This is a genomic window from Sorangium sp. So ce448 (assembly GCF_051520915.1).
GTDB lineage: Bacteria > Myxococcota_A > Polyangia > Polyangiales > Polyangiaceae > Sorangium > Sorangium cellulosum_B.
Map to the genome: position 1 here is coordinate 3,997,843 of NZ_CP150343.1, position 57,671 is coordinate 4,055,513.

The 57,671-nt window shown below is 71.4% G+C and carries 36 protein-coding genes (1 of these 36 running past the window's edge); 19 read left to right on the forward strand and 17 right to left on the reverse strand.

Annotated elements, in window-relative coordinates; translation table 11 throughout:
• The 3 genes from WMF45_RS15370 to WMF45_RS15380 form a co-directional block, all read right to left on the reverse strand.
• Nucleotides 1-290, reverse strand: partial view of a DUF3341 domain-containing protein gene (locus WMF45_RS15370; protein ID WP_437717634.1) — the 5' portion only. 256 nt of this gene lie to the left of the window's left edge; only the first 290 of its 546 coding nucleotides appear in the window; it begins with the start codon at nucleotides 288-290; its stop codon lies off the left edge, out of view.
• Nucleotides 291-324: 34 nt separating this feature from the next.
• Nucleotides 325-768, reverse strand: coding sequence for a BON domain-containing protein (locus tag WMF45_RS15375; protein WP_437717635.1), 444 nt, complete (start codon nucleotides 766-768; stop codon nucleotides 325-327).
• Between the two features lie 370 nt (nucleotides 769-1,138).
• The gene (locus tag WMF45_RS15380; protein ID WP_437717636.1) at nucleotides 1,139-6,277 is read right to left on the reverse strand and encodes a sigma 54-interacting transcriptional regulator; all 5,139 of its coding nucleotides are present in this window, start codon (nucleotides 6,275-6,277) and stop codon (nucleotides 1,139-1,141) included.
• A gap of 212 nt (nucleotides 6,278-6,489) precedes the next feature.
• Here WMF45_RS15380 and WMF45_RS15385 point away from each other — a divergent pair, with 212 nt between their 5' ends.
• The 5 genes from WMF45_RS15385 (at nucleotide 6,490) to WMF45_RS15405 (ending at nucleotide 14,305) form a co-directional block, all read left to right on the forward strand.
• Nucleotides 6,490-7,131, forward strand: a complete 642-nt coding sequence (locus tag WMF45_RS15385) for a hypothetical protein (RefSeq protein ID WP_437717637.1) — start codon at nucleotides 6,490-6,492, stop codon at nucleotides 7,129-7,131.
• A gap of 141 nt (nucleotides 7,132-7,272) precedes the next feature.
• Complete coding sequence (locus WMF45_RS15390; RefSeq protein ID WP_437717638.1) at nucleotides 7,273-8,394, forward strand: Kazal-type serine protease inhibitor domain-containing protein; 1,122 nt, start codon at nucleotides 7,273-7,275, stop codon at nucleotides 8,392-8,394.
• 118 nt (nucleotides 8,395-8,512) lie between these two features.
• The gene (locus WMF45_RS15395) at nucleotides 8,513-10,222 is read left to right on the forward strand and encodes a hypothetical protein (protein WP_437717639.1); all 1,710 of its coding nucleotides are present in this window, start codon (nucleotides 8,513-8,515) and stop codon (nucleotides 10,220-10,222) included.
• Entirely contained in the window at nucleotides 10,219-12,369 is a 2,151-nt protein-coding gene (locus tag WMF45_RS15400; RefSeq protein ID WP_437717640.1) for an SWIM zinc finger family protein, read from the forward strand. Before WMF45_RS15395 ends, WMF45_RS15400 begins: the two co-directional genes overlap by 4 nt.
• A 286-nt stretch (nucleotides 12,370-12,655) precedes the next feature.
• Complete coding sequence (locus WMF45_RS15405; RefSeq protein ID WP_437717641.1) at nucleotides 12,656-14,305, forward strand: reverse transcriptase family protein; 1,650 nt, start codon at nucleotides 12,656-12,658, stop codon at nucleotides 14,303-14,305.
• A gap of 307 nt (nucleotides 14,306-14,612) precedes the next feature.
• Here the strand turns inward: WMF45_RS15405 and WMF45_RS15410 are convergent, their stop codons facing one another.
• Complete coding sequence (locus tag WMF45_RS15410) at nucleotides 14,613-15,575, reverse strand: alpha/beta hydrolase family protein (RefSeq protein WP_437717642.1); 963 nt, start codon at nucleotides 15,573-15,575, stop codon at nucleotides 14,613-14,615.
• Nucleotides 15,576-15,721: 146 nt separating this feature from the next.
• On the opposite strand from WMF45_RS15410, the gene WMF45_RS15415 reads away from it, so the two are divergent.
• From WMF45_RS15415 to WMF45_RS15425, 3 genes are all read left to right on the forward strand, one after another.
• Nucleotides 15,722-16,609, forward strand: coding sequence for a helix-turn-helix domain-containing protein (locus WMF45_RS15415; RefSeq protein WP_437717643.1), 888 nt, complete (start codon nucleotides 15,722-15,724; stop codon nucleotides 16,607-16,609).
• Nucleotides 16,610-16,896: 287 nt separating this feature from the next.
• Nucleotides 16,897-22,338, forward strand: a complete 5,442-nt coding sequence (locus WMF45_RS15420) for a trifunctional serine/threonine-protein kinase/ATP-binding protein/sensor histidine kinase (RefSeq protein WP_437717644.1) — start codon at nucleotides 16,897-16,899, stop codon at nucleotides 22,336-22,338.
• A 14-nt stretch (nucleotides 22,339-22,352) separates the two neighbouring features.
• Complete coding sequence (locus WMF45_RS15425; RefSeq protein WP_437717645.1) at nucleotides 22,353-22,850, forward strand: response regulator; 498 nt, start codon at nucleotides 22,353-22,355, stop codon at nucleotides 22,848-22,850.
• Here the strand turns inward: WMF45_RS15425 and WMF45_RS15430 are convergent, their stop codons facing one another.
• Nucleotides 22,851-24,764: a PAS domain S-box protein gene (locus WMF45_RS15430; protein WP_437717646.1), complete on the reverse strand. Its 1,914-nt coding sequence runs from the start codon at nucleotides 24,762-24,764 to the stop codon at nucleotides 22,851-22,853.
• Between the two features lie 181 nt (nucleotides 24,765-24,945).
• On the opposite strand from WMF45_RS15430, the gene WMF45_RS15435 reads away from it, so the two are divergent.
• The gene (locus WMF45_RS15435) at nucleotides 24,946-27,054 is read left to right on the forward strand and encodes a hybrid sensor histidine kinase/response regulator (RefSeq protein ID WP_437717647.1); all 2,109 of its coding nucleotides are present in this window, start codon (nucleotides 24,946-24,948) and stop codon (nucleotides 27,052-27,054) included.
• 344 nt (nucleotides 27,055-27,398) lie between these two features.
• Nucleotides 27,399-28,355, forward strand: a complete 957-nt coding sequence (locus WMF45_RS15440; RefSeq protein WP_437717648.1) for a hypothetical protein — start codon at nucleotides 27,399-27,401, stop codon at nucleotides 28,353-28,355.
• A gap of 167 nt (nucleotides 28,356-28,522) precedes the next feature.
• On the opposite strand, the gene WMF45_RS15445 is transcribed toward WMF45_RS15440, so the two are convergent.
• Both WMF45_RS15445 and WMF45_RS15450 read right to left on the reverse strand, forming a co-directional pair.
• Complete coding sequence (locus tag WMF45_RS15445; RefSeq protein WP_437717649.1) at nucleotides 28,523-29,890, reverse strand: MFS transporter; 1,368 nt, start codon at nucleotides 29,888-29,890, stop codon at nucleotides 28,523-28,525.
• Between the two features lie 280 nt (nucleotides 29,891-30,170).
• Nucleotides 30,171-30,314 (reverse strand): hypothetical protein, encoded by a 144-nt coding sequence (locus tag WMF45_RS15450; protein WP_437717650.1) that lies wholly within the window; start codon nucleotides 30,312-30,314, stop codon nucleotides 30,171-30,173.
• Here WMF45_RS15450 and WMF45_RS15455 point away from each other — a divergent pair.
• Nucleotides 30,301-30,456: a hypothetical protein gene (locus WMF45_RS15455; RefSeq protein ID WP_437717651.1), complete on the forward strand. Its 156-nt coding sequence runs from the start codon at nucleotides 30,301-30,303 to the stop codon at nucleotides 30,454-30,456. The genes WMF45_RS15450 and WMF45_RS15455 overlap by 14 nt on opposite strands.
• A 31-nt stretch (nucleotides 30,457-30,487) precedes the next feature.
• On the opposite strand, the gene WMF45_RS15460 is transcribed toward WMF45_RS15455, so the two are convergent.
• The 9 genes from WMF45_RS15460 to WMF45_RS15500 all read right to left on the reverse strand — a co-directional run bounded on the left by WMF45_RS15460 (nucleotide 30,488) and on the right by WMF45_RS15500 (nucleotide 47,214).
• Entirely contained in the window at nucleotides 30,488-31,819 is a 1,332-nt protein-coding gene (locus WMF45_RS15460; protein ID WP_437717652.1) for a Dyp-type peroxidase, read from the reverse strand.
• A 24-nt stretch (nucleotides 31,820-31,843) separates the two neighbouring features.
• Nucleotides 31,844-32,863, reverse strand: coding sequence for a hypothetical protein (locus WMF45_RS15465; RefSeq protein ID WP_437717653.1), 1,020 nt, complete (start codon nucleotides 32,861-32,863; stop codon nucleotides 31,844-31,846).
• A 108-nt stretch (nucleotides 32,864-32,971) separates the two neighbouring features.
• The gene (locus WMF45_RS15470) at nucleotides 32,972-33,523 is read right to left on the reverse strand and encodes a hypothetical protein (protein WP_437717654.1); all 552 of its coding nucleotides are present in this window, start codon (nucleotides 33,521-33,523) and stop codon (nucleotides 32,972-32,974) included.
• Nucleotides 33,524-34,257: 734 nt separating this feature from the next.
• Nucleotides 34,258-36,207, reverse strand: a complete 1,950-nt coding sequence (locus tag WMF45_RS15475; protein ID WP_437719544.1) for a metallophosphoesterase — start codon at nucleotides 36,205-36,207, stop codon at nucleotides 34,258-34,260.
• Complete coding sequence (locus WMF45_RS15480; RefSeq protein ID WP_437717655.1) at nucleotides 36,207-37,094, reverse strand: hypothetical protein; 888 nt, start codon at nucleotides 37,092-37,094, stop codon at nucleotides 36,207-36,209. Before WMF45_RS15480 ends, WMF45_RS15475 begins: the two co-directional genes overlap by 1 nt.
• A 209-nt stretch (nucleotides 37,095-37,303) precedes the next feature.
• Nucleotides 37,304-43,336, reverse strand: a complete 6,033-nt coding sequence (locus WMF45_RS15485) for a pentapeptide repeat-containing protein (protein ID WP_437717656.1) — start codon at nucleotides 43,334-43,336, stop codon at nucleotides 37,304-37,306.
• 61 nt (nucleotides 43,337-43,397) lie between these two features.
• A complete protein-coding gene (locus tag WMF45_RS15490; RefSeq protein WP_437717657.1) occupies nucleotides 43,398-45,719 on the reverse strand; it encodes a hypothetical protein in 2,322 nt (773 codons plus the stop codon).
• Nucleotides 45,720-45,743: 24 nt separating this feature from the next.
• On the reverse strand, nucleotides 45,744-46,403 hold the full coding sequence (locus tag WMF45_RS15495; RefSeq protein ID WP_437717658.1) for a class I SAM-dependent methyltransferase: 660 nt from the start codon (nucleotides 46,401-46,403) through the stop codon (nucleotides 45,744-45,746).
• A complete protein-coding gene (locus WMF45_RS15500) occupies nucleotides 46,396-47,214 on the reverse strand; it encodes a class I SAM-dependent methyltransferase (protein WP_437717659.1) in 819 nt (272 codons plus the stop codon). Before WMF45_RS15500 ends, WMF45_RS15495 begins: the two co-directional genes overlap by 8 nt.
• Before the next feature lie 126 nt (nucleotides 47,215-47,340).
• On the opposite strand from WMF45_RS15500, the gene WMF45_RS15505 reads away from it, so the two are divergent.
• The 5 genes from WMF45_RS15505 to WMF45_RS15525 all read left to right on the forward strand — a co-directional run bounded on the left by WMF45_RS15505 (nucleotide 47,341) and on the right by WMF45_RS15525 (nucleotide 53,868).
• Nucleotides 47,341-47,604, forward strand: a complete 264-nt coding sequence (locus WMF45_RS15505) for a hypothetical protein (protein ID WP_437717660.1) — start codon at nucleotides 47,341-47,343, stop codon at nucleotides 47,602-47,604.
• Between the two features lie 87 nt (nucleotides 47,605-47,691).
• Nucleotides 47,692-48,048: a hypothetical protein gene (locus WMF45_RS15510; protein ID WP_437717661.1), complete on the forward strand. Its 357-nt coding sequence runs from the start codon at nucleotides 47,692-47,694 to the stop codon at nucleotides 48,046-48,048.
• A 577-nt stretch (nucleotides 48,049-48,625) separates the two neighbouring features.
• Complete coding sequence (locus tag WMF45_RS15515) at nucleotides 48,626-50,029, forward strand: SGNH/GDSL hydrolase family protein (RefSeq protein WP_437717662.1); 1,404 nt, start codon at nucleotides 48,626-48,628, stop codon at nucleotides 50,027-50,029.
• A gap of 237 nt (nucleotides 50,030-50,266) precedes the next feature.
• Nucleotides 50,267-51,664, forward strand: coding sequence for a sigma-54-dependent transcriptional regulator (locus WMF45_RS15520; protein ID WP_437717663.1), 1,398 nt, complete (start codon nucleotides 50,267-50,269; stop codon nucleotides 51,662-51,664).
• Nucleotides 51,665-52,137: 473 nt separating this feature from the next.
• A complete protein-coding gene (locus WMF45_RS15525) occupies nucleotides 52,138-53,868 on the forward strand; it encodes a glycoside hydrolase family 43 protein (protein ID WP_437717664.1) in 1,731 nt (576 codons plus the stop codon).
• A gap of 163 nt (nucleotides 53,869-54,031) precedes the next feature.
• On the opposite strand, the gene WMF45_RS15530 is transcribed toward WMF45_RS15525, so the two are convergent.
• Entirely contained in the window at nucleotides 54,032-55,606 is a 1,575-nt protein-coding gene (locus tag WMF45_RS15530; RefSeq protein WP_437717665.1) for a hypothetical protein, read from the reverse strand.
• 534 nt (nucleotides 55,607-56,140) lie between these two features.
• Between WMF45_RS15530 and WMF45_RS15535 the strand changes: the two genes are divergently transcribed.
• The 3 genes from WMF45_RS15535 to WMF45_RS15545 are packed head-to-tail and all read left to right on the forward strand — an operon-like array spanning nucleotide 56,141 to nucleotide 57,365.
• Nucleotides 56,141-56,290 carry a hypothetical protein gene (locus WMF45_RS15535; RefSeq protein ID WP_437717666.1) on the forward strand — a complete coding sequence of 50 codons (150 nt, stop codon included), beginning with the start codon at nucleotides 56,141-56,143 and terminating at the stop codon, nucleotides 56,288-56,290.
• 5 nt (nucleotides 56,291-56,295) lie between these two features.
• Nucleotides 56,296-56,553 (forward strand): hypothetical protein, encoded by a 258-nt coding sequence (locus WMF45_RS15540; RefSeq protein ID WP_437717667.1) that lies wholly within the window; start codon nucleotides 56,296-56,298, stop codon nucleotides 56,551-56,553.
• Nucleotides 56,550-57,365, forward strand: a complete 816-nt coding sequence (locus tag WMF45_RS15545; protein ID WP_437717668.1) for a hypothetical protein — start codon at nucleotides 56,550-56,552, stop codon at nucleotides 57,363-57,365. The genes WMF45_RS15540 and WMF45_RS15545 overlap by 4 nt, the downstream gene beginning before the upstream one ends.
• Nucleotides 57,366-57,671: the final 306 nt, after the last annotated feature.

A 57,671-nucleotide genomic window follows, 5' to 3' on the forward strand; every position in this document is an offset into this window, starting at 1 on the left:
ATGATGGGGCCTGCCGCGATGAACGGCCCGAGCCCCGGGATGGCGAGGGCGCCGATGCCGGCGAGCAGCCCGAGGGTCCCGCCGACCGCGCCGCCCGCGCTGGCGCCCGCCGTCGCGCCCTCGGGCGCCTTCGTGTGCTTCTCGTGCGCGAAGTCCCGCGTCCCGTGCTTGTCCGGGAAGAGCGCCGAGATGTCGCCTGTCATGAAGCCGGCGCGCTGGAGATCGCCGACGATGATGTCTGCCTGAGCGAGCGTGCTCACGAGGCCAAGGACCGCTTTCTTCGTTGCCATGGTGTCGTCTTCCTTTCGGACCGATCGTGTCGGTTCAGTCAACGTCGACTTCGAGCTGGTTATCGACCCTCTGCACACCCGGGATCGCGACGGCGATGGCGGCGATGTCGGCCTTCTCCTTGTCGCTCTTCACCGGGCCGCGCAGCGTCACCACCTGCCCCGTCGTGATGATCTTGACGTTCTTCGCGCTCATCGAGAGCGCGTCGTTCGCGATCACCGCCTGCCGGATCTTCTGGGTGATCGTGCGATCGGCCTCGTTCTCGCCCTGGTCCCCGGGGGTCAGCGCGGCGGGATCGCGATCGCGATCGTTCTTGCCTGTGTTGTCGGCGGCCGTCGGCGTGGGGTTGTTCGCCCGCTGGGCGATCTCGCCTGGAACCGCGGGATTGCCGTCCGAGCGAGTCGTGCCTTCCGCTCGATCGCAGCCGGCCGCAGCGGCGATCGAGAGAGGCAGCAGCAGGACGAATTTTGCTGTGTTCATGCCCGGCACCCCTCGCAAGGCCCGGGCCATCGTCGGCGGAGAGCGCCTGTCGGCGCGCGGTCGTGGCCAGGGTGGAGCATGATCCACGTCACGCCGGTGGATGAGATGGCTCTCTCCACGCCGTGTCATGGGTGACTTTTCAATCGCGTCGGTGTGCGGCGCCGCGCGGCTGGCAAGCTCATGGCTGAATAGAGGCCGGACTGCCCCAAGTGGGGCGAACTGCCCCGTGCCGGCGATGTCAGAAGGGCAGAACTAACGCTATCGGGCGGAGGACGGTGCGTGTGTACGCCTGTGACGGACGCCGTCCAGAGCGCCAGTCGCCAGCGGCCGATCGGGCCCGCGCTCGCGCTCGGGGCGCTGGAGGAAGGGCTCAGTCGTCGTGGGCGCCTTTCGGCCGTTCGGTCGTGCGCGCGATGGGCGGTTCGAGCGGCCGTTCGATCGGCCGTTCGATTCCGAGCCGCCGCAGCTTCCGGTAGAACGTCGCCCTCGACATGCCCGCCTCGCGCGCGGCCTGGAGCGCGTTCCAGCCGGTCCGCTCGAGCGCGGCGAGCAGCGCGGCGCGCTCGTCGCGCGGCGGTCGCGGCGCGCCGCGGCCGCCGCCTTCCTGCGCGCGGGGCAGGTCCACGTCGTCGGGGCCGATCCTGCGGCCGTCGCACAGCACGACCGCCTTCGTGATCACGTTCTCCAGCTCGCGCACGTTGCCGGGCCAGCCGTGCTGGCCGAGCCGCCGCAGCGCCTCGTGGGACAGCTGCGGCGCCGGGCGGCCCAGCTGCTCTGCGGCGCGGCGCACGAAGTGGAGCGCGAGCTCCGGAAGGTCCTCCAGGCGATCGCGCAGCGCGGGCAGCCGGATCTGCACCACCGCGACGCGGTAGTAGAGGTCCTCCCGGAAGCGCCCGCGCGCGGCCTCGGCCAGGAGATCGCGGTTCGTCGCGCAGACGAGGCGGAAGTCCACGCGCACGGCCTCGGCGCTGCCCACCGGGCGCACCTCCCGCTCCTGGAGCACCCGGAGCAGCTTCGCCTGCACCTCGAGCGGCATCTCGCCCAGCTCGTCGAGGAAGAGCGTGCCGCCGCGCGCGGCGACCACGAGGCCGGTCCGGTCCCGGTCGGCCCCCGTGAACGCGCCGCGGACGTGCCCGAACAGCTCCGACTCGAGCAGCGCGGCGGGGAGCGCGGCGCAGTTGATCCCCATGAACGGACCGCTCTTCCGCGGGCCGGCGAAGTGGATGGCGCGCGCGACGAGCTCCTTGCCGGTGCCGCTCTCGCCCGTCACGAGCACGCTGACCGGCGCCTCGACCACGCGGTCGAGCGTCGCGAACACCGCGCGGAGCGCGGTGCCGCGCCCGACGATGGCGCCGTAATCGTAGCGGTGCTCCAGGGCCTGCTGGCGGACGAGCACCTGCTCCTGCAGCCGGTCGATCTCCGCCGCCTGGCCGCGCAGGAGCTCCTCGACGCGGCGGCGCTCGGCCTCGAGCTCCACGGTGCGGCGGCGCAGGTCGTCGACGAGCCGCGCGTTGCGCAGCGCGAGCGCGACCTGGTCGGCGAAGGCGAGGAGCAGGTCGACGTCCTCCGGCGCGAACCGCGCGCGCCGGAAGCGGTTGTCGAGGTAGAGCGCGCCGAGCACGCCGTCCGGCGAGCGTATCGGCACGGCGATCACGGACCTGAGCCGCATCGCGTGCACCGACGCGTGCTCGTGGAAGCGCGGGTCCTCCTGGGCGTCCACGGTGACAACGGGCTCCTGCGTCGCGATCGCGCGCTCGGCGATGCCGTAGCTGAACTTGAGGTGGCTCCTGCCGACCTTCTCCCGGTCGACGTTGCGCGCGACCGCGACGCGCAGCTCGCCGCCCGGCTGCTCGATCAGCAGGAACCCGCGCTCCGCGGCCGTGAGGTCGATCGCGGCGTCCATGGCCATCGCGAGGATGTCGGCGATCTCGACGGAGGAGTTGAGCCTGCGGAACACCGCGAGGAGCCGCTCGAGCTTGGCCGTGCGCTCGGCCGTCGGCGGCGCCGCGGCCTCGGCCGCCGCGGGCGCGCGCGCCGGCTGCGCCGCGCGGCGGCGGGGGTGGGTCCAGAAGGCGTGCTGCAGCGCCTCCGGCAGCGAGCGCGCCATGGCGGTCCAGGCGGCGGCCGCGCGCTCCCGCTGCGCCGCGGCGGCCTCCGGCTCGCCTGCGAGCTCGTGGGCTTCGGCCAGCGCCAGGCGGACATCCGCGGCGAGGTCGGGCTGCGCCGCGCGCTCGGCGAGCCCCAGGGCGCGCTCGAGGCGCTCCCGGGCGGCGGTGAGGTCCTGACCGAGGTTGAGCTGACCGAGGTTGGGGTCGCCCTGACCGAGGTTGGGCTGACCGAGGTTGGGCTGACCGAGGTTGGGGTCGCCCTGACCGAGGTTGGGCTGACCGAGGTTGGGCTGACCGAGGTTGGGGTCGCCCTGACCGAGGTTGGGCTGACCGAGGTTTAAGCCGCCCTGGTCGGAATCGACCTGACCCAGGTTGCGGTCGCCCTCGCCGTCGAGCAGCGCGAGCCGCCCTTCCAGCAGCGCCGCGCGCGCCCCGAGGTCGGGCGCCTCCCGGGCGGCGTCGTGCTCCCGCGCCCGCCCCAGCGCGGCCCGCGCGTCCCCCACCGCGCCCCGCGCGAGGTGGGCCCGGCAGAGCTCCAGCTCCTCCTCCACCACCTCCCGCTGCGCCCCCTGGGCCTCGAAGCCGCGCCGCGACCGCTCGAAGCAGCGCGCCGCCTCCTCGGCGTCGCCGCTTGCAAGCGCGCAGTCCCCCAGGACCGAGGCCGCCGCCGCCGCGAAGAACGGCGCGCCCCGCCGCGCGGCCTCCGCCTCAACCCGGGAGGCCACGCGGGCGGCCCGCTCGAACGCCCCCACGTCCGCCCAGAGCTTCGCCAGATCGAAATCGAGGACGAGGACCAGGTCCGCCTGGCCCAGGGCGGAGGCGAGCCGCGCCCCGCGCTCGTAGGCGGCGAGCGCTTCCCCGAGCTCGCCCGACTGGTGGCACGCCGTACCCACGTTGAGGCTGCAGCGCGCCACCAGGTCGCCGAGCCCGTGCTCCTCCGCCGTCGCCAGCGCCTGCCGGTACCCGACGAGCGCCGCCTCGACCTCCCCGGCCCGGAAGGCGTCGATCGCCTGGTACGACAGCGCCCGCACCAGCGCCCTCGGCGCCCGCCGATCCCGGTGCAGCCCGGCGGCGAGCCCGAGGTGCAGCCCCGCGAGCCGGCGCTCCCCGAGGTAGCTCGCCGCGACGCCGACGTCCTCGTGGAGGCTCGCCAACACCTCCGGCTCTTCGCACCACGCGAGCGCCGGCTCGGCGCGGGCCCGCGCCTCCGCGTGGGATCCGAGCCGCAAGAGCGCCCGGCTCGCGAGATCGGCGAGCCCCGCGCGCTCGCCCGCCGTGAACGACGCCGCCGATCCCTCCCCGCCGGCCTGCTCGCTCCGCTCGGCCTCGTCGAGCCGCGCGAGCGCCGCCGTGGGGTCGCCCAGCTCCAGCAGGCACGCGCCGAGCCGGACGAGCGCCTGCGCGCGCCGCGCGCCGATCCCTGCGGCCTCGTCGCTCGCGAGCAGGTGCTCCAGCACCTCGCGCGCCCGCGCCGCGCGGCCGACGCGCTGGAGGGTGGACGCGATCTCGAGCCGCGCCTCCGCCGACGTCGCCACCTCGAGCAGCGCCTCCGCGGTCGCGCCCCACGGCCTCGGATCCGCCTCGCGCTCCGCGCGGCGCTCGAGGAACAGGCGCTCGGCCGCCGCCGCGTCGCCCGACAGCGCGAGGTGCAGCACCCGCTGCTCGGCGTGCGCCGGCAGGGCGGCTGCCGCCCGCGCGTGCGCCGCGCGGACCACCTCGCCGCCGAGGGCGCAGAGGAGGGCGGCGATCGGCCCGGCGCGCGTCAGCGTCCACCCCCCTGCGGTGCGCGCGGCGACGCCGCGGGCGGCGAGCTCGGCCAGGTGCGCGACCGGGAGCCCCAGCGGCGGCAGCTCCTCGTCGGCGACCGCGCCCCCCTGCACGGCCAGCGTCGCCACCGCGTCCCGCAGCGGCCGCCCGAGGCCTCGCAGCCGCAGCGCGTAGCGCGCGCTCGCCCCGGGCGTCGTCGCGTCGAGCCCGGCCACGTCCCCGCTCTCGGCGAGCCGCCCCGCGATCACCACGAGATCCGCGGGCCACCCCGCGCTCGCGCGCAGCACGACCTCCGTCGCGTCGCCCAGGCCGATGTCGTCCATCCAGCGCTGCACCGCCTCGCGCCCGAGCGGCGGCAGCGCGACCTCGCGCGCGCTCCGCCCCGCCTCGGCGGCCACCGCGGCGAGCGGCGCCCGGCCGCCGCCGTGCGGGACGCGCTCGGCGGCGAGGAGCAGGACCGGATCCTCGGGGCCGAGCAGGCGCGCGAGCGCCTCGAGCATCTCCCGGTCCGCCCCGCTCACCTCGTCGGCGTCGTCGAGCACGAGCACCAGCGGCCCGGCCCCCGCCCCCGCGTGTCCTCCCCGCGCCCGCGTCAGGCGCTCGTGCGCGCGCAGGGCGCCCAGCGCGCCGGCGGGGAGCGCCTCCTCGCCGGTCGCGCGGCGCAGCATCGAGGCCACCGGCGCGCTGGCCCTGGGGAAGCCCTCCACGGCCTCCATCCGGAGCTCGGCGCTCCACGTCGCCTCGCGGAGGAGGCGGCTCTTCCCGCAGCCCGGCTCCCCGGCGATCACGCAGACGCGCGGGCCGCGCTCGCCTCGCTCGAGCGCGGCGAGCGCCTCGGCGACCGCGCGCATCTCCGCGTCGCGCCCCACGAGGTGCGGCGGCTCCGGCGGCGGCGGGGCCACGGCGCGCGGCGCTGCGCCCACCCAGTCGAGCACCTCGCCCGCGTCGGCCGGGCGGTCGCGCGGCTCGGACCGCACCAGGCGCTCGACGAGCGCGCCGATCGCCTCCGGCAGCGGCTCCGCGAGCAGCGGCGCGATCGCCTCGAGCGTGCGGCCGAGCGAGAACAGGTCCGCGCGCCCGTCGGCCGCCTCGCCCCGGATCACCTCGGGCGCGAGGTAGCCCCGCGTTCCGGAGACGCCCTCGTCGGGCCTCCCGCCGAGCCGCGCCGCGCAGGACAGATCGATCAGCACCGCGCGCCCCGAGGCCCCGACGAGGATGTTGGCCGGCTTCACGTCGCCGTGGCGGATGCGCGCGCGGTGGAGGAACCGCAGCGCGTCGAGCACGTCCACGATCGCACCCCGCGCCTCCTCGAAGCGCCGGCCTGTCACGTACTCGTCGAGCGGCGCGCCCAGCACCGCCTCCGACGTGAAGTAGAAGCGCGGCTCGCCGGTCTCCCGGAGCATGCCGAAGTCGAGGACCCGGACGAGGTGCGGATGGAAGAGCCCCGCCAGCATCCTGAACTCGCCGCGGAACGCCGCCCGCTCCGCCGTGCGCGCGTGGCCGAGCAGCTTGAGGCACAGGTCCCGCCCGAGCGCCTCGTCCCGCGCGAGCCACGCCGTCGCCAGGCCCCCCCGCCCCAGGGGGCGGATCAGGCGGTAGCGGCGGGCGAGCAGGGTCCCTTCGGCTTGGCTCACCCCCGCAGTGTCTCACGAATGTGCCATCTGAGACAGTGAGACACTCGATGAGACACTTGTGCCTCGCATTTCACGATGATTTCCGTCCTTTTTCCTTCGGCACCAGGTTTGCTCTAATGGCTGGCATGGCGATGCGGACGACATACGGACACCGAGGGCGGCGGGGCGCGCGCGTCGCGACGCTCCTCGGAGCGCTCGTTGGCGGCTGTGTCGTGAGCCCGCAGCCGAGCCCGCCGGTCCACGACCCGTTCCTGGACACAGGGCTCGTCGGCGTGTCGGGCGACCCCCAGGTCTTGCGGCAACAGGTCTTCCTCAAGGGCGAGCCTGGCGCGGTCGAGCCGGCGGAGGGCGTGGTCGTGGTGACGAACCTCGACAGCGCGGACGCGCCCGTCATCGCGGAGATCAACCGCGACGGCAGCTTCGTGGCCGCGGTGGACGCGTCGACGGATCAGGTCCTGCGGATCCAGGTGAAGCAGGGCGAGCGCCGGTCGGAGCCGGTGGATCTGCAGCTCACGGGGGAGCCCATCGAAGCGACGCGGACGATGCTGGCGCACCTGCCTTGCCTCACGATCGAGCCCGCCGCGTGGGTCTCGATCGAGGCGGCCGGCGCGAGCGACGTGGTCGTCCGCAACACGTGCGCAGAGGGCGTGTCCATCGGCGCGCCGCGCCTGCGCCGCGGCGCGGGGCCGTTCGGGGTCAGCCCGGCGGAGGCGTTCGTTGTGCCGGCGGGCGAGTCCGCCGCCGTCACGGTGCGCGCGGACGGTGAAGGGGTCGAGCGCGAGGACGTGCTCTTCCTCGAGGTCACGGCGCCCGAGCCCGGGCGCCGCGTCCTGACACTGACGCTCCCCGACTGAGCGGTCGGGGAGACGAACATCGAACTCGCGCGCCGCGCTCGCCGTACTGCGCGCGGCGCCAGGCGCCCTTCCTCTGGAGGGGAGGGGCTCGTGGATGTCTATCGCCTCGCCGGTGACGGCGGGGCTCTTTTGGAGGAACCCATGAACGTTCAGAATCGTATCAAGAGCAGCCGTATCGGATCCTTCCTCTGGCTCGCGCTGTCGATGTTCCCGCTCGCCGCGGGCTGTCACGTGCAGATCGCCGACGACAGCACCGCCACCGACTCGGCGGAGGTGAAGGGCGGCGGCGGGCAGGGCAAGGCCTGCGGCGGCCTCCTCGGCCTCTCCTGCAAGAAGGGCCTCTTCTGCGACTACGAGCTCGACGCCATGTGCGGCGCGGCCGATCAGACGGGCACCTGCCAGGCCATCCCCAAGGCGTGCACGAAGGAGTACAGGCCGGTCTGCGGCTGTGACGGCAACACGTACGGCAACGAGTGCATGGCGAACGCGGCGGGCACGTCGGTGTCGTCGGTCGGCGAGTGCGCGCCTCCTCCGGGGGACGTCTGCGGCGGCCTCCTCGGCCTCTCCTGCAAGGAGGGTGAGTTCTGTGACTTCGCGCCGGACGCCCAGTGCGGCGCGGGCGACATGACGGGCACCTGCCTGCCCACGCCGGGCGGGTGCACCAGGGAGTACGACCCCGTCTGCGGCTGTGACGGGAACACGTACGGCAACGCGTGCACGGCGAACGCGGCGGGCGTGTCGGTCGCGTCGAAGGGCGAGTGCGAGCCGCCTCCTTCGGAAGGCAAGGCGTGCGGCACCCGCGGCGGCTGGACGTGCGAGAAGGGCGAGTTCTGCAACTTCCCGCCCGAGGTCGAGTGCGGCGCGTGGGACGGGCCGGGGGTCTGCACGCCCATCCCGGAGGCGTGCACGTTCGAGTACAACCCGGTCTGCGGCTGCGACGGCCAGACGTACGGCAACGCCTGCGCCGCCGCCTCGGCGGGCGTGTCGGTCGCGTCGAAGGGCGAGTGCGCGCCTGCTCCCGGGACGTTCTGCGGCGGCATCGCGGGCTTCGCCTGTGGCAAGGGCGAGTTCTGCAACTACAGCCTCGAGGCCATGTGCGGCGCGGCCGACATGACGGGCACCTGCGAGACCATCCCGGAGGCGTGCACGGAGCAGTACGACCCGGTCTGCGGCTGCGACGACAACACGTACGGCAACGAGTGCTTCGCGCACGCGGCGGGCGTGTCGGTCGTGTCGCGCGGCGAGTGCGCTGAGCGCCGCTAAGGCGGTATCGCAGGCGCCGTCCGCGCCGCGCGTCGCGTGACCCCCCCTCGCGCGACGCGCGGCGCGGCGGCGCCGCCCTTGACCGGCTCCTCGCGGGTTCCGTAGCATCCTGCGGCGCATGAGCGCCGCTCGATCCCAGACAGCGTCGACGCTCCTCCTCGACGAGCACTTCGAGGCCGGCGACGACCGGTTCGTGGACGAGGTGCTCGCCTCGGAGGCGGGCCGGAAGCTGAAGGCGCTCGCCCCGCGCTGGTACGCGGACCGGCGCCCGTTCGCGCGCCGCGCGCTGCTCCGCTACATCGACGACGGCTGCGACAGGCCGCACCACCGCGGCCTCGTCAAGGTCCTTTACAAACTCGCCGAGCAGGCGGGAGACGACGAGGTCGTCGGCCGCTTCATGGTCGCCTTCGATCGCCTCGTCCGCCGAAAGCTCGTCAAGGTGGCCCGCTACGACTGGGTGACAAGGACCTCCAGCGACGAGCCCTGCCTCGTCAGCGACACCGGCGTGCCGGTCCGCCTCCCGCAGGGCGACGTCGAGTCGCCGCGCTTCTCGCTGCGGACGCGCCATTACCTGCGGCGCCGAGCGTTCCGCTACTTCCGGCGGCTCGGCCGGCGCGACGCCGCCCGCTACGGCCGCGCGATCCGCGCCGCGCTCGCGCTCTACCGCGACGAGCACCTCGACAGGCCCGAGCGCCTGCTGGACGCCTGGGGGCTGCTCCACGCGCTCTACTGGGGCTCGCCCGCCCTCGAGCGCCTCCCGCGCGGCGTCTGCGTCGCCGTGGGCGCTTCCCTCGCCGATCTCGAGCCCGCGCCGATCTACCCCGAGGCGTGGCAGGGCGCCTTCGACGAGGTGCTCGGCCTGGTCACGGCCGCGAGGAGCCGCACCGTCCGGGCGTTCGCCCTCGGGCTCCTCGAGCGCGCGTACGCCGCCGAGCTCCGCGGCCTGCCGCTCGCCCGCGTGCGCGCGCTCCTCGAGAGCCCGCACGACGAGGTGCAGACCCTCGCCGCCGGCCTGCTCCGGCAGATCCCGGGCCTCGGGAGCCTGCCGATCGCGGACTGGCTCTCGCTGCTCCAGACCGAGAACGCGGCGGCGCTCGTCTTTCTCTGCGAGGCCGTGGTCGAGCACGTCTCGCCGGCGCGGCTCTCGCTCGCCGAGTGCGTGGACCTCGCCCGCGCGCGCGCCGCGCCGGTCGCGGAGCTCGGCCTCCGCTGGGCGAGGACGAAGCCCGTCGAGACCGCCGCCGATCTCGACACCCTCGCGCGCCTCGCGGCCGCCGTCGCCCCCCGCGTGCGGGACGAAGCGGTCGCGTGGCTCGTCGAGGTGATCGGGCGCTCGCCCCACGGCCGGGCCGAGCACGTGCGCGATCTCCTGGATTCCCGCCACGAGGACGTCCGCGCCCGGGCGCTCGAGCTCTTCGAGGCCGACGCCCGCTTCCGCGACGACACAGGCCTGTGGGCCGCCCTGGCCGAGACGCCCCACGCCGACGCCCGCGCGTTCCTGATCCGGCACCTCGCCGCGCGCAAGGCGGCCTTCTCGCCCGAGGCGCTGCGGCACGTCTGGGCGGCGGCGCTGCTCGCCGTCCACGGCGGCGCGCGCGACAAGCGCGCGGTCGTCCGGCAGATCGCGGACCGCGTTGTCGCCCGGCCGGGCGAGGCCGACGCGCTCCTGCCGCTGCTCGGCGTCGCGCTCCGCAGCGTGCGCGCGCCCGAGCGGCGCGCCGCCCTCGGGGCGCTCGCCCGCGCCGCGTTCCGCGCCCCCGCGCTGCGCGACGCCATCGCGCGCAGGCTCCCCGAGCTCCGGCTGTTCGAGGGGGAGGACGCGGCGTGAGCTTCGATCTCCGCTACCTCGGCACGAGCGGCGTGAAGGAGCTCGCCGGCGGCGCCGCCCTGAGCTTCGCGCCCAACCTCGCGCGCCCCAGGGTCTTCTTCGACGGCGAGCTCGCGCGGCCGGTGCGCTTCCGCGAGGCGATCAGCGCGCTCCACGACGTCGTCGTGGGCGACCTGCGGCGCCTGCCGAAGGATCGCTCCGCCCACGAGGCGTGGAAGCAGCAGGAGGCCGAGCGCGAGGCCCGGCTCCGCCGGGAGCTCCACGGCGAGGCCATGAAGGCCGAGCTCGCGCGGCTCGGGAGCGCGCCGCGGCCGCCGAACCTCGAGGCCGACTTCCGGAAGATGCACAAGCTCTACTGGGGGGCGCGCGTCCGCTGGGCGAACGAGCTCGCGCGGAGCGATCCGCAGCTCTTCCGCCACCTCGTCCCCTGCGATCCGGTCGTGACCGTCGCGCCCGATGTCGTCTTCTTCGAGTGCTTCTCCAAGGACGAGTCGAGCTACGGCTGCCTCTCGGTCGATCGCGACGCCTTCCGGGGCGCGCAGGACGCCGGCCTCGGCACGACGAACGTCGACTACTCGCTCGCGCTCTACGAGCACTTCCAGACGCTCCGCAGCTACCGGCCGACGCGGCTCCTCGTCGATCCGACCGGCTTCGAGGTCGCGGTGGAGGGCCGCGGCGACTACCGCGAGGAGAAGATCGATCTCCCGCCCTCGTGGCTGCGCGGCTTCGGCCAGCTCCAGGCGGCGATGTGCCTGCCGTGCCGGAGGGTCGACCTCCCCGTGGAGGCTGTCTACTCGCTGCTCGCGCACCTCGATCGGCACCGCGAGCGCACGGGCCCGCGCAGCCTGCGCTTCCAGCTCACGCCGGGCAAGGCGCCGATCCTCGTGCTCGACCCCTGGGGCGTCTCCATCCCGTGCCGCGGCGTCACCTGCGACGATGGCCCCGTGGCCGCGGGGCCCGCGGCGGGCGCGGGTGGGCTCGGCCCGTACCGCTCCGGGGCGCCGAGGGGCGCGCCGGCGGCGGAGGCGACCGAGGAGATCAAGGTGTGGGGCAGGCGCCGCCTCTCGGTGCTCGCGCGGCTCTTGCCGCTCGCCGATCGCATCGAGGTGCGGCTGCTCGGCTCCGGGCTGCCGAGCCTGTGGATCGTCTTCATGGGCGAGATGCGCTTCACCCTCGCGCTCTCGGGATGGACGGCGAACGACTGGACCTCGGGCTCTCACCTCGACGTCACGGCGGACGCCTTCTCCCCGGACGCGCAGCTCGCGGAACGCGTCGCGCGCCACCTCGAGATGGTCCGGCGCGCGTCTTACGGCGAGCTCGCCGTGGCGATGGGCGCGCCGGACGGCGCGCTCCGCAGCGCGCTGCACCTCACCGCGAAGCAGGGGCAGGTGGTTTACGACCACGCCGCGGAGTGTTATCGCTGCCGCCCGGTGATGCCGGTCGCCCTCTCCGACGCGCTGCTCGGCCCCGAGCCCCCGGAGCTCGCGGAGGGCCGGCGCATCGCCCAGGGCGGGGTGGAGATCGCGCGGGAAGAGACCCTCTCCGGCGGCCGCCGCGTCGTCATGGCCAGGGCCAAGGCGACGCGCTGCGAGCTGCTCCTCGACGCCGACGGCGCGATCAAGAAGGCGAAGTGCAGCTGCTCGTACTTCTACAAGAACCGGCTGCGCGCGGGCCCGTGCCGGCACCTGCTCGCGGTCAAGCTCCACCTGTCCGGCCGCGGTGACGCAGCGCCGTCGCTGCAGCCTCCGGAGCCGCCGGGGCAGGCGGAGGCCGCCCCGCGCGGCCCGCGGGCGCCGGCGGCCGCCCCGCGAGGCGAGGCCGTGCCGTTCCCCGCGGAGCTCCTCGTCGAGATCGAGCGCGCCGCGGCGGCCCAGCGGGCGGGGCTCGCGGAGGTCGTCGAGGCGTCGTGGGATCTCGCGTTCGAGCGCATCCAGGGCTGCCGCTCCTGGGCCGAGGCCCTCGCGCTCGGCGGGCCGGAGGCGGAGCGGGCGCTCCGCGCGCGCGAGCTCCGCGCGCCGGTCGTGAGGACGCTTCCGGTCCACGCGGACGTGCTGGCCGAGATCCGGCGCGTCGCTGACCAGTTCAAGGCGAGCCCCGCCGCGGTGGTGGGCCTCGCGTGGCTCGTCGCCAGGCGATCGACGAAGTGAGGTTCACCAGAGACCTGAGAGTCCAGCCCTGCAAGGAGATCCGTCCGCTCGAGCCCAACATGCTGCGGCGCTCCGCCGTGGTGGAGGTTGTTCTTCCATGCATCCCCACCCCCGATATTCTTTGGGCGCCTTTGGCAGCTGTGCGGTTCCACTCAGAGGAACCTGACGGTCCTGGAACCGCACAGCTGCCCGGCGCCTGGGTGATCGGGCGTGGTCACGAGCAAGTAGTCGGGCGGGCGGGCCTCCTTGGAGGGCTGGACCGGGTGCTGTCCACAGGAACGGTCGAATGGGCTTCTGGGACAAGCTGAAGTCGATGCTCGGCCTTGGCGGGGCCGAGCAGGGCGAGCGAGCGCCGGACGGGACCAAGGCCGAGCAGGCCGACGGCGGAGGCGCCGGGGCCGCGCCTGCGCATGTCCAGGGGGCCCAGGCGGCGAAGCCGGCGGCCCGCGCGGGGCAGCCCGGCGCCGCGGCGGCGGGCGCGACGCTGCGCCCCGTGGATCCCTACGACGCCGGCGAAATCCTCGGCCTCTCCGCGGATGAGCTGCGCAAGCGCGCGCTCAAGATCAACCCGTACCAGACGGCCTGGATCGGCCGCGTGGACACGATCCCGCCGCAGAGCGACGAGCGCACCGCCCTCATCGATCGGGGCCTCATCCTGCGCGGCCTGCTCACCGAGGCGCAGATCGCCGAGATCCACCGCGTCGGCGATCTCTGGCTCAGGCACAAGGACGCCGCCGCGCTCGCCGGCACCAACGCGGCGCGCTCGGCCGACGAGGCGATCGAGCGGCTCAAGCGCGAGAAGCTCGCCCGCAAAGAGGAGAAGCGGCGCAAGAGCGCCGAGCGCAAGCGGCAGCGCGCCGAGGCGGTGGCGCGCCGCCGGGCCGAGGACATCCTCTTCGTGGGCGCCGACGTCTCGGCGGGCCTCGCGGACCGGCGCTCGCACGTCGAGTCGCTCGCCCAGCGCGGGCTGCCCGTGCTGTCCACCCCGGCCGACCTGGCCGCGGCCCTCGGCGTCGCCGTCCCGCGGCTGCGCTGGCTCTGCTTTCATGGCGAGGCCGTCGAGCGCCCTCACTACGTGTACTTCGACGTCCCGAAGCGCTCGGGCGGGACGAGGCAGCTCGCGGCGCCCCATGCCTCGCTGGCCGCGGCGCAGGCCTGGGTCCTGCGCGAGGTCCTGGAGAAGCTGCCCGTCGAGGAGCCCGCGCACGGCTTCGTGAAGGGCCGCTCCACGGTCACCAACGCGCGCCCGCACACGCGCCGCGATGTGGTCGTGAACCTCGACCTGTCCGATTTCTTCCCGACCATCACGTTCCCGCGGGTGCGCGGCGTCTTCCATCGGCTCGGCTATTCGCCGGCGGTGGCCACGCTCCTCGCCCTGCTCTGCACCGAGCCGCCGCGGCGGCCGGTCGAGTACGACGGGCAGCGCTACTGGGTCGCGGTCGGCGATCGCGCGCTGCCGCAGGGCGCCTGCACGAGCCCGGCGATCTCGAACCAGGTCGCGCGGAAGCTCGATCGCCGCCTCGCCGGCATGTGCGCCCGCGCGGGCTTCACCTACACCCGGTACGCGGACGACCTCACCTTCTCGGCACCACCGGGCAAGCGCGGCGAACTTGCGATGCTGCTCGCCCGAGTCCGCCACATCGTCGAGGAGGAGGGGTTCGCCATCAATCCGGCCAAGGGCCGTATCCAGCGCGCCGGCGGTCGGCAGGTGGTGACGGGCGTCGTGGTCAACGACAAGCCCTCGGCGCCGCGCGAGGAGGTGCGCCGCCTGCGCGCGATCCTCCACGCGGCGAAGAAGACCGGCCTCGCCGCCCAGAACCGCCAGGGCGTGCCGGACTTCGAGGCGCACCTGCGCGGCAGGATCGCCTATGTGCAGATGATCGATCGCGAGAGGGCCGCGCCGCTGCTCGCGGCCCTCGACGCGCTCACGGGGTGAACGCGGACGCATCTTCGTGCCGCGTCGTTCGGCTCGCTGCGTGGTACTTTCGTACGCCTCACTCGCCTGCCGAGTACCTCGGGTCAGAGATCCTGCCAGGGACCGGTGTCGCGAAGGGAGAAAGATTTCAACGCAAAGCCGCAAAGGCGCAAAGGCGCAAAAAAAAGAACGGATTCTTGTGCAGTTTTGCGTCTTTGCGTCTTTGCGTCTTTGCGTCTTTGCGTTGAAATCTCTCCCCAGATCGCTGGCCGGACTTCTGGCGGGCGGAACTAATGCTCGGCAGGCCTCGTCCGCGAGCGCTCGATCATCACGACTTGGACTCGACTCGTCCGAGCGGCTTGACAGCGTCCGTCAGCGCGCTTTGTGCGTCCTGCCAGGCGGGGTCTCCGGGGTAAAGCGCGGTGTGGAGGTAGGCCCGCGTGAGGAGCTGGACGGCAGCCACGCGCTCGGGGTTCTCGTCGGTGGTCTCGGCGAGGTCGTAGCCCGCGACGCCCCCCAGCCCGTGCTCTGCGTCGACCAGCATGAGCAGCGACTTGGGGCCTGGGGAGAGGAAGTAGGGATCCTCGTGCCAGGCGGCGCCTGCGGTCGTCAGGTGGGGAGAGCCGTCCTTGTCGCCGGCGACCACGAGCGCGGGCGTCGTCATGGTGGAAAAATCGATGTTCGCGAAGAATGGGTAGTTCTCTGCTGCGTACTTGCTGAGGGCGTCGCCTCGGCCGGGCGCGGCGAGCAGCACGCCCGCCTTGATCCGCGGCTCGGCGACGCTCACCTCTCTTCCGTCGTGGGGGTCCACGTTCCGCGCGCCGAGCAGCACGCTCGCGGTGTGCCCGCCCATCGAGTGGCCGAGGACGGCCACCTTGCTTCGATCCACACGCCCGGCGATCGCAGGGACGGCGCGCTCGATCGCGTCGAGCTGGTCAAGGATGCGGCTCATGTCCTCGGCGCGCGCGCGCCAGAAGAGAGGCGCATCGGGATGGTCCGAGCCTCTGAAGGGCAGCGTCTTCGAGTCGAGATGCGTGGGCTGGATCACGACGAAGCCGTGCGCCGCGAAGTAGTTGGCGAGCGGGGCGTAGCCGTGGAGCGACGAGACGAAGTTGGAGGGGCCGTGGCCGTGCGAGAGCAGCAGGATGGGCAGCTCGCTTCCGGTCACGGGCGCGGAGACGCGCACCTGGAGATCGACGGGGCGGCCGGGAGCGGGCAGCACGATGGGGTGGATCGAGGAGACCTGCGCGGGTGCGCTGGAGGCGTTCGCTGCGGGAGTCGGTTGGCTCATGATGTGGAGTTCCTTTCGGGGGCTCGGCCCCGCTCATCGCCTTGGTAGCTCCCGCCACCGCTCTCTCATTGGAAGGACCGGACATTTTCGGAGCGCTCGCTCCGCGTCGGCTTGAACGATCGCAGCCGGCGCGCGACACTGCGACGGTGCTGCACACGACGGACACCGCGGCGACGTTCTCGCTCTCGCGCTTCGTCGAGGGCGTTCACTCGCTCCTGCCGGTGGGTGGGCGCACTCGTCATGAACGGCTGCCCGACGGACGAACGATGCTCGTCTTCCGCGTGCTCGAGGAGGGCCGGAGAGGCGACGTGTGCGTCGCGGGGCCGCGCACGCACGCGCTGTTCAAGAACGCCGGCGGCGTGGCGCGGGCGATCAGCATCCAGTTCAAGCCAGGCTGGTCGGCGCCGCTCCTCGGCGTGGCCGCGAACGCGCTGACGGATCGGATCATCCCGCTGGAAGACATCTGGGGCCGCCCGGGCGGCGATCTATGCGACGAGCTGCTCGCGGCGCGCAGCCTGCCGGAGCTCCTCGACCGAGTGTCCCGCGCCATCGCCCTTCGCACCCGCCAGACGTTCGAATCGGCATCGGCGCGGCTCGCGCGCCGCGCGGTTCGCTTGCTCGAAGGAGACGAGGTCCGGGTGGAGAGGGTGGCGGAGCGGCTGGGCGTCACGGCGCGGCATCTCCGCCGTGCCTTCACCGAGAGCGTCGGCGTCTCGCCGAAGGATTTCGCGCGCACCGTTCGCCTGCAGCGTGCGGTGCGGATGGCAGCGACCTCGAAGGACTGGGCGCGCATCGCGAGAGACGCGGGCTATTACGACCAGGCGCACCTCATCGCCGATTTCCGGGAGCTCGTCGGGCTCACGCCGGGCGCCTTCGTGAAGCGTGCGGGCGACGACGGCGCCGCGAGGCGACTTCTCGGCCCACCGGCCGAGGATGCGCGAGCCTGCGCCGAGGGCGGCGCGAACGCCCGCCATGATGTCGGCGAGAGCGGCGTGGTCACGGTGCGAGCCCGAATCGAGCGCGCGGCGTCGTAGGGCGACGGAGCTAGCGTATCGGCAGCATCTCGGCTCCATGCGGACCATCGCCCGCTGTTCCCTGTTGCCTGTCCGGAGACCTCGCAGGCCCGGCTCCCCAGGTGGCACTTCGAACCAGAACAGGTATCAACGGCGGATATCCACCCACGCTGTCCCGCGAGATTCGTCCAGCCGCGAAGCGTCTTCGTGATACCATCCAGGACACATCCGTGGCGGGGGCATGCCACGCGGTGGGGCTGTTGGCCGGGCCTGACAGCGCCAGAGCACGTCTGACGTCAAGGGGAGTGATGCTGACGATCTCGGGGTATCAAGCGACCGACACGATCTACGAGAGCGGCAGCTCGCGCGTCTACCGGGGCCAGCGCGCCGGAGACGGGCGCGCCGTGATCCTCAAGCTGCTGCGCTCGGACTATCCCAGCCAGACGGAGCTCACGCGCTACCGGCATGAATACGCGGTGCTCCGCAACCTGGATGCGCCGGGCGTCGTCCGGGCGCTCGACCTGTGCAGGCACGAGAACGGGCTCCTCCTCGTCCTCGAGGATTTCGGCGGCCGCTCGCTGGCGCACCACCTCCACCACCTCCAGCGCCGCCCGTTCGACGCCGCGGACTTCGTCCGGCTTGCGATCCAGATCACGAGCGCTCTTCGCGAAGTCCACGGAGGCGGAATTATACACAAGGATATCAATCCGTCCAATATCGTAGTCAACCGCGAGACGGGTGTTGCCAAGATCATCGACTTTGGCATCTCGACGCGGCTTTCCCGGGAAGAGCTCTCGATCAAGAGCCCCGCGGTGCTCGAGGGGACGCTCGCCTACATCTCTCCCGAGCAGACCGGTCGCATGAACCGGTCGCTCGACCATCGCACCGATTTCTACTCGCTCGGCGCCACCTTCTACGAGCTCCTCACGGGCGCGCCGCCCTTCAGCGCGACCGACGCCATGGAGCTCGTTCACTGCCACGTCGCGCGCGATCCCGCCCCGCCGCGCGCGCGCTGTCCGGGCGTGCCGGAGGTCCTGTCGGACCTCGTGATGAAGCTCATGGCCAAGGCGGCCGAGGGCCGTTACCAGAGCGCGGGGGGCCTCCTTCACGACCTGGAGGAGTGCGAGCGGCGCCTCGCGGCCACGGGCGAGATCGCCCCGTTCCCGCTGGGCCGCGCCGACGCCTCCGGCGAGCTCCGCATCCCGCAGCAGCTCTACGGGCGCGAGCGCGAGGCGCAGGCGCTGCTCGAGGCGTTCGAGCGCGCGGCGCGGGGCGGCGCCGAGCTGATGCTCATCGCCGGGTACTCGGGGATCGGCAAGTCCGCGCTGGCGCACGAGCTGTACAAGCCCATCACCGAGGCGCGCGGGTACTTCGTCGCGGGCAAGTACGACCAGCTCCAGCGAAGCACCCCGTACACAGCGATCACCAGCGCGTTCCGCGACCTGGTGCGGCAGATCGTCGCCGAGCCCGAGGCGCAGTTCGCGCTCTGGCGCTCGAAGATCAAGGCCGCTCTCGGGGTGAACGGGCAGGTCCTCGTCGACGTGATCCCGGAGATCGAGCGCATCGTGGGCGACCAGCCGGCCGTCCAGGCGCTGGGGCCCGCCGAGTCCCAGAACCGCTTCGTGCGCGTCCTCCAGAACTTCGTCCGCGTGTTCTGTGACGCCGAGCGCCCGCTGGCCATCTTCCTCGACGACCTGCAGTGGGCCGACGCGGCGTCCCTCCGGGTCATCGAGCTCTTGATGACCGACGCGAAGCTGCGCGGCCTGCTCGTGATCGGCGCCTACCGCGACAACGAGGTGGGGGCCGCGCACCCGCTCTCGGCCGCGATCGCCGCGCTGCGACGGGAAGGGGCGGTCGGCCGGGTGCGCGAGATCTCTCCCGGGCCGCTCGGCGCCGAGATGGTCTGTCGGATGCTCGCCGACGCGCTGCGCGCGGACGCCGCGGCGGTCATGCCGCTCGCCGCGCTGGTCACGCGGAAGACGGGCGGCAACCCGTTCTTCGTCAACGAGTTCCTCCGGACGCTGCACAACACCGGGTGTCTGCGGTACGACGCCGGGCTCGCGGCGTGGACGTGGGACGTCGAGCACATCGAGTCCAGGAACATCACGGACAACGTCGTCGATCTGATGATCGGCAAGCTCCGGCAGCTCCCCGCGGACACGCAGCGAGCGCTCATGTCGGCGTCCTGCCTCGGCAACCGCTTCGACCTGGGCAGGCTGGCGGTCATCCGCGAGGAGACCCGCGCCGATGCCTACAGGCACCTCGTGCCCGCGCTGCAGGAGGGCCTCCTCGTCCCGCTCTCCCCGATGGAGCCCGCGGCGCCCGACGATCTCGCCGCGCCGCTCGTCTTCCCGGACTACAGGTTCCTCCACGATCGCGTCCAGCAGGCCGCGTACGCCATGATCGAGGACGGCGAGCGCAGCGGCCTGCACGCCGACATCGGCCGGCTGCTCCTGCGGAGCCTGGGCGGGCGCGCCCCCGAGGAGAAGGTCTTCGACGTCGTCTACCACCTGAACCGCGGCGCCGACCTGCTGAGCGACGCCGCCGAGCAGCGGCGCCTCGCGGAGCTGAACCTCCTCGCGGGCCGGCGCGCGCTGCTCTCCGCCGCCTTCGACGCGGCGCGCGGCTACTTCGCTCGAGGCCTCTCGCTGCTGCCCGCGAGCGCCTGGCAGAGCGAGCCTGCGCTGATGAGCGCGCTCCACGTCGGCGCGGCCGAGGCGGCGTGCATGAACGCCGACTGGGGCGCGATGAAGGCGCTCGTGGACGCCGCCCTGGGCGAGATCCACGACGTCATGAACAGGAGCAAGCTCTACGAGCTCCTGATCCTCTATCACCACACCCAGGCGGAGTTCCGGAAGGCCGTGGACATCGCCGTGGAGGCGCTCGCGCAGCTCGGCGAGACGTTCCCGGCGAGCCCCGGCATGCAGGATTTCCTCGACGCCTACACGAAGACGACGAAGCAGGTCGCCGAGATCGGCATCGAGCGCCTCGGCCGGCTCCCTCCGATGACGGAGGCCCCGAAGCAAGCCGCGCTCGTGATCCTCCGGCGCGCCATCCATGCGTCGTATTTCGCCGCGCCGGAGATGCTCGGGCTCTTCATCTGCCGCGCGCTCGACCTGACGATGGATCACGGCGAGTCGCCGCTCTCGTCCTATGCGTTCGCGGCGTTCAGCGTGCTCGTCAACGCCGGCGTTGGCGACATCGCGACGGGATCCCGGTTCGGTGAGCTGGCGATCGCGGTGCACAGGCGCCGGGACGAGCCGTTCTACAAGGCGAGCGTCTACAACTTCTATTACGGGCTCTCCCGGCACTTCTACCGTCCGGCCCGCGAGAGCCAGGCGCCGCTCATCGAAGGGTACCTGAGCTACGCCGAGAACGGCGACGCCGAGAGCGCCGCGTACTGCCTCATCAACGCCTTCGTCTGCGGCGCCGTCTCCGGGCAGAACCTCCTCGACCTCGAGGCGATGTTCGACAGGCACATCGAGGAGGTGTTCAGGTTCAAGCAGGAGCAGGTCATCAACCAGCTCAGCGTGTGGCGGCAGGTCATCCGGAACCTCACCGGCAGGTCCGAGCACGCGGCGAAGATCAAGGGAGAGTTCTTCGACGCCGAGCAGGCGCTCCCCGGACTCTACGCGACAAAGAACTTCAACACCGTCAATTATATCCATACGGCGCAGGCCATGCTCTATTTCGTCTTCGGCGAATACGAGCTCGCCTACAGGCACGCCGCCGAGACGGAGCCGACCCTCGGCGCCAGCACGGGCAAGGTGTTCACGCCGCTGCACACCTTCTATTACTCCCTTGCCATGACCGCGCTCTACCCGGCGGCCTCGCCGGAGGACAGGGCGCGCTACCGCGAGAAGCTGTCGGAGAACCAGGCAAAGCTGAAGGCGCTGTCGGCGACGTGCGCCAGCAACTTCCTGCACAGGTACCTGCTCGTGGAGGCCGAGCTCGCGCGGATCGACGGCCGCGCTGCCGAGGCGCTGGACCTGTACGACCGCGCCATCGCGTCCGCCTCGGAGCACGATTACGTGAACGAGGCCGCGGTCGCCTGCGAGCTGGCGGGGCGGTTCTGGCTCGCGCAGGGGAAAGAGAAGCTCGCGCGCGTCTACCTCGCGGACGCGAGCTACCACTACAACCTCTGGGGCGCCGTCCGCAAGGCGCAGGACCTGGAGGAGCGGTATCCGCAGCTCGTCGCGCGCGAGGCGCACGCTCCGCGATCCTCGGAGATCGCGCCCTCACGGACGTTCGTCACGACGACCTCGCTCGGCGCATCTCGCCTCGACCTCAGGACGGTCCTGAAGGCGGCGCAGGCGATCTCCGGGGAGATCGTGCTCGACAGGCTCCTCGCCAAGCTCATGTCGGTCGCCATGGAGAACGCCGGCGCCCAGCGCGGCTGCCTCGTCCTCCGGGACAGCGACGGCCTGCGGATCGAGGCCGAGGTCGACTGGACCGACGGCCGCGACGAGCCGCGCTTCCCGGGGCTGCCCCTCGACAAGGCAGCGGCGCACGAACGCCCGCTCCTCTGGGCCGCGATCGTGCAGTACGTCGCGCGGACGGGCCAGTGCGTCGTCCTCTCCGACGCCTCCACAGACAGGCAGTTCCAGCGCGACGACTACGTCGCTCAGCGCTGCCCGAGGTCCGTCCTGTGCACGCCCATCATCCACCATAACGACCTTTACGGGGCCATTTACCTCGAGAACAACACGGCGGCCGGGACGTTCACCCAGGATCGGCTGGAGCTCCTCTCGATGCTGTCCTCGCAGATGGCCATCTCCATCGAGAACGCGAAGCTCTACACGGGCGTGGAGCAGAAGGTCCGCGAGCGCACGGCGGAGCTCGAGCAGGCCCACGCGACGATCGTCCGCCTGGAGCGGGAGGCGGTCGAGAACCAGATGGCGGGCGGCTTCGCGCACGAGATGCGCAACGCGCTCTCGGGGGCCGCCATGGTGCTCGAGTCCGTGACCCAGGGCGGCGAGACGCTGTGCGCCAAGAACGCGGCCCGGCTCGGCGAGCTGTTCGACTTGCTCAAGGGCGATATCCCGGAGGGCAAGATCAAGGCGGTCCTCGCCCATCTGGGCGACATCGAGGAGGCGGAGGAGACGCTCGACAGCGTGCTCCGGATGGTGGGCGACTGCACGGGGCGCGCGCTGAGCGTCACGAACAGGATCCTGGAGTACTCGAAGCTCGGCGTCGCGCTCGCCGGCAACGAGGTCGTGAGCCTCCGCCGCGTCATCGAGTCCGTCGCGGCGCGGCACCGCGACGAGTTCGCGCGCCAGGGCGTGTCGGTCGAGCTCGATCTCCGGGGCGGCTCGGCGGTCGTCGGATACGAGTCGCACTTCGACTCCATCGTGAGCAACATCGTCCTGAACGCGCGCGACGCGCTGCTCCTTGTCGGCGACGGCCGCGGCCGGCGGATGCGGGTCGAGACGGTCGACGAGGGGGAGCTTCAGGTCGTCACCATCAGCGACAACGCCGACGGGATCTCGTCCGACGACCTCTCGAAGATCTTCCAGCCGTTCTTCTCGACGAAGCCGACGACCGGCGTTGGCCTGGGGCTCAGCTTCGTCTCCCGCCTCGTCGCGATGTACCGCGGGACGATCGACGTCGAGAGCGCGGCGGACCGAGGAACGACGTTCGTCGTCCGGCTTCCGCGCGCGGCGCTCCACCACGAGCCGCAGCAGCCGCAACAGCCGCAGCCGGCCGGCGCGCCCGCCGGCCGGATCGATCTCAACCTCTCCGGGAATTGAAAGGAGGCGCCAAGATGACATCGGCGAAATTCACCAGGCGCTTCCGCGAAGCTTCGGACGAGGCGCCGGAGGCGCCCGATAAGGAGCGGGCGATCGTGGTCGTGATCGACGACGACCCGCGGATGCGGTCCGCGCTCGAGTTCACGCTGCGGCGTGATTACGACGTGCGCCTGTACGCGAGCGCGCAGGAGGGCATCGCCGCCATGACGGAGATGGTCAGCCTGGTCATCCTCGATATCCGCATGCCGGGCATCGACGGGCTCACTGCCTACCTGAAGATCAAGGCGCTGTTCCCGAAGGTGCCGATCATCTTCTACACCGCGTTCCAGGACATCCTGGAGAAGCAAGACCTGCTCTCGACCCACAAGGCGTTCGGCTATTTCGACAAGAACGGCGACGTGTCGGGGCTCATCGCGGCCGTCGAGAAGGCCGTGCAGCATCACAGCCTGGTCTCCAGCATGGCGAGCGCGCAGAAGCTCGTGCGCGGGATCATGCCCCCGGACGCGAGCTGATCAGGGGCTCGCGTGCCGCCGCGCGCGCGGCAGCTCGACCGTGAACCTCGCGCCCTCGCCCAGGCGGCTCTCGACGCGGACCGCCCCGCCCATCGCCTCCGCCGCCTCGCGCACGATCCACAGCCCGAGCCCGAACCCGCTGTAGTGGCGCGACGTCGTCGCCCGCTGAAAGCAGCGGAAGATCCGCTCGTGATCGGCCGCCGCGATGCCGATCCCGCGGTCGCGGACGGTGAGGCGGGCCATGTCGCCGGACGCCGCGAGCGCCACGTCGACGGGCTTGCCGCCGCCGTACTTGGACGCGTTGGAGAGCAGGTTGGTGATGATCTGCTCGATCCGCACCGGGTCCCACTGGCCGAGGAGGGCGCTCGGCGCGTCGACGGTGACCGGGCACGCCGCGCGCCGGAGCAGCGCCGCGTGTCCGTGCAGGATGTCCCGGAGGAGCGCGCTGAGGTCGACCTCCTCCGGCGTCACCGTCATCGGCGCCGCCGTGATCTGCGAGATGTCGAGCAGCTCCTCGACGAGCCGGTGCAGCCTGCCGAGCAGCGCCTCCACGGCCTCGAGCTTCGGGATCACCTCCTCGGCGGTCGGCGGCGGCCCGCCGGCCCTCCGGTACATGCGCAGGAGCGCCTGCACCCGGAGCATCACCGGGGTAAGGGGCGTCTTGAGCTCGTGCGACGCGATGGTCAAGAACTCCTGGCGCGTCTCCTCGACGTGCTTCCGGTCCGTGATGTCCTCCGCGATGACGATGAAGTAGGCAGGCGCCCCGGAGGCGTGACGGACCAGCGAGACCGTGACCTTCACCCAGACCGGCTCGCCGCCCTTCCGGACATAACGCTTCTCCTGCGAGGCCGTCTGGACCTCCCCCGACAGGATGCGGCGCAGGTTCTCGATATCGGCAGGCAGATCCGGCGGATAGGTGATCTGCTGGAACGTGAGATCGGTCATCTCGGCGTGGGAGTAACCCACGAGATCGCAGAACCTCTCGTTCAGCCGGAGCCATCGGCCCTCGACCGACGCCTGGCCGATGCCGACCGCGGCCTGGTTGAACGTGGCGCGAAAGCGCTCCTCGCTCCTCCTCAGCTCCTCCTCGGACCGCTTGCGCTCCGTGATGTCGTGGAACGACGCGACGACCGCGTAGGGGAGGGCCTCGCCAGCGCGGAGCAGCGGCTGCGAGTTGATGGAGATCCACGCCATCTCGCCCTCCGGCCGGTGGACCCCCATGATCACGTTCTTCTGCGGCGCCCCCGTGCGGAGCGTCACGATGGCCGGGTGCAGGTCGCCGTTGAACGGAGAGCCGTCCTCGTGGACGGCGCTCCAGCGGGGATCGCGGCTCTCCCGGCCCGCCATCTCCGCGGACGTGAGCCCGAGGATGCGCTCTGCGCTCGCGTTGCACGCCTGGATCGCGCCGCTCGCGTCCTGGAGGACGATCCCCTCGTCGAGGGCGGCGATCACCGAACGATAGCGCTCCTCGCTCCTCCGGAGCGCCGCTTCCGTCGCCCTCCGCTCCGTGACGTCGGCGCAGATCATGAGCAGGGTGGCGACGCGGCCGCCGCGCAGGATGGGGCTGACCCTCGCCTCGTAGAGCGCTACATGGCCGTGCTCGCCGCGGATCGCGCACTCGCAGCTGTCGGGCGCCCCCGACCGCACGACGCGCTCGACGCAGGAGCGGGCCGCCTCTCGCGTCTCCGGCGCGATGTGCTCGTAGATGCTCGTCCGCAGCAGGCTCGTCGAGCTCGCCCGCGGCAGCGCGCGGCCGGAGAGCAGGATCGTGCCCTCCGGGGAGAGCACCAGGATGCAGTCGGATGCGCTGTCCAGGATCGCCTGCAGCAACACCTCGGCGCCGCCGAGCTCGGCCAGCTGTCGCTTGAGCGCGTCGGCGGCGCCTTCTTCCGCGGATTTCCCCAGCGCAGCCACGCTCTATGCATTGTTACCAGAGGCCGCGGCCGCAACCGCGCAGGCGAGCTCGCCCCGGCTGACGGGGCGCGCGCGGGGGCCCGCGCCGCCGCGGTCTCGGGCATCGTTTCTCGGCGCGACGAGCGGGTTGGTGGTGGCGAAACGCCGAACGCGCCATTACGCAAACCTCCGGGCGAGGACGATGCGGAGCTCACGGGTGGACGGGACTGGCCGCCAGCGCGCCGAGGAGGCCACCGCGGCCGGGCAGGCCGAGGTGGCGCTGCGAGAGAGCGATGCCCGCGACCGCGCCGCCAGCGCAGAAGCCGCCCGGCTGGAGGCCGAGGCGGCCGTCCGGCGGAGCGAGGAGCAGTATCGCCTCGTCAACCGTGCCACGAACGACGTGATCTGGGACTGGGACCTGGAGACGAACCGGGTCTTCTGGAACGGAGCGGTCGTCCAGCACTTCGGCTGCACGCCGGAGGAGCTCGGTGACGGCCCCGAGGGCTGGTACGACCGCATCCACCCCGAGGACAGGGCGCGGGTGACCGAGGGGATCCGCGCGGCGATCGAGGGCAACGGGGAGAGCTGGACCGACGAGTACCGCTTTCGCAAGGGCGACGGCTCGTACGCGCCCATCCTCGACCGCGGCTACATCGGCCGGAGCGCGAGCGGCGCGCCCACCCGCATGATCGGCTCGATGCTGGACCTGACCGAGCGCCACCGGGCGGAGGCCGCCCTGCGCGAGAGCGAGCTCTTTCACCGTCAGACACTCGAATCGATCCCGGGCATGGTGTGGGCGACGCGGCCCGACGGCTACTGCGAGTTCTTCAGCGAGCAATGGGTCGAGTTCACCGGCGTGCCCGCCGAGCGGCAGTTCGGCGACCGGTGGCTCGAGGTCCTGCACCCGGACGATCGGGAGCGGGTCTTCGCCTCCTGGCGCGCCGCGGTCGGGGGGCTCGCCCCGTATGACCTGGAGTACCGTATCCGGTGGCGCGACGGCGGATACCAGTGGTTCAAGGTGCGCGGGCGGCCCATCCGCGACGCCTCGGGCCGGATCGTCCGCTGGTTCGGGATCGCGATCAACATCCACGATCTCAAGCTCGCAGAGCAGGCGCTGCGGGACGCGGACCGGCGGAAGGACGAGTTCCTGGCCATGCTGGCCCACGAGCTGCGCAACCCCCTCGCGCCCGTCCGCACGGCCGTCGCGATGCTCCGGAGGGTCGGAGCGGCGGATCCCGTGCAGCGGCGAGCCCGGGACGTGATCGATCGCCAGGTCACGCACATGGTCCGGCTGATCGACGACCTGCTCGACATCTCCCGCATCGCCCGCGGCCGGATCCAGCTCCGCAAGGCGCGTTGCGATCTCGTCGGCATCGTCCGCCAGACCGCCGAGGATTACCGGGCGAACCTCGAGGCCGAGGGCGTGGCGCTCCGCGTGAGCGCGCCGGACGAGCCGCTCTGGGTCGAGGGCGACGACACCCGGCTGGCGCAGATGCTGGGCAATCTGCTGCAGAACGCCGGCAAGTTCACCGACGCGGGCGCGAGCGGGGGCGGGCGCGTGGGCGTGCGCGTCGAGGCGGACTCTCGTCCTCGGGTGCCCGGGCGCGAAGGGGGCGTGTCTGGACAGGCCCTCATCACGGTCGAGGACAACGGCGTCGGGATGGACCCGGGGCTGCTAGCGCGCATCTTCGATCCGTTCAGCCAGGCGGATCAGGGGCTGGCCCGGAGCAAGGGGGGGCTCGGGCTCGGCCTTGCGCTGGTGAAGGGGCTCGTCGAGCTCCACGGCGGGACGGTGGCGGCCCACAGCGAGGGGCCCGGCCGCGGCTCGGTGTTCACGCTGCGGCTGCCGCTCGCGGCGCCGGTCGCCCGGGACCTGTCGGCCGCCTCCGGCGGGGAGGAGGCCAGTCGCCAGGGGGTCCGCGTCCTCGTGATCGAGGACAACCACGACGCGGCCGAGAGCCTCGAGATGCTCTTGACCCTGAGCGGCTACGACGTGGAGACGGCGTTCGACGGCCCGACCGGCCTGACGGCGGCCCGGACGCGTCCTCCGGATGTGGTCCTGTGCGACCTCGGGTTGCCGGGCGGGATGGATGGGTACGCCGTGGCCCGCGCCATCCGCGCCGAGCCGTCGCTCGCGTCGACGCGCCTCGTCGCCCTGAGCGGCTACGGTCAGGACGAGGACCGGAGGAGATCGCGAGAGGCGGGCTTCGACAAGCACCTCGTCAAGCCAGCCGAGGACACCGCGCTGATGGAGGCCCTGTCGGCGGGGCGCCGGGAGCTGCGTAGCTCGACGAGCCAGCTCTCGCGCTGACCTGCGGCCGCGCGCTCGCGCCCCCGGCTGCGAGGGCGCCTGGGTTTGGCGTCGACCGCGCGAAGGTGGCATTGTAGGCACAGCGACGCTGAGGGCGAACGATGAACGATGGAGAGCTCGAGGCCGCGCTGCGGCGTGATCCGACCGATGCGCAGGCCTGGCTCGCGTACGCCGGGACGTTGACGGCGGCGGGTGATCCGCTGGCCGAGCTGATCGAATGGGAGCGGCGGGTGAGAGCCGACGAGGCGGGGGCGTGGCAAGCGCGGCGGAGGGCGCGGGAGGAGCTGCGCGGGGCGTGGGGGCTGGGCGACAAGGACGGGGTCGACGGCGAGTTCGAGTGGGGGTTGTTCAAGGTGCGTCGGGTGAGGAAACATCATGCGGCGTGCCTGTGGCGTCTGACTCGAGTACGGCTGCTGGACGCGGGCTCGCTGGAGCTCGAGCAATTGCCGCGCGCCGAGCTGGAGGAGTGCCTGGCTGCGCTCGAGGTGTTGAAGCCGCGACGGCTGCTGTTGTCCGATGCCTTGCTCGACGCAGGGGACGCGTTGACGCTGGCGCGAGCCCCCGCGGCGACGATGCTGCGGCAGCTGGTGCTGGAAGCGAGCGGCGCGAGCTTCGAGGGGGACGCCGTGATGGCGGAGTTTGCTCGCGTGCTGCGGAAGGAGGAGCTCGAGCAACTGGGGCTGTGGAATCTACGGATCGGGGACGCCGGGCTCAGGGCTTTGCACGGCGCGGGTGCCTGGCCGCGATTGCGCCACCTGTCGCTCGGCTTCAACGAGCGCGTGTTGAGTGGATCGCTTCTCACGCTGTTCGAGGGCGCATGCTGGCCCCGGCTGGAGCGGCTGGCGCTCGGCTGCGGTGAGGTGGACGCCAGCATGATGCCGCGTCTGTCGGATCTGCCGCTGGCGGCAAGGCTGCGCTCGCTGAGCTTGTGGGGAACTCCGGCGGGCCCGGCGTTCTGGCGTGACCTGGCGGAGAGCGCGAGCTGGGCCTCGCTGCAGCGGCTGAACGTGGAGGAGGGTGACTTCGATGACGCGGCCGCGTACGCGTTGAGTCAGGCTCGAGATCGGTCGCTCGAGCTGCTCATGTCATTCTTCACGCCGCTCGGCGCGGACGCGGCGCTGTCGCTCCTGCGCGGCGAGGGGCTGCCGAGCTTGCGGCTGCTCGCGAACATCACCTCCGCGACACCCGAGCAGATGGCGGCGCTGCGCGGCTTTGGTCAGCGGTTCACGCTGGGCAGCGTCCACGACTGCGGAACGCCTCAGTGGATCGTGCGCGATCACTTTGAGATGGAGCGGTGGTAGGTTCTCCGGGCCAGCAGCCGCGGGCGCGGTGACGTCCCGCACCTTCACGGGCGGGCTCCGCGCTCGACCGCGGGTTGTGGAGGCCGGTGACGAGGCGCCCTGCGCTCCCGCCGACAGGCGACGCCGCGAGACCCTCGGTGGTTCGCGGCGGTCACCTCCAAGCGTGTTCAGCTTGCGCGCGCGAGGCCGACCGTGGCCGGGGCGCCGCTCTGGGCGAGGCGCTCGGCGAGGGCCTTGTCGTAGAGGGCCTGTTCGCTGGCCTTGTGGGCGGCCGTGAAGCGCACCAGGATCGCGCACACCGACGAGACGAGCGCGGCGAAGCCCAGCACCGCAAAGCAGTCCTGGGTGTCGCCGACCGCCTTGAGCAGGAAGCCCGCCGCGACCGCGCCGACATTGCCGCCCGCGCCCACGATGCCCGCGACGCCGCCGAGCGCCTTGCGATCGATGAAGGGCACGAGCGCGTAGGTGGCACCGCACGCCATGTGCGTGAAGAGCCCGAAGCAGATCATCGCGACCACCGCCATCCCCGCCGTCTGCGTCCGGGAGAACCAGAGCAGGCCGAGCCCCTCGCCGACCATCAGCGCGAAGAGGAGGGTCGTGCGGGCGTCCAGGCCCTTCCGATGAGCCAGCCGATCGGAGAGGATGCCGCCCACGGCGCGCGCGAACAGCGCCAGGAGCCCGAAGCTGCCCGCGGCCATGCCCGCGGTCTGGAGATCCAGCTTGAAGCGGTCCACGAAGTAGCTGGCCGCCACGTTGTGCACGAAGAGCTCGATCCCGAAGCAGGCTCCGTACGTGACGAACAGCATCCAGGACCGGTAGTTGCCCATCGCCGCCTTGAAGACCGCCCATCCGCCCTTCTTCCCGCCCTCGATCTCGACGCCCGCCGCGCGGAGGTCCTTGTAGTTCCCTTGCGGGCAGTCCTGGGTGTACTTCCAGTAGAGGACCGCGACGACGAGCATGAGCGCGCCCGGCACCACCATCGCGAGGCGCCAGCCGAGCGATGAGCTGACACCCAGGCTCAGCACCGCCGCGAGCACCCAGGGCATGGTCGACTGCGTGACCCCCCCTCCGGCGTTGCCCCAGCCCGCGCTGGTGGCGTTCGCGGTGCCGACCACGTTGGGGGCGAACATGACGGACGTGTGGTACTGCGTGATGACGAAGCTCGCGCCGATCATGCCGATCAGCAGCCTGAAGAACAGGAAGACCTCATAGCTCTGCGCGAGCGCGATCCCGAGCACGGGGATGGCGCCGAGCGCCAGCAAGCACGTGTAGGTCGCCCGCGGGCCGTACTTGTCGCAGAGCGGCCCGATCACCAGACGACCCGCCACCGTGATGCCCACCGCGGCGATGTTGATGTTGGCGATCTGCTCCTTGGTCAGCCCGAATTCGCCCTTGATGACCGGCATCAGCGGTGCCACCGCGAACCACGCGAAGAAGCAGGCGAAGAACGCCAGCCAGGTCAGGTGGAACGCGCGCATCGCTGGAGTCGACAGCGAAAATAGCTCGATCTTGGTCGCCTTGGTAGCCTGGGTCATGGGTCCTCGTAAGTTGCAAGTTCTGAAGGACCTCGCGGTGCGGCGATCGAGGCCTCAGGACGGATTCATAAAACAAGGACCGTGAATGGTTCGTAAATCGTATGTTTCCGGTCGATGTCGAGCCAAAAATAGATTGTAGATCATATGTTTCCGGTCGATGTCGTGCCCCAGGTGGGTTGTCGTTCGTATGTTTCCGGTTGATGTCATGCCCCAGGTGGGTTGTCGACCGTATGTTTCCGGTTGATGTCCGCGCCGTGCCCATCACGGCGCGCGAGGCGGCTCAGGGCGCCTGCTGGTCAGCGATCGTGATCGGCGGACAGGCGTGCTCGAGGCGCGTCGGGTCTTCGCCTGCGTCGGACGCGTCCGTCTTGCCGGCGCCGCGCACGAGGTGTGCCGGGAGGACGCGGGTGATGGCGACCGTCATCCAGCCCGGCGTGGTGAACAAGATCCTGGCCTGCCTGGCGCTGCCGACCGAGCCGTCGCCTCGGGCGCCGCTGCGGGCTCCGACGGCGAGGTGGGGACAGGCGGACCTCGCCGGGAACCTGTGCCAGCGGGTTCTGGAGTGAACGAGCTGTGCGCGTCCGGTGAAAACGCAGCTCATGTCTGGAGATCAGCGAGCCAGCGCAGGGCGCGCAGCCCTGGCATGAATGCGTACTCTCCGCCCCTTGTCACGACGAACCGCGGCAATCCATGGAGGCGCCGCGGGACCGGGCGCCGTGGAATGCTGAAGTCACCGTCCCCCGCGCTGGATCCGGCGATGGGGTCCTTGATGCTGGCCGCCCCGATGAAGACGCCGCTGTTGACCCACTCCGTCTGCACGAACTCGAACTGCCGGCCCAGGTGCGCTCCGATGAAGGAAAACATGAGCCCCCGATCGACGCCGTCGTCCTCCAGGACCCCCTCCGGGAGCGGGGGACCATAGACGGTCCCACGCCGGATCATCCGGTGCAGGTTGACCATGCCCGCCACGCTCGAGTCCCGCGGGTTTGCGCGCCGAATGTGTGATCCCGGGGGCGTCTTGAAGCCTATCGGGTCGTCTCCATAGAGAAAGGCGTTGCTGCGTAGCCGGTCGCCTCCCAGCTCGGGATCGTCGCAGCACGGGGAGAGCGCCAGGGGCGCGCCGCTCCGCCAGCGCCCCATCATCTTCGCCGCGAGGAGCTCCTCGTCTTCCGGGCCGAGGGAGCTCTCCTTCACGTATCGCCGGAACAGCGCCACGCGCTGGCGCAGCTTGCGAAAGGCCACGTAGGTGCCGTTGCGGCCCAGCGCCTCGGGCTGGGGCATCTGGGCGCCGCCCAGCTCGTCCGGGTAGCCCAGGACGAACTCACCCGCCTTGAGAGGACGCTCCGCCGGGTTGGTCCCCTGGACGCCGCTGCCCTCGATCGCCGGATGGCTCATGCCGTCCCGGAACCCAAAATGTTCCTTCGGACCAGGCAACGCATAGCAATCCTGGTGCCAGATCAACACGACCCCCGGCAACGCCTGCATCGCGGCTCGCGCGCGCTCAAGCATCGCCTCCAGGCCCTGCGCGTCCGGCGACAGAGCCGTGATCACGACGTGGAGGTCCGGGCTTCCGAGCGGCGCTTCCCAGTGCTCGGGGCTGCTATCGCCGGTGTCTCCGAGCTGGCGCGCGCGCGCCGCCATCCCCTGCTGGAACTCCCACGCGAAGCTGTCCAGCGACTCCCGCGGCACGCCGAGCGCCTTGAGGCCCTGGAAGGTGAGCGAGGCGCTCAGCCAGGTGTCGGCCACCGGGCTCTCTGGGTGGGCGGCCGAGGCCACCACGTCGCTGAGCCGCCTCATCAACTCCCGCCCTTCCTTGCGGTCGTCGATGCGGAGCAAGAGGTACGTCGCCACGTACGGCGCCGGCCGCGGGCGCAAGACCCCGCTCTGTATATCATCCAGCTCGAGCGAGCCGCTGACTGATTCGGGCATCGATCTCCTCCGTCGCGGGTGGTGCTATCTCAGCGCCAGGTTCTTCCAGAAGGTGTCCAGGTCGCCCTCGACTCCGAACAAGGTGCTGAACAAAGTGGAGTCCGCCAGCAAGACGTCGCCGGCCCGGTCGCCGTCCGGAGGCATCCAGACAATCCTGTTGAACTCCGTGTTGCCAGCCAGGGTGAACGGATGCGGATGGGACATGTCGATGGGCTGCCTCGCCAGAACATGAATGTTCTTCGTGTCCTCGGTCGTCAACGCATAGTGGGGGAGGTGCGGGTGGAGGTTGAATCTGGTGACCTTGTCGAGCCACCCGCGCGTGTCCAGGTCCATGATCGTGGCCAAGGGAGCAGTCTCACGGGTCCCACGGACGACCGCGGGGCGGAGCCCCCAGCGGTTCTCGATGGGGATGCCCAGCCCTCTCATCAGGGAGCGTACATACCCGCCAAAGCGCTCCTGATGGGGTACCAGCGGGTCGCCGTGATGGATGTGCTCCATGGCGCGAACCTTCAGATCCGCCGAATCCCCGATATCGTGGTGCGGCCCCAGGATCAGACACGTCCCGTCGCGCGCAAGGAACTGCCGGACCGACTCGATCTCCTCGGGCGCGGCCTCCTGCTGCGTCACGTTGTGATCCAGCCCCCACACCAGCAGCGTGTCCGTGTCGGCGAGCACTCGCTCATCGAGAGGCAGCGCGCGCCCCGCCTGGTCGGTCCGCTGGTACATGGGCACTGGATAACCGGTTGTCTCGCCGATGGCCTCCTGGAAGCGTGTCCACGACAGGAAAAATAGCTCCAGCGTCGCGGCGATCCCCTGCTGAAACCTCAGAGGATCCGAGTACTGTGGCGTTTCATAGGTCGGCCACGCGACCCGGCGAACGTCGGTCATGGTGGAGAATCGGTTGTCCAGCTCGGTGACGTCCCGGTTCGCTTCCCCGGGATATGTCCAGGAGATGTACACACTGAACCGCCGCCTGCCCGGCGCGTACTTCCGTGGTGTGTGTGTCTGGTTGTATGCGTGGCCGAGCTGTCTTGACGTGCTCATTCGTCATGTTCCTTCACTTTGGATCTCGTCCGTCCTGGGACCTCGCGCTGGTGGGCCTCGTGACGAGCGCGGGGATCGCGGCTCCTGTCTCGTCATCAAAGAGCGCGCTCACTGCATCTGGTCGAGCATCGTGGACAGGGCACGCTTGACGTTGAGCGCCTTGACCGTCTCCACGCCGGTGACGCCTGGGTACTCCGCGTATTCCATGAACGGCTGGGCGGCGTGCTCGCGAGCGAACTTGGCGAACGCGGCGGGGTTCTCCTTCCAGTCCGCCGGAAACCCTTCGAGCTGCTCGAATATCGTGTTGATGCCTGCCTGTTTGAACAGCATCACCGCGTCCTCGATGTACTTGTCGAAGTCCGTATCGAAGAACCCGATGTAGAGGAACCACGTGGTGTCGCCGTCCTTGAAGAGGGCCCAGCGCAGAAAGTGGAGCGCGAGCGGGGCGAGCGCGTGAGGCTGCTCCTTGATCAGGTTCTCGATGGTCGTCCCGTACGCGCGAACCACGTCCTCTCGTCCTGGTATGACCTTGGCGATGAGCGTGAACCCGAGCGACCTGGGGAACCTCGTCCCGAATATCCCCGTCTCCACCTCCTCGTCCGGTCTTGGCAATGCTTCTGCGAGCGGTAGAATCTCTGCGCAGTCCTCTGTCCGGCTCATTTGGTCTCGCTTTCGTGCTCTGTGGCTGTTCGCTTGAGAGCGCTTCTCCGAGGGATGTCATCCTCTGTTCGGCCATCCGCGGTGGGCATCCGCTGGTTCGAGAGGCGTCTCATGGCATGCAGAACAAGGCATGCACTGGGCTTCGTCCCAAGGATCTGCAGCTCACGGACGAGGAGCGCAAGAGCGCGCGGTCCTCAGGTCTCGACCTGGGTACGTCCCGCCGGACGTGAGGCAGCCCTGTCCAGGCGTGGCAGCGGGGGCGTGATGCGGTTCTTCAGGGGCGCCGGATTTGCGTCTGGATCACGACGTCTCTCGGCCCCGGAGGCGCGGCGCAGGGGTGCGGGTATGTCCGAGGAAGCGGACGTTTATCGGCGCACGGTCAGCGCGAGTCGCCGAAGCGCCCTGCGGTGCCGCCCGGCGCCGACGGTCGCGCGGCCTCGCCGCGATCCGCCCTCGCCATCGGGCGGCCGCGGTTCGACCGCCGAGGACGATGGTGCTGGCCGCCACGGAGGGGCGCCATCACAAGAAGGCGAGACGGCTCGGTGTTCCACCCGAACGTTCGTCTCACGCAGGCCCCTCGTGGTCTCGTGCGGGAAGTCGGACGGGGAAGCGAACCGCCATGACGCCAAGGGCGCCAGAATACCAGGGAAATGGAAGGGGAAATGCCGGAACCGCACCTCCGCTCTCCCCTTGGCGACCTTGGCGACCTTGGCGGTTTTTCTGCCGATTTGGCGCTACTTCCCCGGCGCGAACGGCCCCATCGACGCTCGCCGCGTCCAGGTCGCGCCCTCTCTCACCATGCGCCTCACGTGGATCTGGTAGCCGACCTCGCCGCCCGCGCCGTCGCGCGCTATCTCGATCTCATTGTAGCCGTTGTGCTCCTGCACCTCCCGGCTCGAGAGGGACGGCGCCGCGGCGATCCGGATCGTCCAGTCCTCGTGCCGCTCTGGCCATTGCTCCTTGCCGAACCAGCCTGTGTGGCTGTGGCCGTGGAGCACCAGGCAGAACTCCTTGTGGGCCAGCGCGTCCTTCACCTCACCGGCGTTGATCAGGCCGCCGAAGCGGGCGAGCTCGGTGGACGGCAGCGGGGACACCGGGTGATGCAGGACCGCGATCCGGATCGGCGCGTGCCACTGCGCCCTGCGCAGGCGCTGGAGATCCGCGTTGTGGACCAGGCCGGGATCGATGCGCGCCACGTGGTCGCGCAGCGCCGCGGCGCGCTCGGCGTTCGGCTCCTCCATGGCGCCTTGGCGCAGGCGGCCGATGAGCGAGAGGAGCTCGTCCCGGACCGGATCCTCCTCCTCCTGGCCGCCGAACTCCGCCGATCCGAGCAGCGCGAACTCCACCCCGAGATCCGCATACCGCGCCACCGCGAGCGCCCGCGTCGCCGGCGGCTCCTCGAGCGGCGGCCGCGCGCAGCGCGGGTGATCGCCGAACGCCCGCGCGAAAGGCACGTGGCGCGCCTGCGTCCCGGCCTGCGCGGGCCCCGTCGCCTGCCGCCAGTCGACGTCGTGATTGCCGCCCACGAGCAGCACGTTGGGCTCGTCGGGCGGGAGGCGAGGGTGATTGGCGAGGTGCCTGGAGACCTGATCGAGCCAGAGGCGGGCCTCGGCGTACTGGGCGTCGTCGGCCCACTCGGCGACGTCGCCGGACACGACGAGCAGGTGCGGCGCGCGGCCGGCCGCGGCGAGCTCGGCGACGTGCTCGACGTAGTGATCGCAGACGCGCGGGGGGCCCAGCCCGCCCTTCAGGGTGTCGCCGTGCGGGGTCCTCTCCTTCACGTCGATGCGCTCGGCGGATTTCGGGCCGAAATGGATGTCGGAGACATGGTGGATCCGCAGCGGGCACAGGTTCGCTTCGAGGATCGGATCGGCGAGCACGGGGCGCCCGCCCCGCTGCTGGACGAGGCCGCAGCGCTCGAGCAGATGGACATTCTCGTCGCGAGGCGCTGCGCCGCGCGCGATCTCGCGGAGCGCGCTCCGCTGCGCGTCGGTCAGCCCGTCCTCGAACACGGCGCGGTGATAGCCGAACTCCAGGAGCTCGCTGCGCACGCGCGCCGTTCGCAGGAGCGCCCATGGGGTGTTCGCCAGAGCGGGAGATTGCTCGGCCAGCTCGAAGACGAGCTCGAGCAGGAAGGGATTCCGGCGCCAGGCGGCGGGCAGCTCGGGGAGGAGCGCCCTCGACACCGCGGTGCGGGCGAGCTTGAGCGCCTCGCTGTGCGTGAGGGGATCGAGGAAGCGCATGTCCCGCGAGCAGACGAGCCCGGCGTCGCCGGAGGCCGCGCGTTCGAGCGCGATCCACTCGGCGGGGCTCATCGCCAGGAAGATCCTTGTGTCGGCCGTGTAGAGGTCGACGCACCAGCGCAGGAAGGCGCTCGCGTCGCGCGGGCTGCCGCCTTGGCCGGCGAGCTGCGGCTCATCCAGGAGGAGCGTTGTCCCCGGCGGCACGCTGGGGAGCGCCCGGCCGAACTTGCGGAGGTCGAGGTAACGCACGCTCGTCTTGTCGGCGAGGCCGAGGTGGTGCTCGAGCGCCCTGAGCGTCCACGTCTTCCCGGCCCTGCGCGCGCCGACGAGCGGCCATATCACGCCGTTCACCGGCAAGGACTGCAAGAGATCCAGGAGCTGCGCGTGATCGCGGACATCGCGTTCCGGCGAGTAGGCTCTCCTCACGTCGAACGCGCGCATCACGGCTCTCTCCTTGGCTCCCTGGCCACCCGGCGGATCCAGTCGAAGAACGGCGGATCCGAAAGCCATGCGCCGAGCGCATCGCAGAGGCCCGCGTCGCAGAGGACGGCGACGTCCTCGGAAGGCAGCCTTCGCACCTCGGGCAGCGCCGCGTCGGGCGCGCCGCGGAGGGCGCCGAGCACGGCGCGCGCGCGCTGGGGCAGCTCGGCCCAGCGGGGGCGGAAGAAGGCCGCGTCGCGGTCGAGCAGGAGGCGCTGCTCGTAGAGCTCCCGCACGCCGGCGCGCTCGACAAGGGCGCGGCGCTGGCCTGCGCGGACGGCCTGGACGAGGGCATAACCCATCACCTGGAGATAGAAGGGCCATGGGCCGCATAGCTCGACGATCCAGCGGGCGGTGCGCTCGGCCTCCACCGCGACGTCGGGAGGAGCGGTGTCGACGAGGAAGCGGATCGCGTCCGCCTCGGAGAGCGGACCGAGGTTGATGGGGGTGACGTCGTTGCCGAACGAGGAGCCCGGGGCGGCGGCGAAGGCGTGCTCGACGATGGTGACCCAGTCCCAGTGCGAGCCGACGAGCACGACGCTGGTCCTCTCCTGGCCGACGGCGCGGAGCCAGGCGAAGACGGTGGCGTCGGCCTGGTGGAGATTGGCGACCTCGTCGAGGAGCAGGACGGCGTTCCCGGCGCTGGAGAGGCGGTCGCGGAGGGTGAGCGCGGGGGTGACGTCGGACTGGAGAGAGGGGTCGAGGAAGACGGCGAGATCGTCGGCGGTGCGAAGGGGAGAGGCGCGGCCCTCGAGAGAGCGGTGGTGGACGGCGCGGGCAGGGGAGAGGCGCGCGGCGAGGTGGTGGAGGATGGAGGTCTTGCCCGAGCGGCGCGGGCCGCGGAGCACCGCGGGGCTGCGGCTGTCGATGAGGGCGAGGAGCTCGGCGAGGATGGGGGCGCGGCCGGGGAGGGCAGAAGCGTCGGTGAGGGCGGGGCCGGGGCGGAAGGGGTTGGGGAGGGGGTCGACGGGGAGGGAGAGCGATTCGAGGGAAGCCGGGCGGATCGCGGGGGCGCGCGGGAGAGCAGGGGCGGCAAATGCGGGCGCGGCGGCGCCGCTTACGAGCGCAGGAGTGGTGGCTGCGGGGGTAGTCTGTTTTGCCTCGCAACTCCGCAGAATCGTTGGCCCCAACGGACCAAAACCGGCCACCACCCTGCTGCGGGGCCCGCGGTGGCCGGTGCGGGGGCCGCGGCGGCCGGTGCGGGGGCCGCGGCGGCCGGTGCGGGGGCCGCGGCGGCCGGTGCGGGGGCCGCGGCGGCCGGTGCGGGGGCTACGGGACCAGCCGCGATGAAGTGCTCTTCGCCATTCCAGGGGACGCCGCCTGCGTAGCCGTGCAGGGCGAGCTCCTCCTCGAGGTTGTCGCCGCTGAGATCCCCGGCGAGCGCCGCCTTCACCTTGTCGGGGCGGTGGAGGACGTCGCGGAAGCCAGCGAGGGGAAGGTATAGCGTGGCTGTCGAATCGGGGCGGCGAAGGGCGAGGCGGGTGCGGTCCGGCTGGACGCCAACGAACGAGCAGAAGCCACCGGCGGTGCGAGTGAGGGTGACGACACCCGCGGACTCGAACGAGGCGAGGAGCTTGACGTCGACGGCGCTCCAGATCTGTATCGACCCGTCTCCGGCGCTCGCCAGGCGCTTGCCGTCGGGGTGCCAGGCGATCGCATCGATCCAGGACGAATGTGCCTTGAGGTCGGCGAGCTCCTTTCCGGTGCCCGGATCCCAGAGGCGCACTGTTCTGCCGTGGGCGCTCGCCAGGTGCCTGCCGTCGGGGTGCCAGGCCACGGCCACGACGCTCGATGAGCGTCCCTTGAGGCGAGCGAGCTCGTTGCCGGTGTCTGCGTCCCACAGGCGCACCGTCCCGTCGTCTCCCGCGCTCGCCAGGCGCCTGCCGTCGGGGTGCCAGGCCACGGCCACGATGCTCGATGAGCCTCCCTTGAGGCGAGCGAGCTCGTTCCCGGTGTCCGCGTCCCACAGGCGCACGGTGTCGTCTCCGGCGCTCGCCAGGCGCCTGCCGTCGGGGTGCCAGGCCACGGCCATGACCCAACTCGAATGTCCCTCGATGCGAGCGAGCTCGTTGCCGCTGTCCGCGTCCCAGAGGCGCACTGTCCTGTCGTGTCCGGCGCTCGCGAGGCGCTTGCCGCCGGGGTGCCAGGCCACGGCCATGACCCAATCCGAATGTCCCTTGAGGCGAGCGAGCTCGTCGCCAGTGTCCGCGTCCCACAGGCGCACCGTCCTGTCGCGTCCCGCGCTCGCGAGGCGCTTGCCGCTGGGGTGCCAGGCCACGGCCATGACCCACTCCGAATGTCCCTTGAGGCGAGCGAGCTCGTTGCCGGTGTCCGCGTCCCAGAGGCGCACTGTCGAGTCGTCGCCGGCGCTCGCGAGGCGCTTGCCGCCGGGGTGCCACGCCACGGCCCTGACCGAATCCGAATGTCCCTCGATGCGAGCGAGCTCGTTACCGGTGTCCGCGTCCCAGAGGCGCACTGTCCTGTCGTCTCCGGCGCTCGCCAGGCGCTTGCCGTCGGGGTGCCAGGCCATGGCGCTGGCCCCGCGTAGATGTCCCTTGAGGCGAGCGAGCTCCTTTCCGGTGCCTGGGTCCCACAGACGCACCGTCCCGTCGTGTCCGGCGCTCGCGAGGCGCTTGCCGCCGGGGTGCCAGGCCACGGCCATGACCCACTCCGAATGTCCCTTGAGGCGAGCGAGCTCGTTGCCGGTGTCCGCGTCCCAGAGGCGCACTGTCGAGTCGTCGCCGGCGCTCGCCAGGCACCTGCCGTCGGGATGCCAGGCCACGGCCCTGACCGAATCCGAATGTCCGTCGATGCGAGCGAGCTCCTTTCCGGTGTCCGCGTTCCACAGACGCACCGTCCTGTCGTGTCCGGCGCTCGCCAGGCGCTTGCCATCGGGGTGCCAGGCCACGGCCATAACCCACTCCGAATGTCCCTTGAGGCAAGCGAGCTCCTTTCCGGTGCTCGCGTCCCAGAGGCGGACCGTCCCGTCGTACTCGGCGCTCGCCAGGCACTTGCCATCGGGGCGCCAGGCCACGGCCCAGACGCGATGCGAATGTCCCTTGAGGCGAGCGAGCTCCTTTCCGGTGCTCGCGTCCCAGAGGCGCACTGTCCTGTCGTGTCCGGCGCTCGCCAGGCGCGTGCCATCCGGGTGCCAGGCCACGGCCATGACCCGATCCGAGTGTCCCTCGATGCGCGCGAGCTCCTTTCCGGTGCTCGGGTCCCAGAGGCACACCGTGCTGTCTCCGACGCTCGCCAGACGCTTGCCGTCAGGCGCCCAGGCAATCGCGTTGATGGGGCTGGTGTGTCCCGAGACAAGCTCCGTCTGCACCTGCGGCGGTATCGGGGCAAGGGGGCGCGCGCGCGCGAGGAGCCCGCCCCTTCCCGCAGCCATCCACGCGCTCACGTCGGCGCCGTCGGCCCGCGCGCCTCGCCAGAGGCACCCTGTCCAGGTCGACTGCCGGAAGACCGCGCCCATGAGCTCCGCCGCCTCAACCTCGGCACCGTTTGCCTCGGCCTGGGTGAAGTCTGCGCGATGCGCGATAACGCGGCGGAGGAGCGCTCGGTCGAGCTTCGCTCCCGACAGTGTGGCTCCGCTCAGCACGGCGCCCGTCAGATCCGCTCCCGAGAGATCGGCGCCCGCGAGGTTCGCGTCCTCCAGGTTCGCACCGGCGAGGCGCGCCCCGCGAAGATCCTCGCCGGCGAGCTGCGCCCCACGAAGGTCCGCGCCGCCCGGGATCCAGTCCGCCGTATCGTCTGCCCATCGAGAGAGGCCGAGCAGCAGCCGCAGGGCGTTCTCGGCGGCCTCACGGGGTCGCCGCACCGGCCGCCGATCCTCCGCCAGGAACGACTGAACCGCGCGGACCGCGAGAGCGCGCTTCGGCTCGCCGTCCGTCCTCAGGATCTCGCCCACGAACGCCGCCACCTCCTGCGTGATCGGCCTTGTCCGGAGCGCCTCCTCCGGCCGCTCAGGCAGCGTCGCGACCAGCGCGCGGGCGAGGAAGTACTCGAGGAACGACTTGTGCGCGAAGCGATACCCGTCCTCGCCCTCGTGGACGAAGAACGCTCCGCCCTGGATCTCCAGGAACGCCGCGCCTGGCGGCATGCCTTCGGGCAGGAGCGGGAAGAGGCGAGCGCGGACGGAGCTTTGGAGCTCCTGCCACGTGCAGGTCGCCTTTCCAGACCGCCAGAGCTGCTCGGCCAGCGCCTCTGCGAACTCCTTCTTCTGCTCGTCCGTGAAGCACTCCGGGTCGTCCTTTCGCGTGTTGGCGAGCCATCGCTTCAGGTACGCCTCGTAGAGGTCCGCCCGGCCGACCTTCGCCCCGGAAGACAGGTCGTCCTGCGTCGCCAGCACCATCCCGAGCAGCAGCGGCCGGTGCACCAGATCTTTGAGGTCGTAGATCCGGGCGATGCGCGAGAGCGCCGCCGCGGCGCCGCCCTCTCCGCGGATCTGCCGCACGAGATCACGCACCTGATCGTCGGTGAACGGCTGGAGCACGACGCGCAGGATCCCCGCCGGCGCGCCGAGCGCCTGCGACAGCGCGCTCTCGGTCGTCGTCGCTAGGTGCGCCTGGCTGGGAAAGTAGTTGTCCCGCGAGGAGACGACCACCTTTCCTCCACCCGCCGCGATCTCGAGCAGCCCGGAGAGCCGGCCTGCGAGCTCCGTGGCCTCGAGGCGCGTCGCCATCTCGTCGAAGCCATCGAAGCAGGGCACGATCAGGCGATGCCGGATGAGGAGGCGCAGGGCGGCGCGGTTCTCGGGAGCGTGATCAAGCCGGGCTGCCTGGAGCAGGAGCTGCTCCGCGCTCACCGACAGGGACGCGCCGGCGAGGTTCACGAGCAGCGGCAGCGGCGTCGCCCCGGATTCCCAGCGCCTGTCAGCCCACACGGCGAGCGCCGTCGATTTCCCCAGCCCGAACTCGCCGAGGACGAGGACCGTTGGCTCGCCCGACGACAGCCATGCGTCGAGGGCGCCGAGCATGGGTGTGGGCTCCCCGCCGTCGACACGGGCGTTGGGCTCCACGAACCTGCCGTCGACCTCGCGCAGCCGCTGGTCGCGGAGCGCCGCGATTACGGCGCGCGCACCGCCAAAGCGGGGCAAGAGGCCCGCGATCCGGTCCCGCCGCGCGGCCGGCGGGATCTCGTCGCATGCAGCGCCCGCAAGCCCGGTCTCGGCGAGCGCGGCGAGCAGTCCTTCCGAGCGATCACCGATGGATCCCTCGCCACCGTCGGTCCACAGGACCCACCCCTCGTCTCGGGACGATGCGATCAGAATGGCGGGCGGAACGCTCTGGCTCTCGGACGAGACAGCGACGGTCGCGATACGCTTTCTCCCCTCCGCCGTCGCGAGCAGGCGAAGGTCCTCTGCCGCGTTGATCTGGTGCTCAGAGAATCGCGTGACGTGCCCGTGCTCGTCCAGCTCCTCGACGGGCCGCCGCGCTTCAGCGTCTGCCGCCGCCGCGCGCCGGAGGCGATCCGTGATGACCTCGATTAGGTCAGCGGGACGCTTCTGAAACGCGAGGGTCCACCCCCGACCCCTCCTCGTCCCGAGCGCCGCTGGATCCAGCGCTCCCGGCAATACCACCCGCACCTCTGGCGCCGGCCTCTCGTCCTGCCTGCTCTCGTCGACCTCGCGCGGCCCGCGCACCGCCTGCGCCACGGCCCCGAGCGCCGCCGCGCCGTCGCTCGTCCACTCGCCGGTCCCCCGCGTCGCGTCCACCGCCTTCCGGAGCCGCGCCTCGACCTCGGCGAACCCGGCCTCCCGCGCCTCCCGCTGCGCCATCCACCCGAACACCACGTCGGCGGCCGCGCCGGCCATCGCCGCCCGCAGCGCCGCGAGCGGCAGCACCTCCGCCGGGACCACCACCTCGCGCATGAACTGGCGTAGCTGTTCGACGCTCGTCACCTTGTCGAGCTCGCCGTACAGCCGCCTGAGCCGCCTCCCCCGCGCCGCGGCCCCGGAGAGCCCACCCGCGTTCAGAAGCACGTCGCGCGCATGATCGAGCCGCGCGACGACCGCCTCCAGCGCGTCGTCGTCATCCCGCGCGAGCAGCTCCCGCGCCTCATCGAGCCACCGCGCGTACGCCTCCCCGGCCGGGTGCACGCGGTACACGAGCGTCGCCTCGGCGACCGGCACCACCGGCCTCGGCGCCTCGTACCGCGTCGACCTTCCGGCCCGCTCGTACCCGAGGTCGACGTCGGCGACGATCACCCCTTCGTCGCCCGGCCCGAGGTATCCGGCGCGATCCGGGAACCGCTGAAGGTCGTGCGCCTGCCCCTCGTCGACGTACACCGACGTGCCGCCGCCTTCGGCGCCGTCGCAATAGAGTACCGGCCGCCCGTACCGGCGCGCCTCCTCCCACGCCTTGCCGGCGAACTCCGGCAGCGTGTGGTGCGGCGTAAGGCTCGGCACGGCGAGGAATCGACACGCCCCGAGGCGCTCGGCCACGAGCTTCCGGTGCGGTTCGCCTTCTCGAAACAGGAAGTCGAGACAGACCAGCACGCCCATGGGCCCCGGGAGGCCGTCCGGCATCTCGACGGGCGTCCAGGCCGCGCCAGGTCGCATCGAGCTCCGCTCCGGGATCGCTGGGCTCAGCTTCGCCTGCAGGCCGAGCAGCCTGCCGCCGTGGAGCACCGGACATACCGACTGCCCGACCGTGGGGAGCACTGCCGCACCGAGCCGCTCGTACACCCCGGATCGCCGCGCTGCCCGGTCGACCGTGTGCGTCCCGGCCACGACGACTATGTCGCCCGCGGCCTCGGCGACGCCCTCGAGGATCTCCCACGGGACGCTGTACTCGGGGAGCACCGCGATCCTCGCGCCGTACTCGCGGCACGCGGCGAGCACCGCCCTCACCCGCGCGAGGAGCTGCGCGTCGTACGCCTCCCGGATGCGCCGCCGGAGCGCGTCGAGCTTCGGCTTGATCGCCTCCGGCACCTCGCCCCGCGACGGCACGAGCGAGTCCGACGCCACCCTGGGATCGAACAGCGGATCCTCGAGCGGCGATCGCCGATCCACGACGATCGCCGGATGATAGGCGAGCTGCACGACAGCAACCCGCGTGTACGTCGACCTCTCTGCCGCCTTCTGCACTCGTTCGCTCCCCGCTGCCCGGCGCGTCCGTTTTTATCATCGCTCCGGCGGAGCCATCCCGTCACCGGTGTCTGGTGACAGTGCCCCGGCCCCGGCGGAAGATCGGCCGCCGCAGCCGCGGCGCCCCCAGCGCGAGCGCGGCCCCGCAGGCGAGCGCGATCCCCTGCAGGTAAAACCGCGGCAGCGCCACCACCGCTTCCAGGTGGTGCTTGCCGGGCCCGACGCGCACCGCGAAGAAGCCCGGGGCGACGCGCCTCGTGGCCAGCTCGGCGCCGTCGTCCCGCACGCGCCAGCCGCTGTACGCCGTGGCGCGGAAGACCACGTCGACCGGCGCCTCCGCGTCGACGATCGCCTCGTACGCGCCCGGCTCGCGCGGCGCCTCGCGCACGCTGGCGCGGGCCGCGTCGCAGCCGTCGTCGGCCACGGCCACGCGGTCCAGCGGGCCGCGGGCCGCCTCCAGCGCCACGAGCTCACCAGGCGTGTCGAGCACGGTGCGCGGCTGCTTCAGGTGCTCGAAGAGCGCCGCGAGCAGATCGGCGTCCCGGCCGCGCCACACCTCGCGCACGCACCCGAGCCCCACGTAGTCCGTGCCGCCCACCCGCCGAGACAGCTCGACCTCGCCGCGCCTGTCCACGAGCGCCCACGCCTCGGGCGGCCCCGGCCGCTGCCTGGTCAGGTGGATGAGCGTGCGGATGCCGAGCGCCTCCGCGCGCGCGGCGCTCCCGGGGCGCTCGGGCGCCACCTTGAGGAAGGCCGCCGCGTGAACGCCCACATGCGAGCCTGCGCCGGTCGAGACGGCCATCGGGACCGCGCGGCGGAGATCGGCGGCCTGCATCATGGAGCAGATCGCGAACTCGTCCTCGACGGCGTAGCTCGCGCGGCCGTGCGGCGCCTCGGCGAGCCAGCGGGCGATGAGATCGGGGTCGAAGCCCTCGGCGGGCGGCGGGCAGCTGCGCGACGCGACGAGCGCGGCCTGGTTCTCTGCAAGGACGTGGAGATCGGCCGCGCGGGCGGGGATCTCGAGGGCCGCGACGAGCGCGAGCGCGGCCGGCAGGAGTCCGGCGAGCGCGGCCGGCAGGAGCCTGGCGAGCGCGGGGCGCGAGCGGCGCGCGCCCCTCACTGCCAGCGCGGCGCCGATGCGCGCGAGCGCCGCGGCCGCGAGGTCGAGCGCGCTGAGGATGGCCGCGGCCGCGACGAGCGGCAGGAGGGCGAGGGCGCGCATCGGCTGGAACAGCGAGAGCAGCGAGCGGCCGAGCGGGCCTGCGCCGGCGATCCAGGCGCCGCTCATCGAGAGGAGCAGCGCGAGCGCCGACGCCGCGAGGACGGCCCGGGACGCCGGGGCGCGGAGGCGCGTCGCGTGCAGGAAGCAGGCGGCGATCCACGCGGAGCCGATCACCGGGGCGTGCGCGTGGTCGAGCAGGTCGCCGTCGAGCATCCACGGCAGCACGCGCTCGGGCCCGAAGCCGATGTGCCGCCAGCCGAGGCCGGGAGGCCAGCCGAAGGGCGCGGCCATCGACGCGATGCCGGGGCCGTAGAGCGCGGCCGCGACAAGGCCACCGCCGGCGATCGAGCGGAGCACGCGCGCGCACAGCCGTCGATCCCACGCGGCGATCGCGGCCGCGCCCAGGACGGCGGCGCTCACCGTGAAGACCTGCGGGTGCGTCGCCGCGCAGGCGGCGGCGAGCGCCGGTCCGAGCTCGAAGCGGGCGGGGCGGATCACCGCGGCGGCCCACGCGATGACGAGTGGGATGACCAGGATCTGCGAGAGCAGCCCGAGGAGGAAGAACGACGGCCACCCGCCGGCGAACTGCACGTACGGCGCGACCCACGCGAGCGCCACCGCGCCGGCGGCGGCCGACGCGGGCCGCGCGCCGACCGCGCGGGCCGCGGCGAGGACGACCAGCGGGGCCCCGACGAAGGCGGCGAAGCCGAGCCCCTTCACCGCGACCACCGGCGCGACGCCGAGGCGGATCAACGCCGCCACGAGCAGCCAGCCGACCGGCGGGTAGTGCAGCGCCATCGGGAAGCCGCCGTTGTTCGTGGCGATCCACCCGTGCGGCAGGCCGCTCGTCGCGATGTCGTGGGCGATGGCGAGGTGCGAGATCGTGTCCATCGCCAGCGCGGCGCCGCGCCCGGCGAGCGCGGGTGCGTCGCGCAGCGCGGGCAGGAGCGCCACCGCCACCGCCGTGGCGGCGGCGAGCCAGGCGAGGCGCGGCGCGGGCGCCGACGCGACGGGTACGGCCGGCACGGGCGCGACGGGTACGGCCGGCGCGGGCGCGACGGGTACGGCCGGCGCGGGCGCGGTGGGGCCGGCGGCCGCGCCGGCGCGGAGCTCGGCCAGCCGGAGGACGAGGACGCCGAGCGCGAGCAGGAGGTAGAGCATCAACGGAGCTCGCCGTCGCCCGGGTCAGCCCGGGGCGCGTTGCCAGGTGCCGAGGAGCGACCAGCCGGTGAGCGTGCGCCGCACCGACACGAGCCGCATCCGCTCCCCGACGTCGAGCGCCGCCAGGCTGCGCTCGTCGAACTTGCTCGGGTGGATGTGCTTGCGCGAGAAGCCGTCGCAGCGCGCGATCCACTCGAGCACCGTGGCCTCGATGAGCGGCAGCGTCGACAGGCGGCCGTAGTTCGGGGTCGTGAGCAGCAGCGCGCCGCCCGGCGCGAGGCGCGCCGAGAGCCCGCGCGCCCAGCGCGACGGATCGAGGGTGTGCTCGACGACCTCCTTCGCGAGCACGACGTCGAACGGGCCGTCGAACCCGCCGCCCGTCGGGAGCTCGTACGGGCCCGGACAGACGGCGAAGCGCCCCGCGCGCGCCGGGTAGAGGCGCCGGCACGCCTCGATGGCGCGCGCGTCGAGATCGCAGCCGTAGAGCTCCGTCGCGGCCGGCGCGCCGGGGATCTCCCCTTCGAGGCCGCAGCCGACGAGGAGCACGCGCGGGCGTGGGCCGCGCGCGGCGATGGCGCGGGCGAGGGGGCGGGTGAGCGCGCCGTGGTAGAGCGACCACGGGAACCGCTCGCGGCGGCGGTGGTTCGAGAAGTAGTCCCCGGGCGGCGCCGCCGTTTCAGCCATCGGGCCCCGCCTGCGCCACGAGCAGGTACTCGGCGGCCGCGTCGCCGCCCGGGGCGAGGCGCCCGAGCGCGTTGACCACGGCGCGCGCCACGTCGACGGTGAGCGGGCGGAGCGCTGGCATGGCGATCCAGCGGCCGGTGAGCTTGCGCATCACGTAGCCGAGCAAGCTCGGGTACAGCATGAAGTCGAACGCCCACGAGGTCGGCCGGCCCGCGATGGGGCGCGTCTCCACGAGGTCGAAGCCCGCGCGCGCGAGGTGATCGCGCCAGCCCGCCTCGTCGTAGAGGTGGACGTGCGAGAACACCCGGTCGAGCGCGTCGCCGTACGCGCGCGAGAGGCCGACCAGGCCCACGGAGCGGAGCGCCTCGGGCAGGGCGAGCTGGTACGTCCAGTCGGGCGTGGGCACGATGAGCACGAACCGCGCCCCGGGCTTGAGCGCGCGCCGGATGTTCACGAGGGCGCCGTGGAGATCGGGCACGTGCTCGAGGCTGCAGTTGGCGATGGCGCTGCCGAAGAACCCCTCGGGCAGGTGGACGTTGACGATGTTGCCGCAGATGAGCGTGCGGTACGACGCGGTCCGCTGCGCGCGCTGCACCTCGGTCGGGTTGATGTCGATGCCCCACGCCTGCTTGTCCGGGTAGGCCAGGCGCGCGAACAGGCCGTCGCCGCAGCCGACGTCGAGCAGCGGCTCCGGCAGATCGAGCTCGCGCACGGCGCGCAGCCGCACGCACTCGCGGATGGCGAGCGCCGCCGGCGCGAAGGCGTAGTAGGCAGAGAAGTCGTCCGCGTCGAGCGGCCACTCTCGGTCCATGGGAGCGCTCATCACAAGTCGAGGCGCAAGGAGCACCGGTACGCGCGGACCGCATCGGTCGGGTGCGGCTCCTCGGGGGACTCGACGATGGCCTTGAGCGCTCCGGGATCGAGGTGCGGCAGGGGCATGCGCCGCATCCTACCATCGGACACCGCCGGCACCGGCACGCCGGTCGCCATCAAGACGCCGACGAGCTGCCTGGTTGGGTGGCGTACGGCCGCCTTGCAGCGAAGAACGCGCGTCGATAGCCTGGCACGCATGTGGTTGCGTGTGATGGCGGCGATGTCGATGGCCGGCTGTGCGTCGAGCGGGCAGACATACGCGTACGTCATCGAGTCGACCGACGCCGGCCTCGTCGTGGAGGCCAAAGGGATCTTCTTCGCCACCTAGAAGGACACGATAGCCAAGGCGCACGAGAGAGCCGGCGAGGCCTGTCCGGAGGGCTATACCGTGCTGTCGTCCAACGAGGGAACGGGCATGAGGACGGAGCGCGGCATCGTATTCCGGCTCCGCTTCCGGTGCGGTCGGGAACCGGTCGCGCGATCCGTTGACCCTCCCTGGTTCTGCGGCCGACAGTCTCAGGAGTGCTTCTCTTCGAGCGACGAGTGCCAGCTGAGCCTCCGCGAGCGGTGCGAATCCCTACCACTCGACTGCCACGACTCGTGCGCATCGCAGGACGTCGCGGTGTGCTACGACGTGAGCGACCTCAGCAGCGGCGTTCGGGTAGCCACGCGGTGCAGCAGCGACCAGGGCATCTGCGAGCGCCGAAGGTTCGACGAGTTCAATCACGGAGCGGTGCTTGCCCGGGTGAGCGAGTGCATGGAGCGCCGCTGATCCGTCGACCCAGCCGGCGCCCAGCCGGCGCGAATGCCATCGCAGCCGGTCCCGTGACGCGGTGCTCTTGCGACCTGCTCGGCGGTGGCGCCGGGCTGGCCGGCGCGCCGCCCGCGCGACCCACGGCGGCCTCGGGCCACGGGTCGAAGCGCCTCGACGACGCGCTGCGCCGGGTGTTACCGAACGTAACGCGAGCGCATCGAAGCGTTACCGAAGGTAACGCCACGTGGTCGAACGGCGCGCCCCGGGCGTCCTCCCGGCGATGAACCGAGTAGTATACCGAGTCCTCGTGTGACACACTCGGTGGCGCGTGTGAGGGACATGGCATCAGCCCGCGCTCTCCCGCGCGCCTCCGGACATCGACGGTGGGCAGCGCGGCCCTCCTGATGAGCTCTTCGATCGATCGGGGCTCGAGCCGGGCGACGCTGCGCGCACGAGCGAACCGGCGCGCTATCGGCTGAAATCAAAAAATTCGAAAGTTCGAATGCGCTGAAGGAGCTGCTGGTCGGCGGGGGCGGTGCGCCGAGGGGCAATTCGAACGATCGCGAACACAGCAATCTTTCGAGCGTCGAGGACCATGCGAAGAATACTTTGTGCGCTTCTGTTTTTGGCTGTCACCGGCTGCGGCGATGACACGGACACCACGACATCGAGCAGCACGTCCAGCTCGACGTCCAGCTCGAGCAGCGCGGCGGCGAGCTCCGGCGGGGGTGATGCCTCCGGCGGCGGCGGCGGCGGCGGGGGCGGGGGCGACACCGGCGGCGGCGGCGCTGGCGCCACCGGCGGCGGCGGGGCCACGGGCGGCGGCGGCGACGGCGGCGGTGGTGGCGCCGGCGGCGCGGCGGAGGCGCACTGGGTCGGGACGTGGACGACCGGCCCGCAGCTGACCGAGCCCGGCAACAACCCGCCCGCGCCGCCGGGCCTGGCCAACAACACGCTGCGCCAGGTGATCTATACGTCGATCGGCGGCAAGGGCGTGCGGCTGCTGCTCTCGAACGAGTACGGCGACGGGCCGGTGACCATGGAGTCGGTCCACATCGCGGAGTCGACGACCGCTGACGGCATCAACGTGGCCACCGACCATGCCCTGAAGTTCGCGGGGGCCGATGCGGTGACCATCGCGGTGGGCAAGACGGTCTTCTCCGATCCGATCGAGTACACAATCAAGCCCAACACCAAGATGGCGGTGACCATCAAGTTCGGCGCCGTGCCGGCCGGGATCAACGGGCACCCCGGCTCGCGGACCAACTCGTATATCCAGACCGGCAACGGGGTCTCGGCGGCGAACCTGACCTCCCCTGTGTCCACCCCGCACTGGTACTACATCACGGGCCTCGACGTCGACGCGGCTCCCGAGGCGGCAGCGGTCGTCATCCTGGGGGATTCGATCACCGATGGCCGCGGCTCGGACACGGACGGGAACACCCGCTGGCCGGACTTCCTGTCTCGCCGGCTGCGGTCCAATCAGGGGACCCAGCAGGTCGCCGTGCTGAACGTCGGCATCGGCGGGGGCAACGTGCTCACCGGCGGGCTCGGGCCGACGGCCAAGGCCCGCTTCCAGCGTGACGTCCTGGACCAGCGCGGCGCGAAATGGCTGATCACGTTCATCGGCGTGAACGACATCGGCACCGACAGCCAGCCGCCCGTCGCCGAGAACCTGATCGCGGCCTATGGCGAGTTCATCACCAAGGCGAAGGAGAAAGGGATGCTCGTTTATGGAGCGCCCATCACGCCGCTCGGCACCGGGTACTTCACCGCGGCCCGCGAGACCACCCGCCAGACGGTCAACACCTGGATCCGCATGAGCGGCAAGTTCGACAAGGTCATCGATTTCGAGCCGGCGGTCGTCGACCCCAGCGATCCCACCAAGCTGAAGGCTGACCTCGACTACCAGGATGACGGGCTGCACTTCAACCCGACCGGCCTGGAAGCGCTGGCGAACGCCATCGACCTCTTGCTGTTCGTCCCCCAGCCCAAGTAGAGCGGAGGCCGCTCGTGGGGGGCCCGGTCGGGCGCGCGGAGCTCCGAGCTACCGCGCGCCCGGCGAAGACCCCTCGCTCCCCTGGCGGAGAATGCGCCTCGGTCCTCGCATGGCGCTGCAATCGGTAACCTGGACAACGGAGCCGTCAACGTTGACGCGTTGCGCTATGCGTCCTCGCGTATTCAGCCGCAACGGTCCTGAGTAGCCTTGTCCCATGCGCGGGCTCGAGGTGGCGCCGTGAGCCGGATCCTGCTGGTCGAGGACGAGGTCGTCATCCGGACGGAGCTCCGGCGGCTGCTCGTCCGTCACGGGCACGACGTCATCGAGGCGGGGTCGGTCGAGGACGCCTCGGCGGATCACGATCTGCGCGCGTTCGATCTGGTGCTGGCCGACGTGCGCCTGCCGGGCGCGCCGGGCACCGCGCTCGTCGGGCAGTGCGGCGGCGCGCCGGTCGTGCTCATGACGAGCTACGCCACGGTGAAGGCGGCCGTGGACGCCGTGAAGCGCGGCGCTGCGGATTACCTGTCGAAGCCGTTCGATCATGCCGAGCTCGTCGCCCTCCTCGACCATCACCTCCCCGGCGCGCGGCCTGCGCGGAGCGCGCTGCCCGACGTCGCGCCAGGCGCCTCGGTGCCAGCGCCGCCCGTGCCGCCCGTGCCGCCTACATCTGAAGACGACGAGCTCGAGGGCATGGTCGGCGGCTCTGCGGCCATGCGCGAGGTGTTCGCGCGGGTGCGCAAGGTCGCCCCGAGCGAGGCGACGCTGCTTGTCCTCGGCGAGAGCGGCACGGGCAAGGAGACGCTCGCCCGCGCCGTGCACCGGCTGAGCCCGCGCCGGCAGCTGGCGTTCGTCCCGGTCCACTGCGCGGCCATCCCCGAGGGGCAGATCGAGGGGGAGCTCTTCGGCTACGAGCGCGGCGCCGTCCCCGGCGCGATCGCGGCGCGCGCGGGGCTCTGCGAGGCCGCGGAGGGCGGGACGCTGCTGCTCGACGAGATCGCCGAGCTGCCGCCCAAAGTCCAGGCGCGGCTCCTCCGCTTCCTCCAGACGGGCGAGGTGCGGCGCGTGGGCGCGACCCGCGCCCGGCGCGTCGACGTGCGCCTCATCGCGGCGACGCGCCGAGATCTCGTGGCGATGGTGCGCGACGGATCGTTCATGAGCGACCTCTACTTCCGGCTGCGGGTCCTCGAGATCCGCCTCCCGCCGCTGCGCGAGCGGCCGGGCGATGCGGTGCGCCTCGCGGAGTCGCTGCTCCGGCGGCGCGCGTGGGCGATGGGCCGCGCGCCGTTCACGCTGACGCCGGAGGCGCGCGCCGCCATCGCCGCGGCCCCCTGGCCGGGCAACATCCGCGAGCTCGAGAACGCCGTTCACCGCGCGATGGTGCTCGCCGATGCGAGCGAGATCGGGCTGGAGCTGCTCGGGCTCGACGCGCCCCCTCAACCGCCTTCGCCCGCGCCTGCCGCGGACGCGCACGAGGGAGAGCCCCCGTCCGACTCTCTCGAGGGCTATTTCCGCCGCTTCGTCCTCGAGCACCAGCACGAGCTGACGGAGACCGAGATCGCCCGCCGCCTCGGCATCAGCCGCAAGGCGCTGTGGGAGCGGCGGCAGCGGCTCGGGATCCCCCGGCCGCGCTCCTGAGCCTCCGTCGACGGCGGCGCGCCCTCGTCAATTTTGGTTGACTCGCTGAATGTGAACGTTCACAATTGTCTCAGGCACGCTCGGGCAGGGCGGTGACCTGACAACGCCTCCCCTGGGTTTGCATTTTCGCGGAAAATTGAACGGGGAGGCAGGGAGACGGGGAGATCGGTGGAATTTTACTCCCCGTCTCCCTGCCTCCCTGTGAATTTACCCGAGAAGTTCGGGCGAATGCTTCTGGACGGCGACCGCGCGACCACGCCCGGTCGTCGCGATCGAGGAGCAGCGTCGCCTCGACGCGTTCGTTTTTCTTTTTCTGACAGCCGCGCGCTCTCGCTGACACCTCTTAACAGGCCATCACCATGCACCTTCCTTCCCGAACTACCAACACCCGCTCTTTCAACCGACGCGCAGGCGGTACGGCGTCTGCTGTCTGTCTCCTCGCTCTCGTCGCAAGTTGTAGCGGGGAGTCGCAGGTGGGCGACGGTGATGGCGGCGGCGGCGCCACGGGCGCGACGACCGGCCCTGGAGCGGGCGTTTCGAGCAGCAGCAGCTCGGGCGGGAGCAACGGGCAAACGACGAGCGGCGGTTCGACGAGCGCCAGCGGAAGCTCCGCCGCGTCCGGGGGCGCTGACCCCGGCACCGGCGGCGGCGACGGCGGCGACGGCGGCGACGGCGGCGGCGCCCCCGCCGTCTGCCCCGAGACCTACTCCAATCCTCTCATCTGGCAAGACCTCCCCGATCTGGAGGTCATTCGCGTGGACGACACGTACTACTACACGGCGTCCACCTTCCACCATGCGCCTGGAGCGCCCCTGCTCCGCTCCTACGATCTCGTTCACTGGGAATACGTCTCCCACTCCGTTCCCCTGCTGGACGTCGACCCGTCGTACGACCTGAGCGGGGGTCGATCCTATGTGAACGGCATCTGGGCTTCGACGCTCCAGTACCGGAAGAGCAACAAGACCTTCTACTGGATGGGCTGCATGCACAACAAGGGCGGCGGCTGGGTCTTCACCGCCAAGTCCCCCGAAGGTCCGTGGGAGAAGCACAAGGGCGGCTGCTACTACGACATGGGGCTGTTGATCGACGACGACGACACCATGTACGTGGCTTCCGGAAACAACACGATCAGCGTGGCGCAGCTGAGCGCAGACGGCTTCAGCCAGGTCAAGAGTCAGACGGTGTTCCAGACGCCGGGCAACCTCTCCGGACCGCTGGAGGGCTCTCGCATGATCAAGAAGGACGGGGACTACTACATCTTCACCACGCAGTACGCGAACGGTGAGTATGTGCTGCGCTCGACGAGCGGGCCCTTTGGTCCCTACGAGCTGCGGCCCTTCGCGGTCAAGCTGCCCTACTCCGGCGCTCCGGGCTCCGGCGGCTCCCCGCACCAGGGCGGCGTCGTCCAGACGCAGAACGGCGACTGGTACTACCTCGGGTTCAACGACTCGTACCCGGCGGGCCGCATCCCGGTGATGGCCCCGATGACCTGGAAAGACGGCTGGCCCTCGCTCACCCTGGTGGACGGCAAATGGGGAGGTTCGTACCCCTTCCCGGACCTGCCTTGCGGATCGAATCGCGTGAAGCCGCCTGTGACCAAGGACACCTTCGCGGGGGCGACCCTGCGCCCCGAGTGGGAGTGGAACCACAACCCCGACAGCACCAAGTGGTCCTCGGGGGCTGGGCTGACCCTGCAGACGGCGACGGTGACCGACGATCTGTACGCCGCTCGAAACACGCTGACGCGCCGTATCGAAGGACCCGTCTCGATCGCGACGATCGAGCTCGACTATAGCAAGATGCAGAACGGCGACGTCGCCGGCCTCGCTGCCCTGCGCGACATGTCGGCGTGGATCGGTGTCAAGAAGACCGGCGCGGCGACGCGCGTCGTGATGACCAATGGGGTCAACATGAACACCTCCTGGGCCACGACGGGCAAGGGCACCGAGGTGGCCGGCGCCGACGTGTCCGGCGGCAAGATCTGGCTGCGCGTGGAGGCCAACGTCCGCTCGGACAACGGCGGCGCGCAAGCGCGCTTCTCCTACAGCACGGACGGCGCCAAGTTCACCAACCTGGGCAACACGCTCGGCATGAACAAGAACTGGCAGTACTTCCTCGGTTACCGGTTCGGCATCTTCAACTACGCCACGCAGTCCCTGGGCGGCTCGGTGAACGTCGCGTCCTTCGAGGTAACCAAGCCGTAAGATGCGAGCCGGCCACCCGCTTCGGATACGGGCCCATCTCGACGTTTTCGGTGCTCAGCGCACCAGAGTGCGCTTCCGCGCCGAAAACGCCGATCTGGACCCGTCTCCTGTGCGGGTGACCGCCTCGCTGCGACGCGTGTACCAGGGACGGGTGGGAATCGCTCTAGTTCTTCGTCGGCGCGGGCGCGCCGCTCTGGATCCACTGGCGGAGGGTCGCGAGCTCAGCGCTCGTCACGCTCGGCTTGCCGTCCGCGGCCTGCGGCATGACGCCCGTCTGGCAGGTGCCGCCGGCGGAAGGCCTGCATCCGGCGCTCCCGGCCGTCCCTGCGACCTTGAGGTAGAGCCAGCTCTGGTCCGGGTTCCCCGGGACGATGAGCTTGAACTGCCCACCGCCCTTGGCGGTCTTGTTGACGAGACCCGCGACGATGTCCGTCGAGCTGATGTCGCCGCCGAGCGACAGGCCTGCTGCGGGACCGGTCGACGGCGCAGCGTGGCAACCGCTGCACTTGTGGATCGCGCTCTCGAAGATCGGACGGATGGTCTCGTGGAACACGCCGGACTCCTCGGGCAGGGGATTCCCCGGATCCGGATCCGGATTCAGGTCAGGATTGATGACCTGAGCGATCGCGTCCATCTCGTAGCACTGGGCGGCCACCGCGTCCTTCAGCTTCTGGTCGGTGGGCGACATGCCCTTGGCGACACGGTACTTCTCCCAGACGTTGTCGATCCAGCCGTGCAGCTTCCAGAACATGTAGTTGTCGATGTTCGTGAACTGGTTGCCGAGGCCGTGATCGGTGTTCTGGGGGCGCACCCACTTGAAGTGGAGATCGCCGTGAAGGCCGCTGGCCTGCTGGTTGCTGCCGGGGATGGCCTGGCCGGCGAAACACTGGAGCCACATACCGAGCGCGCCCTCGTCCGGGAAGCGGCTCAGGTTCTCCGGCTTGTCGATCTCGTCGCCGATCTTCGCGTTGGCGAGCGTCGTGGCGCTCCAGGCCCTGAAGTCCGATCTCCACTGCTGGGGCACCTCCTCCGCGGTCGTGGGGAACTTCTTGAAGCCCTCGAACTGCTCCGAGTGCTTCGGCCAGAGCTGCTTCAGCGACTGGATCATGTGCCGGTGCATGGCGAGGAACTGGAAGCCGTCGCCCGTCGTCTTGCACTCCTGGTCCGCCGGGACCGGGACCGCCGATTTGCAGATATTGACCCTGCTCATGCCCATGCCGGTATTGCAGCGCCGGATGCTATGCCACTCGAAGTGGGCGGCTTGCCATTCGTTCTCCTCCATCCAGGCGATGACTTCCGGCTGGACCGTGAGATCGATCTGGTTGTTCTTCACGAACTCCGCCGAGCCGTCCTTCATCGTCGCGTCGCTGGGATGGGGATCGTAACCGTCCACGCAATGATCCTTCGGATGCGTGTCGCCCGTCCCGCTCGAGCCGCCGGTGCCACCGGCGGGATCTCCGGTCGACGAGGAGGAGCCCGTGGTCGCAGCAGCGGTGGAGGCGTCGCCCGCGCCGGCGCCGCTGGTGCTGGGGCCGGCGTTGGTGCCGGTCAACGAGGAGGTCGTGGTGGAGGTCGACGACACGCCGCCGCCTGCTCCACCAGAGCCCCCGACGTCGGGATCGTCGCCGCTACAGGCGCCCAGCAGCAAGGCCGCAGCGCACGAGAGGAAACCGAACGTGCGTTGAGACATCTTGCCCAATGACACGGTGGACGGACCTGCCTGATCGTTGATTCGCATGGTGCTCCTCGTTACCGCTGGATGCCGGACCGCTGGGTGCCGGATGCATGCTTCCGCGCAGCCGCTGAGCTAGACGCCAGAGGGAGCATCGGCAGACCGCCGGTGTCATTTGCGTAGCACGAGGCTTCCGAGCGGAGAAGCGGGTGTAAATTTGCTCCAGAACGATCATCGCCGTCGTTGGATGAGCCGCGGGGAGAGGGAAAGTAAAGAGTTTTTAATAAGTCAAGGGTGATCCCCGATCACCCCATGTGACGAGGGTTCCGTGCGCCATCCGCCTTCCTCTTGGAAAAGTGAAGCTGTATCGATGGTTGGTCCCGTTCAGTGAGGCCATAAATTGCCCGTTTCTGCCCAGCCGTTCCGCTGACCTGCGAGATCAAGGGGGCTCCATGAGAAGGCGAGCTCGACAGGGCGTCGGCCTCGGCGACCTCGTGGCGCTTCAAACCCTCGAGGAGGGTATCGCCTTTGCGCTGCGGCGCGAACACCGCGGCTCCCGAGCGCCGACCCGCGAGTGGGCAGCTCGATGAGCTCTCGGAGATGGTCACGGAGCATGTGAAGCGGCCCGCGGGCGCGTCCTCTGCCTCATTGACCCTCTCGCGCGGCGCGATCTACCTTGCGAGCGCCTCCATGACCATCCACGTCGTCCGCCAGGGCGAGCTCCCGGCCGCCATGGCGCGTCGCTGCTGAGGGCGATGCTTCCGGCGGACGAGGTGATCAAGAAGCTGGTGGACGTGCTCGCGCCGTACCTCGGCGAGAACATGGCGCGCGCGGCCGTGCGCAGCCAGGCGGACAAGCTGGAGTTCAAGCACGGGCGCCTCGCCCCTGCCGACGTGCAGCGCTTGCTGGCCGCGGTCGCGCCGGGGCTCGGCGTGTTCGTCGGGCGCGACAAGGCCCAGCGGATCCTCGACGAGGCGCGCGCCGCGATCGGGGCGCAGGGAGGAGCTCGATGACGCGCGTCCCCGTTCGCCGCGTGGCGCCGGTGGTGGTGACGATCGTGTGCGCGGTGTACGTCCCGCGCCTGCTGCCCCCGTCCGCCGAGCTCTCCGAGCGGCTCCTCCCGACGCCGGTCGTCGACACCGTGGGTCCGCTCGTGCGGCTCGCGTGCCTCGCGGTCGCCGCCGTGTTCGGCCTGCGCAGCGCCGCGCGCCTCGAGCGCGACAACCCGGCGCGCGGCCCGTGGTTCCTGCTCGGCGCGTGGCTCGCGCTCTTCACCCTGGGCCAGGTCGGGCTCGTGTACTATCCGCTCGTCGCGCGCGCGCCCACGCCGCTGCCGTCCATCGCGGACGCCGCGTTCCTCCTGGGATATGCGCTGCTGATCGCCGCGTCGGTGCGCTTCGTCTTCGTGTACCGCGCGTCCGGCTTCCCCGTCGGCAGCGCGCGCGAGCACCTCGGCATCGCCGCGGGCGCGGCGGCGGCGATGGCGATCGTCGGTTATCCCGTGCTCGCCCCGATCGCGCGCGCGCCGGTGCCGCTCGGCGAGCGGCTCATCAACATCGCCTATCCCATCCTCGATCTGATCGCGCTCGTCCCCGCGCTGGTGATGCTGCGGATCGCGTGCGCCTTTCGCGGCGGCAAGGTGTGGGCGATCTGGGGATCGCTGCTCGCGGGCTGCGCGCTCATGGCCGTGGGAGACATCCTGTTCGCGTTCTTCTCCTCGGCGAAGGTGACCGCGTTCGGGCCGGGCGTGGACATGATGTTGCTCCTCGGGTACTTCGCGGCGGCGTGCGGGACGATGCTGCAATACGAGACGATCACCGACTGACGACGGTGGTGCGGTGCTTGCCATAGGTCGCAGGTCACGGAACGCCCCGGCGGCGCGCGATGGCACGGGGGCTCTGGCTACCTCTACTGCGGGAAGTTGCCCCCGATCAGCAGAAAAACCGCCAAGCCGCCAAGGACGCCAAGGGGAGAGGGGAAAGCTGGCCGTCCGGGCATTCCCCCCTGTTCCCCGGCTTTCTTGGCGTCTTATGGCGTCTTGGCGGTTCGCTTCCCCGGCCGACTTCCCGCAGTAGAGCTACTTCATCACCGCGCGCTTCGAGCACGGGGGGGCGAGATGAGACGTGACCTC

What these genes read in the sequence shown, in the direction of transcription:
- WMF45_RS15390 (WP_437717638.1), top strand. Translation starts at nt 7,273, where the DNA reads ATGAACGTTCAGAATCGTATCAAGAGCAGCCGTATCGGATCCTTCCTC.
- WMF45_RS15460 (WP_437717652.1), bottom strand. Translation starts at nt 31,819, where the DNA reads ATGCCCGAATCAGTCAGCGGCTCGCTCGAGCTGGATGATATACAGAGC.
- WMF45_RS15375 (WP_437717635.1), bottom strand. Translation starts at nt 768, where the DNA reads ATGAACACAGCAAAATTCGTCCTGCTGCTGCCTCTCTCGATCGCCGCT.
- WMF45_RS15395 (WP_437717639.1), top strand. Translation starts at nt 8,513, where the DNA reads ATGAGCGCCGCTCGATCCCAGACAGCGTCGACGCTCCTCCTCGACGAG.
- WMF45_RS15500 (WP_437717659.1), bottom strand. Translation starts at nt 47,214, where the DNA reads ATGGACCGAGAGTGGCCGCTCGACGCGGACGACTTCTCTGCCTACTAC.
- WMF45_RS15530 (WP_437717665.1), bottom strand. Translation starts at nt 55,606, where the DNA reads ATGCGAATCAACGATCAGGCAGGTCCGTCCACCGTGTCATTGGGCAAG.
- WMF45_RS15535 (WP_437717666.1), top strand. Translation starts at nt 56,141, where the DNA reads ATGGTCACGGAGCATGTGAAGCGGCCCGCGGGCGCGTCCTCTGCCTCA.
- WMF45_RS15465 (WP_437717653.1), bottom strand. Translation starts at nt 32,863, where the DNA reads ATGAGCACGTCAAGACAGCTCGGCCACGCATACAACCAGACACACACA.
- WMF45_RS15515 (WP_437717662.1), top strand. Translation starts at nt 48,626, where the DNA reads ATGCGAAGAATACTTTGTGCGCTTCTGTTTTTGGCTGTCACCGGCTGC.
- WMF45_RS15540 (WP_437717667.1), top strand. Translation starts at nt 56,296, where the DNA reads ATGCTTCCGGCGGACGAGGTGATCAAGAAGCTGGTGGACGTGCTCGCG.
- WMF45_RS15455 (WP_437717651.1), top strand. Translation starts at nt 30,301, where the DNA reads ATGGCGACCGTCATCCAGCCCGGCGTGGTGAACAAGATCCTGGCCTGC.
- WMF45_RS15405 (WP_437717641.1), top strand. Translation starts at nt 12,656, where the DNA reads ATGGGCTTCTGGGACAAGCTGAAGTCGATGCTCGGCCTTGGCGGGGCC.
- WMF45_RS15420 (WP_437717644.1), top strand. Translation starts at nt 16,897, where the DNA reads ATGCTGACGATCTCGGGGTATCAAGCGACCGACACGATCTACGAGAGC.
- WMF45_RS15445 (WP_437717649.1), bottom strand. Translation starts at nt 29,890, where the DNA reads ATGACCCAGGCTACCAAGGCGACCAAGATCGAGCTATTTTCGCTGTCG.
- WMF45_RS15475 (WP_437719544.1), bottom strand. Translation starts at nt 36,207, where the DNA reads ATGCGCGCGTTCGACGTGAGGAGAGCCTACTCGCCGGAACGCGATGTC.
- WMF45_RS15505 (WP_437717660.1), top strand. Translation starts at nt 47,341, where the DNA reads ATGCGCCGCATCCTACCATCGGACACCGCCGGCACCGGCACGCCGGTC.
- WMF45_RS15450 (WP_437717650.1), bottom strand. Translation starts at nt 30,314, where the DNA reads ATGACGGTCGCCATCACCCGCGTCCTCCCGGCACACCTCGTGCGCGGC.
- WMF45_RS15490 (WP_437717657.1), bottom strand. Translation starts at nt 45,719, where the DNA reads ATGCTCTACCTCCTGCTCGCGCTCGGCGTCCTCGTCCTCCGGCTGGCC.
- WMF45_RS15425 (WP_437717645.1), top strand. Translation starts at nt 22,353, where the DNA reads ATGACATCGGCGAAATTCACCAGGCGCTTCCGCGAAGCTTCGGACGAG.
- WMF45_RS15545 (WP_437717668.1), top strand. Translation starts at nt 56,550, where the DNA reads ATGACGCGCGTCCCCGTTCGCCGCGTGGCGCCGGTGGTGGTGACGATC.
- WMF45_RS15510 (WP_437717661.1), top strand. Translation starts at nt 47,692, where the DNA reads ATGAGGACGGAGCGCGGCATCGTATTCCGGCTCCGCTTCCGGTGCGGT.
- WMF45_RS15495 (WP_437717658.1), bottom strand. Translation starts at nt 46,403, where the DNA reads ATGGCTGAAACGGCGGCGCCGCCCGGGGACTACTTCTCGAACCACCGC.
- WMF45_RS15435 (WP_437717647.1), top strand. Translation starts at nt 24,946, where the DNA reads ATGCGGAGCTCACGGGTGGACGGGACTGGCCGCCAGCGCGCCGAGGAG.
- WMF45_RS15410 (WP_437717642.1), bottom strand. Translation starts at nt 15,575, where the DNA reads ATGAGCCAACCGACTCCCGCAGCGAACGCCTCCAGCGCACCCGCGCAG.
- WMF45_RS15470 (WP_437717654.1), bottom strand. Translation starts at nt 33,523, where the DNA reads ATGAGCCGGACAGAGGACTGCGCAGAGATTCTACCGCTCGCAGAAGCA.